At 32.0% G+C, this 42,170-nt stretch carries 36 protein-coding genes, 2 rRNA genes and 1 riboswitch; of the genes, 31 read left to right on the forward strand and 7 right to left on the reverse strand.

Annotated elements, in window-relative coordinates:
• The first annotated feature begins 5 nt into the window (after window positions 1-5).
• The 10 genes from rrf (JOC70_RS18480) to JOC70_RS18525 all read left to right on the forward strand — a co-directional run bounded on the left by rrf (JOC70_RS18480) (window position 6) and on the right by JOC70_RS18525 (window position 9,192).
• Window positions 6-122 (forward strand): 5S ribosomal RNA (rrf, locus tag JOC70_RS18480).
• A gap of 221 nt (window positions 123-343) precedes the next feature.
• A complete protein-coding gene (locus tag JOC70_RS18485) occupies window positions 344-688 on the forward strand; it encodes a phenylpyruvate tautomerase MIF-related protein (protein ID WP_204600343.1) in 345 nt (114 codons plus the stop codon).
• Window positions 689-948: 260 nt separating this feature from the next.
• Window positions 949-1,509, forward strand: coding sequence for a nitroreductase family protein (locus JOC70_RS18490; RefSeq protein WP_204600344.1), 561 nt, complete (start codon window positions 949-951; stop codon window positions 1,507-1,509).
• Window positions 1,510-1,782: 273 nt separating this feature from the next.
• Window positions 1,783-3,327 carry a glutathione ABC transporter substrate-binding protein gene (locus JOC70_RS18495; protein WP_204600345.1) on the forward strand — a complete coding sequence of 515 codons (1,545 nt, stop codon included), beginning with the start codon at window positions 1,783-1,785 and terminating at the stop codon, window positions 3,325-3,327.
• An 82-nt stretch (window positions 3,328-3,409) separates the two neighbouring features.
• Entirely contained in the window at window positions 3,410-4,339 is a 930-nt protein-coding gene (nikB, locus tag JOC70_RS18500) for a nickel ABC transporter permease (protein ID WP_204600346.1), read from the forward strand.
• A gap of 23 nt (window positions 4,340-4,362) precedes the next feature.
• A complete protein-coding gene (locus tag JOC70_RS18505; protein ID WP_204600347.1) occupies window positions 4,363-5,259 on the forward strand; it encodes an ABC transporter permease in 897 nt (298 codons plus the stop codon).
• 26 nt (window positions 5,260-5,285) lie between these two features.
• Window positions 5,286-6,269, forward strand: coding sequence for an ABC transporter ATP-binding protein (locus JOC70_RS18510; RefSeq protein ID WP_204600348.1), 984 nt, complete (start codon window positions 5,286-5,288; stop codon window positions 6,267-6,269).
• A 15-nt stretch (window positions 6,270-6,284) separates the two neighbouring features.
• Window positions 6,285-7,238, forward strand: a complete 954-nt coding sequence (locus JOC70_RS18515) for an ABC transporter ATP-binding protein (RefSeq protein WP_204600349.1) — start codon at window positions 6,285-6,287, stop codon at window positions 7,236-7,238.
• A 21-nt stretch (window positions 7,239-7,259) separates the two neighbouring features.
• Window positions 7,260-8,291 carry a M42 family metallopeptidase gene (locus JOC70_RS18520; protein WP_204600350.1) on the forward strand — a complete coding sequence of 344 codons (1,032 nt, stop codon included), beginning with the start codon at window positions 7,260-7,262 and terminating at the stop codon, window positions 8,289-8,291.
• Between the two features lie 313 nt (window positions 8,292-8,604).
• Window positions 8,605-9,192, forward strand: a complete 588-nt coding sequence (locus JOC70_RS18525; protein ID WP_204600351.1) for a TetR/AcrR family transcriptional regulator — start codon at window positions 8,605-8,607, stop codon at window positions 9,190-9,192.
• Between the two features lie 124 nt (window positions 9,193-9,316).
• Here JOC70_RS18525 and JOC70_RS18530 read toward each other — a convergent pair whose 3' ends face one another.
• Together JOC70_RS18530 and JOC70_RS18535 are read right to left on the reverse strand one after the other, a co-directional pair.
• Entirely contained in the window at window positions 9,317-10,426 is a 1,110-nt protein-coding gene (locus tag JOC70_RS18530; RefSeq protein WP_204600352.1) for a Coenzyme F420 hydrogenase/dehydrogenase, beta subunit C-terminal domain, read from the reverse strand.
• 47 nt (window positions 10,427-10,473) lie between these two features.
• Window positions 10,474-11,796, reverse strand: coding sequence for a Na+/H+ antiporter NhaC family protein (locus JOC70_RS18535; RefSeq protein ID WP_204600353.1), 1,323 nt, complete (start codon window positions 11,794-11,796; stop codon window positions 10,474-10,476).
• A 181-nt stretch (window positions 11,797-11,977) separates the two neighbouring features.
• Here JOC70_RS18535 and JOC70_RS18540 point away from each other — a divergent pair, with 181 nt between their 5' ends.
• The 4 genes from JOC70_RS18540 to JOC70_RS18555 all read left to right on the forward strand — a co-directional run bounded on the left by JOC70_RS18540 (window position 11,978) and on the right by JOC70_RS18555 (window position 17,030).
• The gene (locus JOC70_RS18540) at window positions 11,978-12,862 is read left to right on the forward strand and encodes a LysR family transcriptional regulator (protein WP_204600354.1); all 885 of its coding nucleotides are present in this window, start codon (window positions 11,978-11,980) and stop codon (window positions 12,860-12,862) included.
• Between the two features lie 345 nt (window positions 12,863-13,207).
• The gene (locus JOC70_RS18545) at window positions 13,208-13,894 is read left to right on the forward strand and encodes a response regulator transcription factor (RefSeq protein ID WP_204600355.1); all 687 of its coding nucleotides are present in this window, start codon (window positions 13,208-13,210) and stop codon (window positions 13,892-13,894) included.
• The gene (locus tag JOC70_RS18550; RefSeq protein ID WP_204600356.1) at window positions 13,869-15,953 is read left to right on the forward strand and encodes a HAMP domain-containing sensor histidine kinase; all 2,085 of its coding nucleotides are present in this window, start codon (window positions 13,869-13,871) and stop codon (window positions 15,951-15,953) included. The genes JOC70_RS18545 and JOC70_RS18550 overlap by 26 nt, the downstream gene beginning before the upstream one ends.
• Before the next feature lie 261 nt (window positions 15,954-16,214).
• Complete coding sequence (locus JOC70_RS18555; protein WP_204600357.1) at window positions 16,215-17,030, forward strand: undecaprenyl-diphosphate phosphatase; 816 nt, start codon at window positions 16,215-16,217, stop codon at window positions 17,028-17,030.
• A gap of 79 nt (window positions 17,031-17,109) precedes the next feature.
• Here JOC70_RS18555 and JOC70_RS18560 read toward each other — a convergent pair whose 3' ends face one another.
• Complete coding sequence (locus tag JOC70_RS18560; protein WP_204600358.1) at window positions 17,110-17,598, reverse strand: hypothetical protein; 489 nt, start codon at window positions 17,596-17,598, stop codon at window positions 17,110-17,112.
• A 518-nt stretch (window positions 17,599-18,116) separates the two neighbouring features.
• On the opposite strand from JOC70_RS18560, the gene JOC70_RS18565 reads away from it, so the two are divergent.
• The 8 genes from JOC70_RS18565 to JOC70_RS18600 all read left to right on the forward strand — a co-directional run bounded on the left by JOC70_RS18565 (window position 18,117) and on the right by JOC70_RS18600 (window position 28,428).
• On the forward strand, window positions 18,117-20,021 hold the full coding sequence (locus JOC70_RS18565) for an acyl-CoA dehydrogenase family protein (RefSeq protein WP_204600359.1): 1,905 nt from the start codon (window positions 18,117-18,119) through the stop codon (window positions 20,019-20,021).
• Window positions 20,022-20,072: 51 nt separating this feature from the next.
• Window positions 20,073-21,272 (forward strand): FprA family A-type flavoprotein, encoded by a 1,200-nt coding sequence (locus tag JOC70_RS18570; protein WP_204600360.1) that lies wholly within the window; start codon window positions 20,073-20,075, stop codon window positions 21,270-21,272.
• A 200-nt stretch (window positions 21,273-21,472) separates the two neighbouring features.
• Window positions 21,473-22,255 carry an ABC transporter ATP-binding protein gene (locus tag JOC70_RS18575; protein ID WP_204600361.1) on the forward strand — a complete coding sequence of 261 codons (783 nt, stop codon included), beginning with the start codon at window positions 21,473-21,475 and terminating at the stop codon, window positions 22,253-22,255.
• Window positions 22,256-22,259: 4 nt separating this feature from the next.
• Window positions 22,260-23,903: a hypothetical protein gene (locus JOC70_RS18580; RefSeq protein WP_204600362.1), complete on the forward strand. Its 1,644-nt coding sequence runs from the start codon at window positions 22,260-22,262 to the stop codon at window positions 23,901-23,903.
• 627 nt (window positions 23,904-24,530) lie between these two features.
• Window positions 24,531-25,760 carry an MFS transporter gene (locus tag JOC70_RS18585; protein ID WP_204600363.1) on the forward strand — a complete coding sequence of 410 codons (1,230 nt, stop codon included), beginning with the start codon at window positions 24,531-24,533 and terminating at the stop codon, window positions 25,758-25,760.
• A 124-nt stretch (window positions 25,761-25,884) separates the two neighbouring features.
• Window positions 25,885-26,619, forward strand: coding sequence for a M15 family metallopeptidase (locus JOC70_RS18590; protein ID WP_204600364.1), 735 nt, complete (start codon window positions 25,885-25,887; stop codon window positions 26,617-26,619).
• Between the two features lie 20 nt (window positions 26,620-26,639).
• Window positions 26,640-27,332 (forward strand): response regulator transcription factor, encoded by a 693-nt coding sequence (locus JOC70_RS18595; RefSeq protein WP_204600365.1) that lies wholly within the window; start codon window positions 26,640-26,642, stop codon window positions 27,330-27,332.
• Window positions 27,322-28,428 (forward strand): sensor histidine kinase, encoded by a 1,107-nt coding sequence (locus tag JOC70_RS18600; RefSeq protein WP_204600366.1) that lies wholly within the window; start codon window positions 27,322-27,324, stop codon window positions 28,426-28,428. The genes JOC70_RS18595 and JOC70_RS18600 overlap by 11 nt, the downstream gene beginning before the upstream one ends.
• A 67-nt stretch (window positions 28,429-28,495) precedes the next feature.
• Here JOC70_RS18600 and JOC70_RS18605 read toward each other — a convergent pair whose 3' ends face one another.
• The gene (locus JOC70_RS18605) at window positions 28,496-29,686 is read right to left on the reverse strand and encodes a coenzyme F420-0:L-glutamate ligase (protein ID WP_204600367.1); all 1,191 of its coding nucleotides are present in this window, start codon (window positions 29,684-29,686) and stop codon (window positions 28,496-28,498) included.
• A 129-nt stretch (window positions 29,687-29,815) separates the two neighbouring features.
• Here JOC70_RS18605 and JOC70_RS18610 point away from each other — a divergent pair, with 129 nt between their 5' ends.
• Entirely contained in the window at window positions 29,816-30,721 is a 906-nt protein-coding gene (locus JOC70_RS18610) for a LysR family transcriptional regulator (protein WP_204600368.1), read from the forward strand.
• Between the two features lie 203 nt (window positions 30,722-30,924).
• On the forward strand, window positions 30,925-32,091 hold the full coding sequence (locus tag JOC70_RS18615; protein WP_204600377.1) for a MerR family transcriptional regulator: 1,167 nt from the start codon (window positions 30,925-30,927) through the stop codon (window positions 32,089-32,091).
• A 102-nt stretch (window positions 32,092-32,193) separates the two neighbouring features.
• Here the strand turns inward: JOC70_RS18615 and JOC70_RS18620 are convergent, their stop codons facing one another.
• Both JOC70_RS18620 and JOC70_RS18625 read right to left on the reverse strand, forming a co-directional pair.
• On the reverse strand, window positions 32,194-33,564 hold the full coding sequence (locus JOC70_RS18620; RefSeq protein WP_204600369.1) for a hypothetical protein: 1,371 nt from the start codon (window positions 33,562-33,564) through the stop codon (window positions 32,194-32,196).
• A 41-nt stretch (window positions 33,565-33,605) separates the two neighbouring features.
• The gene (locus tag JOC70_RS18625) at window positions 33,606-34,883 is read right to left on the reverse strand and encodes an FAD-dependent oxidoreductase (RefSeq protein ID WP_204600370.1); all 1,278 of its coding nucleotides are present in this window, start codon (window positions 34,881-34,883) and stop codon (window positions 33,606-33,608) included.
• 84 nt (window positions 34,884-34,967) lie between these two features.
• A riboswitch (Lysine riboswitch) is annotated at window positions 34,968-35,141 on the reverse strand.
• Between the two features lie 270 nt (window positions 35,142-35,411).
• Here JOC70_RS18625 and JOC70_RS18630 point away from each other — a divergent pair.
• From JOC70_RS18630 to JOC70_RS18660, 7 genes are all read left to right on the forward strand, one after another.
• Window positions 35,412-36,035 (forward strand): DUF47 domain-containing protein, encoded by a 624-nt coding sequence (locus JOC70_RS18630; RefSeq protein ID WP_204600371.1) that lies wholly within the window; start codon window positions 35,412-35,414, stop codon window positions 36,033-36,035.
• A gap of 11 nt (window positions 36,036-36,046) precedes the next feature.
• Complete coding sequence (locus JOC70_RS18635) at window positions 36,047-37,045, forward strand: inorganic phosphate transporter (protein ID WP_204600372.1); 999 nt, start codon at window positions 36,047-36,049, stop codon at window positions 37,043-37,045.
• 339 nt (window positions 37,046-37,384) lie between these two features.
• On the forward strand, window positions 37,385-38,143 hold the full coding sequence (locus JOC70_RS18640; RefSeq protein ID WP_204600373.1) for a GGDEF domain-containing protein: 759 nt from the start codon (window positions 37,385-37,387) through the stop codon (window positions 38,141-38,143).
• A 130-nt stretch (window positions 38,144-38,273) separates the two neighbouring features.
• Window positions 38,274-38,999, forward strand: coding sequence for an AzlC family ABC transporter permease (locus JOC70_RS18645; protein WP_481128510.1), 726 nt, complete (start codon window positions 38,274-38,276; stop codon window positions 38,997-38,999).
• Entirely contained in the window at window positions 38,992-39,294 is a 303-nt protein-coding gene (locus JOC70_RS18650; RefSeq protein WP_204600375.1) for an AzlD domain-containing protein, read from the forward strand. Before JOC70_RS18645 ends, JOC70_RS18650 begins: the two co-directional genes overlap by 8 nt.
• 48 nt (window positions 39,295-39,342) lie before the next feature.
• Window positions 39,343-39,459, forward strand: a 5S ribosomal RNA gene (gene rrf, locus JOC70_RS18655).
• 152 nt (window positions 39,460-39,611) lie between these two features.
• Window positions 39,612-39,755: a hypothetical protein gene (locus JOC70_RS18660; protein ID WP_186429794.1), complete on the forward strand. Its 144-nt coding sequence runs from the start codon at window positions 39,612-39,614 to the stop codon at window positions 39,753-39,755.
• A 104-nt stretch (window positions 39,756-39,859) separates the two neighbouring features.
• On the opposite strand, the gene pepF is transcribed toward JOC70_RS18660, so the two are convergent.
• On the reverse strand, window positions 39,860-41,653 hold the full coding sequence (pepF, locus tag JOC70_RS18665; RefSeq protein ID WP_204600376.1) for an oligoendopeptidase F: 1,794 nt from the start codon (window positions 41,651-41,653) through the stop codon (window positions 39,860-39,862).
• Between the last annotated feature and the right edge of the window lie 517 nt (window positions 41,654-42,170).

A 42,170-nucleotide genomic window follows, 5' to 3' on the forward strand; every position in this document is an offset into this window, starting at 1 on the left:
TAATATCTGGTGATTATGGCTTGAAGGTAACACCCGTACCCATTCCGAACACGAAGGTTAAGCTTCAAAGCGCCAATGGTACTGCCGGGGAGGCCTGGTGGGAGAGTAGGTCGTTGCCAGATAAACAAATAATCCTTAACTAAAAAGTTAAGGATTATTTTTATTTTTTGCAGTATTAAAAGTAGGCTAGAAGAGAGTTGTTAACCATAGTAAAGACTGCTAAAATGGTTATATAAATATAATGGTTTATTTTTCTAGCGTAGAAAATTATATAAAAGCATATAAAAAATTTTTCTAAGTGCACATGAAATTACAATAAATAGTAAATGGAGGTAGTAGGGATATGCCATACATAAATTCAAAGCTAACAGTAAAACTTTCACAGGAAGATGAAGAACATTTAAAAAGTCAATTAGGAAAGATTATTGCGGAGATTCCAGGTAAATCTGAAGAATGGCTTATGCTAAGCTTCGAGGACAATGAAACAATATATTTCCGAGGAAACAAGATGGAAAAAGCTGCGTTCATAGAAGTAAAAATATTTGGAACCACTGAAAGAGAGTACAAGAATAAAGTTAATAACTTGATATGTGCCATTTATGAAGCAGAACTTAATATACCTAAGGATAGTATATATATAACTTTCAGTGAAGTTAATGACTGGGGTTTCAATGGTGAAATGTTTTAAATAACAGAGTTGTGGCAAAATGCAGGGCAAAAACTCTGCATTTTTAATATAAGACAATATTATCATAGTATAATTAAGAAATATATGGTACTGATAAATGCTTGATCTATTGCAATTTTTTATTATATTAACTGATTTTATATAAAATTAAGAAGAAGTATAAAATCAATTGGTAGGGAAATAATTAATTGATGAATAAAGAATTGTTAAGTAAGATTGTAAAGTAATAATGAATTTAATATAAAATAGGAGGAATAAGGATGAACGAAGTATTAGAAGTAATTAGACAAAGAAGAAGCACAAGAATGTTTAAAAGTGAACAAATAAAAGATGAAGAAATAAAAGAAATTTTAGATGCTGGTATATATGCACCAAGTGCTACCAATAAACAACCTTGGCACTTTACAGTAATTCAAAATAAAGAAATTATAGATTCACTTAATAATGACTTTAAGGAACTAGCAAAGAAATCAGAAAATGAATATATTAGAAGAGTTGGGGAAAATGAAAAATTCCATACATTTTATAATGCGCCAACTGTAATACTTATTTCAGGTGATGAAAATAATAATGCTGCAGCTGTAGACTGCGCAGCTGCAACACAAAATATGCTATTGGCAGCAGAATCTTTAGGAATCGGTTCCTGCTGGGTTGGATTTATAGCTTACTTATTAAACAGTGAAAAGGGTAAAGAATACTTAAAGAAATTAGGAATTCCAGAAGGATACAAACAAATACATTCTGTAGCTCTTGGATATAAGGGAGTAAATATAACAAATGCACCTGCAAGAAAAGAAAATACAGTAAATTATATAAAATAAAAAACATCATCTAATCCAATTAAGGACGGGTATCAACCTTTTGCATAAAGGGTTAATATCCGTCCTTATTAATATAAGAAAAACTATTCAAATGATTATTTAGATATCAAGTTAAAAAAATTATAATTGTTAAGGAAAAATTAAAAATATATGGAATATTTTTCAAATAAGTAATATAATATAATACAATACAGAAATAAAGGACAATATTAAAAGTCGCTAGCAAAGCTGTTAGGTTCTTAAATTAATTAAAATTTCAAAGGGGGAAAATTCATGTTAAAAAAGAAAAGGAGAGTTTTAGCCTTAATGGCAAGTCTTTGTTTGGGTGTTTCTTTATTTGGTGGATGCGGGAAATCTCAAACTACACAGAGTCAAAGTAAAGTAAAAGACTCTTTAGTGGTGGCTACGGCGTATGATGCAAAATCACTTGATCCACATGCTGTAAATGATGTTGCATCATCAAATGTAATGACTCAAATTTATGGGACACTTGTACGAATGAATGAAAAAAATGAGGTAGTGCCTATGCTTGCAGATTCATTTAGTCAGCTTGATGAGCTTACATATGAGTTTAAGCTTAAAAAAGGCGTGAAGTTTCACAATGGGGAAGAAATGAAGGCTAGCGACGTAAAATTCAGTCTAGAAAGAGCTGCAAAATCAGCACTTGTATCACATATTTTTGGGGATATAGATACAAATAGCTTTAAAATACCGAATGATTATACTATATCGTTTAAAACTAAGGTTCCAGCAGCTGGATTTCTTTCAGGGCTAAGTCATACTGGTGGAAGTATATTAAGTGAAAAGGCTGTTACAGCAGCTGGAGAAAAATATGCTATGAATCCTGTAGGAACTGGTCCATTTAAATTTGTTAGCTGGACAAAAGGCGATAGAGTTGAACTTGAAAGATTTAACGATTTTTATGGTGAAAAGCCTAAATTTAGCAAAATGACTATAAGAGTAATTCCAGAACCTACAAACAGAGCAATAGAACTTGAAAGTGGCGGAGTGGATATAGCTTATGAGATATCATCTAACGATATAAAAAGAATTGAAGAAAATGAAAAACTACAAATCACAAGAGTAATTGATAACTCAACCCAATATCTAGGATTCAATAATCAGAAGAAGCCATTTAATGATGTAAAAGTTCGTCAAGCAATTAGCTATGCGTTAAATACAAAGACAATTGTAGAATCAGCTTGGAGAGGTGTAGGAAAGGTTGCAGTTGGTCCAATAGGTCCAAATGTAAGATATTCAGATAAGAGCCTTCAGGCACATGAGTATAATGTTCAAAAGGCTAAGGAATTATTAAAAGAAGCTGGATATGAAAAGGGATTTAAGACAAGCATTTGGACAAATGAGAAGAAGGAAAGAGTTGATATGGCAACAATAATGCAGAGTCAATTAAAGGAAGTTGGCATAGAAGCAGAAATAAAAATTCTTGAATGGGGAGCATACTTAGACGGCCTTTCAAAGGGTGAGCATGATATGTTTATCATAGGCTGGACATGCCAGACTCCAGATCCAGATTTAGCGGTATATGCACCTCTTCATTCATCAAAAGCCGGCACAGGCGGCAACTATTCATTCTTTAAAAATGCCAAAGTTGATGAATTAATAATGAAGGGTAGAGTTATGAAGGACTCACCTGAAAGAGAAGAAGTATATAAAGAAATTCAAAAAGAAGTTAAAGACCAGGCACCTTGGGTATTCTTATCAAATGGAGAGCAGGTTGTTGGTACTAGTAAGAATGTAAAAGGCTTTGTAGCAAGCCCATTTGGATACCATATACTTTATAATGTTAGTTTTCAATAGAATATAAAAAGATCTAATAGGGGTATAGCAATATACCCCTTAAGTTAAATCCTTAAAACTATTTATGAGGGGAGGAATAAAATTGATAAAATATATAGCCCGTAGAATTGTTTTCCTTATACCGGTAATCATTGGCGTAACTTTTATTGTATTTTCATTAATGTATATAACTCCAGGAGATCCTGCAAAAATAATCCTTGGAGAATCAGCACCAGAGGCTTCTGTTCAGCAGTTAAGGGAAGAAATGGGACTTAATAAGCCCTTTGTAGTTCAATATGGAAATTATCTGAAAAATTTAGTAGTTAATCAGGACATTGGAAATTCCTATGTAACAAAAAGACCTGTACTAAAGGAATTGGCAGATTGTTTTCCTGCCACTTTTAAACTTGCGGCATTATCTATGGTATTTGCAATTTTGCTGGGTATTCCAATAGGAATAATATCGGCTGTTAAGCAGTATTCGTGGTTTGACTCGGTTTCTATGATATTTGCCTTAATAGGAATATCAATGCCAGTATTTTGGCTTGGATTACTTTTAATACTCCTTTTTGCAGTTAAACTACATTTGTTTCCGGCATCAGGCTTTAGTAGTCTAAAGTATATGATTTTGCCAGCGGTATCACTTGGAGCACAATCAGTTGCAATAATTACTCGTATGACACGTTCTAGTATGCTTGAAGTAATAAGGCAAGATTATATAAGAACAGTTAGAGCAAAGGGACAAAAGGAGCGAGTGGTTGTATTAAAACATGCACTTAGAAATGCATTGATACCTATTATCACAATAATTGGTCTTCAGTTTGGAGGATTACTTGGAGGTGCGGTATTAACAGAATCAATTTTTTCAATTCCAGGTATAGGAAGGTTAATGGTTGATTCTATTAAAATGAGGGATTTCCCTGTAGTTCAAGGCGGCGTTTTATTTATTGCAATAATGTTTAGTATTGTTAACTTGCTAGTTGATTTACTATATGCCTATGTAGACCCAAGAATAAAGTCTCAATATAGTTAATCAATTGAAGGGGGTACAAGTAGATGAGTGAAGTTAATATAGATGTAAATAGGGAAATAAATAAGGCTACTAAGAAAAAATCTAGTCAGTTAATGGAAGTGTGGAAAAGACTTAGAAAGAACAAACTTGCCTTAGTGGGTTTAGGAATAATCGTAATTTTATTGTTAGTTGCAATTTTTGCAGACTTTATAGCACCCTATGCGTATGATAAACAGAATCTTGAGGCTACTTTTAGGTTTCCAAGTTCGGAACATATTTTTGGAACAGATGAATTTGGAAGAGATATCTTCAGCCGAATTGTTTACGGATCAAGGATATCTTTAGAGGTGGGATTTATTGCAGTTAGTATTGCTGTAATTATAGGTGGGGTACTAGGAGCTTTAGCTGGATATTATGGTGGTATGTTAGATAACTTAATAATGAGAGCTATGGATATACTTCTTGCTATACCACAAATACTTCTTGCAATATCAATAGTAGCAGCTTTAGGACCAGGACTTGTTAATCTTATGATTGCAGTTGGTATTTCCTCTATACCTGGCTATGCTAGAATCGTAAGAGCTTCTGTACTATCTATAAAGGATCAGGAATTTGTGGAAGCTGCAAAGGCAGCTGGATCTAGTAATACTAGAATAATTTTTAAGCACATTATCCCTAATGTTATGGCACCTATTATTGTACAAGCAACCTTAGGCGTTGCACTTGCAATATTAACTGCAGCAGGTCTTAGCTTTATTGGACTTGGAATTCAGCCTCCGGCACCTGAATGGGGATCAATGCTTTCTGGTGGAAGAGGATATATAAGAGATTATTGGTATATGACTTTATTTCCTGGACTTGCAATAGTAGTTACAATATTTGCACTTAATGTTTTAGGCGATGGTCTAAGAGATGCTCTGGATCCAAAACTTAAAAATTAGGTTCTAGAGATTAGGAGAGTGATGAGATGAATAAAGGTCAAAACTTATTAGATATAAAGAATTTAACCATTCATTATAAAACTGACGATGGAATTGTTTATGCTGTTGATGATTTAGATCTATCTTTAGGTTATGGTGAAACCCTTGGATTTGTTGGAGAAACCGGTGCGGGTAAAACTACTACAGCACTTGGAATAATGCAGCTCATTCCAAATCCACCAGGGAAAATAGTTAGCGGAGAGATATATTTAGAGGGAGAAAATTTACTTGAAAAGTCAGAAAGAGAAATGCAGGATATACGAGGCAGTAAAATAGCTATGATATTTCAGGATCCAATGACTTCCTTAAACCCAGTTATAACAGTTGGAGAGCAGATAGCAGAAATGATTCAGCTCCATGAAAGTGTTACAAAGGAAGAATCGCTAAAAAAAGCTGAACAAATGCTTGAAACAGTAGGAATAAGAAAGGAAAGAGCTAGGGATTACCCTCACCAATTTAGTGGTGGAATGAAGCAAAGGGTTGTAATAGCAATAGCACTTGCATGTAATCCAAGTCTTTTAATTGCTGATGAGCCTACAACTGCCCTTGATGTTACAATACAGGCACAGGTGCTTGAGCTTATGAAAAACCTGAAAGAACAGTACAAAACTTCAATGATTATGATAACTCATGATCTTGGAATCGTAGCAGAAATATGTGATAAAGTAGCTATTATGTATGCAGGTAATGCTGTGGAATATGCAGATAAGAGAAGTTTATATTTAAATCCTCTTCATCCATATACCAATGGTTTATTTAACTCAATACCAGATTTGGATAGGGATCAGGAGGAGCTGCCAGTAATTAAGGGATTGACACCAGATCCTACAAATCTTCCATCGGGATGTGCTTTCCATCCAAGATGTCCTAAAGCAATGGCAAAATGTTCATTAAGTAAACCGCCTAAGATTGAAGTAGAAAAAGGGCATTTTGTAAATTGTTTTATTTATGAAGACAATAAGGAAAGTTAGAGAGGAGGATAGAAAATGGCAGAAAAGTTACTGGAGATTAACAATTTAAAGAAATATTTCAAAACAAAAAAAGGTATGCTTCATGCAATAGATGATGTTAGCTTTTATATCAATAAAGGAGAAACCTTAGGACTAGTTGGAGAATCAGGCTGTGGAAAGTCTACAACAGGAAGAGCTATACTGCGTCTTCATGAGCCAACCAGTGGACAAGTAATATATAATAACGAGGATATAGTTAAATATAGTGCTAAAAAAATGAAAGACATGAGAAGAAAAATGCAAATAGTTTTTCAAGATCCATATTCATCCTTAAACCCAAGAATAACTGTTTCAGAACTTATTGCTGAACCTCTTTATGTAAATAAGATATACAAAAACAATAGAGAAATAGAGGCAAGGGTTAAAGAAGTAATGGAAACCGTAGGGCTTGAAGAAAGATTGATAAATGCTTATCCACATGAACTTGATGGGGGAAGACGACAAAGAATAGGCATAGCAAGAGCTTTGGCACTAAAACCGGAATTCATTGTACTTGATGAGCCTGTATCTGCCCTTGATGTATGTATACAAGCTCAGATATTAAATTTAATGAACAGTTTGCAAAAACAATTTAATCTTACCTATTTATTTATTTCTCATAATCTCAGTGTTGTTAAACACGTAAGCGATAGAATTGCAGTTATGTATCTTGGAAAAATAGTAGAGCTATCAGATTATAAATCCATATTTAAAAATCCACTGCATCCGTATACTCAAGCACTTTTGTCTGCAATACCAATACCTAAGGTTGATGTGGAAAAGGAAAAAATTATTCTTGAAGGAGATGTACCAAGTCCTGTGGATCCACCTCACGGGTGTAGATTTTATGGTAGATGCAATTGTAAGCAGGATATTTGTAAAGAGAGTACACCTAAATTAAGAAATATTGAAAATGAAAGATATGTTGCTTGTCATTTTGCAGGCAAATAAAATATTTAGGGGGCGTAAAAATTGGATATTGATATGAAATATGTAAAAGACCTTATGGCGGAAATTTTCGGTATACCAAGTCCTGGAGGGGATACTTCAACTATAAATGAAAGACTAAGAAAAGAATTTGAAGGCATGAGTATACCTGTTACTACCACAAGAAAAGGTGCTATTATGGGGACAATAACTGGAGAAAACGATGAAGAGCATAAACTAATTTCTGCCCATGTAGATACATTAGGTGCTGTGGTAAAAGAAATTAAATCCAATGGAAGGTTAAGACTTTCAGCCATTGGTGGATATGCATGGACTGCTTATGAAGGAGAAAATCTAATAATAAAAACTATGAAAGGTAAGCAGTATACAGGAGTTCTACTTCCTGATAAAGCTTCTATACATGTCCATTCTGAAGAAGTCCGAGAAACTCTAAGAACAGAAGAAAATATGGAAGTAAGAATTGATGAAGATGTACATACAAAGGAAGACACTCTTAAGCTTGGAATAAGAGTAGGAGACTTTGTTGCATTTGATACAAGAACAATTTTTACTGACAATGGTTATATAAAATCAAGATATATTGATGATAAAGCCTGTGTTGCTGTATTGTTCGGTGTATGTAAATACTTAAAGGACAATAATATAAAACCCCAAAATACAGTACACTTCTTTTTAAGCAATTTTGAAGAAATGGGGCATGGAGTAACAGCAATACCTGAAAAAACTGTGGAAATGCTCGCACTTGATATTGGAACTGTAGGGGAAGGACATACCACAGATGAACACTGTGTAACCATATGTGCTAAGGATAGCCGTACACCATATGATTTTGGATTTAAAAAGAAGTTAGTGGAGCTTGCGGAAGAGGGCGGTATTGATTATAGAGTGGACGTGCATTACAGGTATGGTTCTGATGCAAGCTTATCAATACTTCAGGGCGTAGATGTTAATTTTGCTTGTATAGGCCCAGGAGTGGATGCAACGCATCATTATGAAAGAACTCATATGGACGCTATTGTAAATAACATTAAATTGGTTATTCAATATATAATATAGTGCCACCCACATGGCAAGTGGCAAGTAGCTTAAAAATGTCAATTTATTAAAAGTAACCTTCTCTAAAACTAAAAATAAAAGAGGCCGTTCAGCAAAATAGTGCTGAGCAGCCTCTAATTTTTATAATGAGTTTGGAATGTATTTTTATGAGACTTAAATATTCATTTAAGTCTCATAGGCTTCTTTAATTGGCCTTATTATGTTTTTCGGACATTATTGTACATTTCCAATATTCATAAATATCATAAAAGATGAATAAATATATAAATAAGAGATCATATTTTATATAAAGTAAGTATTTAAGGGAGTTAAAATGAAAGAGTTAACATTTAGAAATATTCATTCAATAGCTATAAAAAATAGAATAGTTGAATGTGCAGATAAGTTATTTACTAATATGGAGTATGAAGATGTAAAAATAAAAGATATCTGTAAATCAGCAGGAGTATCTGTAGGTGGATTTTATCATTATTTTAATTCTAAAGAGGACATTATTAATGAAGCATATAGAGCATTTGATATTAAGACTGAAGAACTAATGCAAAGTAGAATATTTAATACAAGGTGTGAAGCAATTTTATTTTTGATAAACTTTCAACTTAACGCTATTAATAGTAAAGGGTATATTTATACTACATGTTATTTTAGCAATCAATTATCAAACAAAAAAAAGTATATTTTAAATAAGGAGAGATATTTTTATAAACAATTATTAGTAGAAGTTACTGAGGCAATAACTAATAGAGAAATACATTATCAAAATGCTGAGAAGCTCACGGAACTTTTATTAAAGATGTGTAGAGGAGCTATTTATGATTGGTGCCTTCATGAGGGTAATTATAATTTAGTTGAACAAACAATTGAAGACATAAAATCTATCTTAGGTGCATTTTCAAAATAGGGGCCAGGTTCTTGTATTAGAATGGAAATTAGGACAAATAAATGGTCATATATATGTGACAAAGTATAAAATAACTAGAGAACTGTTCAAGAGATCTCTAGTTATTTTAATTTTTATATAAATATTATTTAGGTAATTGTTCTACTATATATTCAAAGCCATGTTTTCTATAATCATCCCAGAATTTACCACGGTCTTCTGGAAACTTTGTAGGTTCACTTAAGCGCTGTTGTTCTGTAAGGGATTCTTCCTTTGGGCGCTTTTCATATTTTAGTTCTTCCGTGCACTTTTCAAGAAGCTTAGCACCCTTTTCATTATTAACTAAAATTACAGAAACTCCTTTTGCATCCATCCATTCAGGGGCATATTTTTCAATACCCCAGTAATCTGCAATAGTAATATCTGATGCTCGGTGTATATCTGTAAATTGGCACTCTGAACAAGAAGGACGCATAATAGTCTTTTTCCCAAAAAAAAGCTTATAAAATCTTTCATCATTATGGACTTCTTCACTGTTTGAAGTTTTATATAAGAATGTTTTATTACTATTTTCTCTGCTCCAATCAATTACCTTAGATCTAAATTGAATATTAGTTAGTTTTCCACCGTGTTCTTTTTCTAATAACTTTTTATAGTCCTCCCAAACTAAAGGGCTAGGGATGCTGTGGCAAATCAAATCACATATATATAGATTTTCAGTTAGTAATGAATAACGCGTGTATGCCCTAAGTCCTGCAGCTTGACAAGGTGTTCCGGTAAATAATACTGTTCTTTTATCCAATAAATCCTTTTGTATTTGCTGAAAAATATTTCCCATATTGCTCTGTACATATTTAGATACTCTCATTCGATTTCTACCTTCAACAGTTTCAGTTCTCTTGTGTAATACACGGAATTCTTCATCGTAATCAACACCATAAATTACTCCACCTTCACGAAGTATTGCATTGGAAAGCGCTGTAAAGGCTCCACCAGATGTAGAACTCATAAGAACCTCCTCTGATTTATGCTTAGCAACTAAAAATTCTGGTTCGGATTTTTGTTTATAATTCCCCTCATAAATTAAAGGACAAATATTTACACATTTGCGGCAATCTACACATTGAGACTCATCTATAACAGGATATAAAAATCCCTCCTCATCTGGTTCCATGTGAATTGCTTTTGTAGGACAAGCGTTATAACATGCACTGCAGCCTGAACAGTTTTCTTTTTTTGAATAAACTTTTTCCATGATAAATTCTCCCTTCCATAGTTAAAGATATAGTTGTTTATATAAAATTATTGATTTTTAATTTCTAAAATTTTAAAATATAGTGCATTAATTATTGGAATAAGATATAGATAAAAAGCATAGGGTATAAATCCCGTACTGCTTACTCCCATTGTCACGGTAGGAACAAGAGCTGCTACATTCCAAGGAATAAGTGCAGCTAGTACTACCCCTGTATTTTCCAAATCTACAGCTAACTTATACTTATCAATATTTTTATCTTCATAGCTCTTATTCATAAGGTGGTGTGTTAAAACTGTAGAAATGGATTGATTACATCCAAATGCTGCAGTAATAATACTGGTGATAATTGTATAAATAAATAATGTATATCGTGTTTTGGCCTTCAACAAGATGTGTTCTATATTTTTCAACATATTTGTTCCTTCAAATATACCAGATAAGGCACAAGATATAAAAATAACTAAGGATGCCTTCCACATAGAAATAAGTCCACCGCCTTTGATCACATTTTGTAAATGGCTAGATGAATCTAGTCGAAAGCCTAAGACTATAAATCTTAGCACTTCTATTATGCCATATTGCTGAAGTATTATAGCAATAGCGGAAGCTGATATAATACTAAAAAGCATGGACAATTTAACATCTATTTTAAATAAAGAAAAGATTAAAATTATTGCTGCTGGTAGTAAGGTGATTAAGTTAATTTGGAAAATAGATGCTATTTCAGTATGCATGTTGTTTTGAGTAAAGTTTAGGGGCTCTTTTAGTGAAAAAAATAAATAAATAATTATAGATAAAATAAAGGGAAGCATTGAGGTCTTAAACATATTACGTATATTAGTATAAAGATTTGTATCAGTTAAATTTGCAACTAAATTTGCGCTAGAAGACATTGGAGAGCATCTGTCACCAAAATATGCACCTGCAATAATAGCACCTGAAACAATGTTCACATTTATATTGCCTCCTTTAGCCATCAAGATTAAGGCTATACCTACAGTGCTTACTGTCCCTAAAGATGTACCTAAAAGAAAAGATACAACACAGTTTATTATAAAGGCATATAAAATAAAGAAATTCGGGTTCATATATTTTATTCCATAATATATTATTGATGGAACTGTTCCTGAAGCCATCCATATGCCAGTAATACATCCAATGAGAAAAAATATTTTTAAAACAACAAAGGACTTTTTTCCTCCATTAATTGACATTTTAATAATATCTGATAATAAGAATCCTCTCCTCCATGAAATAAAAGAAAAAATACATAAGGCTAGTAGTAATGAATAGCCTACAAATAGGCCCTTATAAACAGAAAAAATCAATACATAAAATGTAACTATCATGCTTACAATAATATCCATAACAAAACCTCCTCTCGTTAAAAATAAGCATTTAGATTTTTGCCAAAAATTTGACTTTATGATTTATAAATTGCTATTCAAAAGATTAGTTTTATGTTAACATGGATTATGATATCATACAAACGAATTGTTTTTATAAGTATAATCGGATATACCGATATATGTGCTAAGGAGTGTTATTATGGAACTTAAACAATTGAAATCTTTTGTAGTAGCCGCCGGAACACTTAGTTTCAGTAAGACCGCGGAGATTTTAAATTTCGCTCAATCAAGCATATCGGATCAAATTAGATCTTTAGAAGATGAATTTGGATGCAAATTATTTGAACGTTTAGGTAGAAATATTTGTTTAACTGATCAAGGAAATAAATTGTTACCTTATGCTGAAAAAATCTTAAGCTTACATGATGAGGCAAAGGATAGTATCATAAGTGGGAAAATTCCAACGGGATCCTTAACTATTGTTACAGCTGAAACTCTTTGTGTATTTCGATTACCAGATTTATTTAAAGAGTACTGCAGCCTCTATCCAAATGTGAATGTTAGATTAAAAATTGGTAACTGTGAGGACTTTCCAGATATGATTAGAAAAAATAAAATAGATATTGGCTTTGTTTTGGACAATGAAAGAGTTTATCCAGATATAATATCAAGGACTTTATTTCATGAACCTTTAATTGTAGTAGCCAGCAATACTGAACCTTTGGCTCAAAGGGATGTGGTTGAAATGCCTGAATTTCAGGGCAAAAACTTAGTGCTTACTCAAAGGGGATGCAGTTATAGAGCTAGTTTTGAAGAGTTTCTATCAAGTGTTGATGTAGCTCCAAGCTCTATTTTTGAATTAGAAAGCATAGAGGCTATAAAACAGTATGCTGCCAGTGGTTTTGGAATAGCTTTTTTACCACGTATTGCAGTTGAAAAGGAAATAGAAAACGGACAACTAGTTGAAATAAAATACAACGGACCTAAATTTTATACTTCAGCTCAAGTGATTTATCATAAGGATAAATGGATATCTCCAGCATTACAGGCTATATTAGATATGGTAAATAAAAGATTTAAATAAGGCAAGTAATAGACATATTCTTTAAAAATAAAAGTACAGGGAATGTTAATAGCTTTTAAAAAAAGCTGCTAGCATTCCCTGTATTTATTTGAGGGGAATGACCCTAGGAGTATAAGTTAATATTATTATAAAATGAAATAAAGAGTATAAAGTATTAAATAAAATGAGGAACAATTATTTCAACTTGCTACTTGCCACCTGGGTGGCACTAAAAAGGAAGACGTTAAGAAATTCTTAAGATTTATGTTGGGCACTTATTAAGATTTAGTTGATACCATTATTTTATAGTCAGCAGTAAGGAGTGTGTTATAATATGGATAAATTAACATGTTGAGGTGAACGGGATTGAATATATTGGTTTGTGATGATGATAAGGAAATATTAGATGCCATAAAAATTTATTTAACAAATGAAGGATATACAATATTTAAAGCTTCTAATGGAATAGAAGCCCTAGAAATAATTAAAGAAAAGGAAATACATCTTATTATAATGGACATCATGATGCCTAAAATGGACGGACTCAGAGCTACAATGAAGATAAGAGAAAACAACAATATACCAGTAATAATGCTTTCAGCAAAGGCTGAGGACACGGATAAAATTATGGGGTTAAATATGGGAGCTGATGACTATATAACTAAGCCATTTAATCCATTGGAGTTAATTGCAAGGGTTAAGTCTCAACTGAGGAGGTACACAACACTTGGAAGTCTTGAAACAAAAAACAATGTTTTTAAAACCGGGGGACTTGTAATAGACGACGAAAGTAAGATCATAACTGTAGATGGGGAAGAGGTTAAACTTACTCCAGTACAATACAAGATATTAAAGCTATTGACTGCAAATGCGGGGAGAGTATTTTCTATAGATGATATATATGAAAAGGTATGGCATGAGGTTGCCTTTAACCCAGAAAATACTGTAGCAGTTCACATAAGAAAAATAAGAGAAAAGATTGAAATAAATCCGAAAGAACCGAAATATTTAAAGGTGGTGTGGGGAATTGGATACAAGGTGGAAAAAACATAGTCATTCACTAACAACTAAGATAATCCTTTTTATCGTTGTAATTACGTCCTTTACTGGTGTAATAACAACTTTAATGAATTTGATAAGAACTAATAATTATGATTTTGGAATAATTTTTCAAGATAGTTATTATCAAAGCTCAAAGTTTATAGAAGATAGCAGGAATACCATTGATGCATTAACGAAAATAACGGTTAAATATAAAAATCAGGAAAATGTTTTAAAGGGTGGCTCTATTACAGAGGATAGAATTCAAAGTGAAGTGAACAATAGGAATTTGTATTGGGAGTTTGAGTCCAAATCTAAACTTTTTAATCCAAATTTGAGTTATGAAGAAAATTATAATAAGTTTAAAGAGGTTTATACTGATAAAATTTCTGAAATAAAGAATGATTTAATAAAGGAAGAATTAAGAGATTATAATCAATATGTTCAAAGAGTGAAAGATCTTAAGGGAGTTATATACTATGCAAGTGATGGTACAAATGTACTTACAAACAGCACAAATACTAGCAGAGAATATTTTGAGTCTTTCCCTTCTTATGTAATATATGACAAGGATCAGGAAAAGGTATATCCAAAAGAGATATTGAATAATAGAAGATATTACTGGATTTCATCAGATGTTAATGAATTACACCAGCAGGATTCTGTTATATATGTTGGATTCACAAATGAGTATTTAAATCCAGCAATTGAAGAATGGAAACAAAGCAGATTAATTATTAATGATAGCCTTTATAAAATATCGGGATTCTTGCTAGGATTACTGGTATCATTTATATGTCTAGTAGTGGTCACAGGTAGAAAATTCTTTGGCGATAAAGAGGTACATTTAAATTCCTTTGATAAATTATATAATGATATAAATCTAATAGTATGTTTTCTTTTAATAGGATTATGGATTGTACCGGTAGTCTCTCTAGGTATTGATTTTCATAATTTAAATAACATTGTAATTGCACTGACAGCTTTTATAGCATCATTAGGATTAATTTTTGTACTCACATTGATTAAACACATTAAAAATAGGACATTTATAAAGCATACATTAGTTTACAAGATATTTTATAAAGTATTTAAATTTGCAAAAGAAGTATATAATAATGGAAGTTTTGCTGTAAAGGTTGCTTTAATAACAATAGGTTATCCAATACTTGTTGCATTGACTTTCTTTATGTTCCCAATAACAATTGGAGCTGCGGTATGGATAGCATTTAAGAAAACAAAAGAATTTCAATTAATAAAAGATGGTGTAGAGAGAGTAAAAAACGGTGAGCTGAACCATAAAATAAATTTAGAAAGTAAAGGGGAACTTGGAAAGCTTGCCTCAAATATCAATAGTATAACAGAAGGATTAAACAAGGCAGTTGAAAATGAGGTTAAAAGTGAACGTTTGAAAACAGAATTAATCACCAATGTATCTCATGATATAAGAACTCCTTTAACCTCAATTATTACTTATGTGGATTTACTAAAAAATGAAACGGACAAATCAAAGTCAGATGAATATATAGAAATACTAGAACAAAAGTCTCAAAGACTGAAAGTATTAACAGAGGATTTATTTGAAGCATCCAAAGCTTCTAGTGGAAGTATTCCAGTAGAATACGAAAAGATAGATGTTACTTCCCTAATAACTCAGGGGCTTGGGGAACTTAATGATAAAATTGAAGAACTAGGGTTAGAATTTAAGTTAAATCATCCTAAAGATAAAGTTTATATTAAAGCAGATGGGAAATTGTTTTGGAGAGTTATAGAAAACTTGTTGTCTAACATATTTAAATATGCTCTTACAGGTTCAAGGGTATATATAGACATTGAAGACTTAGAAAGTCAAGCAAGAATAATAATTAAAAACATTTCTGCTTATGAATTAAACATATCTGCAAATGAGCTCATGGAGCGTTTTAAAAGAGGAGATGAGTCTAGAAGCAGTCAAGGCAGCGGACTTGGATTATCCATAGCTAAAAGTTTTATTGACATTCAAAATGGAAAATTTCATATTGAAATAGATGGAGATTTGTTTAAGGCTGTAATCCAAATGCCCAAATTCTAGAAAGGGACTAGGCCCGTGGATTAATCTGTAAATTTAAAAAATATCCTTCTTAGCAAAATAGTATGCTTCACTTAAGGTATATAGATGAGAAAATAAAAATCTGTTACTTTAAGGGAAGCACTTTTCGTTATAACATTCAGAGCAATTTGCATATGATTGTACTCTTTAGTATAATTGTTTATGGAGCAAATGCAGAATATTTTTATAACCGGTATTTTATACTTAGAAGAATAAGATGTACAATAGAAAGGAGTAGTAGATATGTTAGAAATATTAAAGGCAATTTTGTTTGGTATTATAGAGGGGATAACGGAATGGCTTCCAGTAAGCAGTACAGGGCATATGATTTTACTTGACGAATTTGTAAAGCTCAATGTATCTGCAGTTTTTAAAGAAATGTTTTTAGTTGTAATACAGCTCGGAGCTATTTTAGCTGTAGTAGTAACTTACTGGAAAAAAATAATGCCTTTTTCGCTAAACAGCAAAGAGTTTATTAAAAAAGATGTTTTTGTAATGTGGATGAAGATTATTGTGGCATGCATTCCTGCGGCAGTAGTTGGATTGCTTTGGGACGATAAAATTGAAGCGTTATTTTATAATTATAAAACTGTATCTGTAATGCTTATCTTGTTTGGAGTTTTATTCATAATTGTAGAAAATAGTAATAAAGGTAAAAGAACTAAAATCAATACAATATCTGAAATAACATTTAAAGCAGCTTTTATTATTGGAATGTTTCAGCTAATTGCAGCAGTGTTTCCAGGAACTTCACGTTCAGGATCAACTATACTTGGCGGTATACTAATTAACATGAGCAGAACTATTGCAGCAGAGTTTACTTTTTTTATGGCAATACCGGTGATGTTTGGAGCAAGCGTGCTTAAACTTGTGAAATTTGGACTAGCCTTTAATCAAATGGAACTTTTGATTTTAACAATAGGAATGGTTACTGCTTTTATAGTATCAGTTATAGTAATAAAGTTTTTAATGCAGTACATAAAAAAACACGACTTTAAAGTATTTGGATGGTATAGAATTGTTCTTGGAATAGTTGTGCTTTTATACTTTTCAAGTTAGATAGAAGTAGTTTAATAGCATTATTAATATCTCGTATATATTAATAATGCTATTTTTTATTTCATTTTTGTTCTAATTTCTAGCAAATAACAATAATTTTATATGGTGTGGTTTGAGCGGGTATACTTCTTGTGGTAGCACCATAGACAACAATCAAATTTCTATTTGCAGGGCTTGCGGTAAAAAGTTGATCATTTCTAAGTATTATTTTAGTATATGGTGAAATGTTTAATTTTAAGTTACCATCACTGCTTATAAGCGCTGAGTTAAAATAGGATACTTTTACATTTTGAAGCAATGTATCCTTTGCCATAACAATTGCACGAAGCTGTGGTGGGTAAATCAAAGGCACAGGTGCATTTGCATCATAAAATCCAGTTACCTTATCTCCTAATGAAACTGTTACGTGGTCAACAAAGTAAGTACTTGGTGATACCACAAAATTAACTATACTTCCATCTTTATTTTCTACAGACATTAATTTATAACATCCTGTTCTTTCATCAGTTGCTGTCCAAAAGTCTTCAATCATAGTAATAGTGCCAGAAAAAGATTTAAATACTGCCAATTCTTAATCCTCCAGATTTAGTTCTATATTGTAATATATGTATTTCATGAAATTTGTGTTAGCTTTAAAATAAATTATCTGCGTAAATGCTTGCGTAGATCACCTTGAGTAATGCGGCCTTGGCAGAAGTGCCGAGGATTTTTCTATGCATAAATTTTAGAAGGAATTCATAAATATTGCTAGAGCTAAAAAAGCATTTTGGAATAATGCATAAAATGATCTTGGAAGGCTACCTGTAGAAAAGTGGAGAAAATTATTGGTATAGTTAGATTATAATGGATAATTACCTAAAATGGTATAAATTAATGATGTAAAATTACTTGTAGAATTTGTAATAATTATTATTAAGTAGTACAATTAATTATATAACTATTATATGTATATGATAAGCATTATTCTAAATGTGGTAGGCAATAGCAAACACAGCAATTAGACAAGTTTTAATTGCTGAACTAATTGCTGCAGTTAATTAAATAATTACATTTATGAAATTGTTTTAATTATGAGGAGGTATATGTATGTTTTTTAAGACTACAGAACAACACGAAGATTTTAGGTTGAAAATTAGGCAATTTGCTGAAGAGCAAGTCAAGCCAATTGCATTTATGTTGGATCAGGAAAACAAATTTCCTTCAGAAGTGGTTAGCGGATTAGCTGATATGGGAGTAATGGGGATCCCATATGCAAAAGAATACGGTGGAGCAGGCTTGGATGTAATCAGTTATGCAATTGCTGTTGAGGAATTGTCAAGAGTGGATGGAGGTACAGGTGTAATTCTTTCTGCTCATACATCACTAGGCACATATCCAATTTCCGCCTATGGAACAGAAGGACAAAAACAAAAGTATTTAATCCCCCTTGCAAAGGGAGAAAAGCTTGGTGCATTTGGTCTCACCGAGGAGAATGCCGGAAGTGACGCTGGTGGTACTGAAACTACTGCTGTTCTAGAAGGTGATTATTATATTTTAAATGGTGAAAAGATTTTCATTACCAACGGCGGCGAGGCTGATATTTATATTGTTTTTGCAGTTACTACGCCAAATATAGGTACCCGCGGCATAAGTGCGTTTATCGTAGAGAAGGGCTGGGAGGGCTTTAGTTTTGGTAAACACTACGATAAGATGGGTATTCGTTCTTCCGCAACTGCTGAGTTAATTTTTAATAATGTAAAGGTACCTAAGGAAAATTTATTAGGTAAGGAAGGAGAAGGCTTTAAGATTGCTATGTCCACGTTGGATGGGGGACGTATTGGTATTGCAGCCCAAGCCCTAGGCATAGCACAAGGTGCTTATGAGAATGCTTTGGAATATTCAAAAGAAAGAGTTCAATTTGGTAAACCTATATGTCAGCAGCAAGTTATTGCTTTTAAGTTAGCTGATATGGCCACAAAGCTTAGAGCTGCTAGGATGCTTATTTATAGTGCAGCAGAACTTAAGCAAAATCACGAACATTATGCTATGGAATCTGCTATGGCAAAACAATATGCTTCCGACGTTTGCCTTGAGATCGTTAACGATGCTGTTCAGATATTTGGCGGAAGTGGTTATCTTAAAGGTATGGAAGTTGAACGTGCATATAGAGATGCTAAGATTTGTACAATTTATGAAGGAACTAACGAAATTCAACGTGTGGTTATTGCTGCCAATATCATTGGAAAGATGCCTAAAACTGAGTATGTAGGTAAAACTTCTCGTGAACCTGCCACAGGGTATCGTAAGAAAGTAATTTATAAGGATGGAACGCTTGAAGAAAGAGTTAATGCTCTTGCGGAAGCACTTAAGGCAGATGGCTATGATTTCACAGTTGGAATTCCTTTAGATACTCCTATAACCAAGGCAGAAAGAGTAGTAAGTGCGGGTCTAGGCATAGGAGAAAAGAAGAACATGAGGCTTATTAAAGATTTGGCAGTACAAGCTGGTGCGGCTATAGGTTCTTCACGTCCAGTAGCTGAAACCCTTAAATATGTACCACTTAATCGCTATGTTGGTATGTCTGGTCAAAAATTTAATGGAAATCTTTATATTGCATGCGGTATTTCCGGTGCAGGTCAGCATTTGAAGGGTATAAAGGATGCTGCTACAATTGTTGCCATAAATATTGACCCTAATGCTAAGATATTTAAAAACGCAGACTACGGTATTGTTGGCGATTTAATGGAAGTATTGCCGCTGCTTACTGAAGCTTTAGATAACGGAGAAGCAAAGAAGGAAGCTCCACCAATGAAGAAGATGAAGAGAGCTGTTCCTAAGAAAGTTGTTCCAACTTGGAAACATTATGTATGTAATGGATGTGGTTATGAATACGATCCTGGTGTTGGTGATCCAGAGGAAGAAATAGCTCCAGGAACGTTATTTGAAAATATATCAGAAGAGTGGACTTGTCCTGCTTGCGGTGAAGAAAAGAATATGTTTATAGAAGTGTAGCTCCTATAAGTAAACACAATAATATGTTTTGGTGTAAAGGAGGATTAATCAATGTATTGTGTTAGAAAAATAACTGAGGATCTTTATTGGGTTGGTGGTAACGATCATCGCCTTGCTTTATTTGAAAATGTTCACCCCATTCCAAGAGGGGTTTCATATAATTCATATTTACTTTTAGATGAGAAAACAGTGCTATTTGATACAGTGGACTGGTCAATTTGCCGTCAGTTTCTTGAAAATATTAAAGGGGTTTTAGGGGATCGAACTTTAGATTATATGGTAATCAATCATATGGAACCAGATCATGCAGCTTGCATTGAAGAAATTGTTCTTCGCTTTCCAGATGTAAAGATTATATGTACTGAAAAGGCGTTTATGTTCATGCATCAGTTTGGTTTTCAAATTGATGACAATATAACACAAGTTAAAGAGGGAGATACTATGTGCTTTGGAAAGCACAATGTTGTATTTGTATCTGCTCCAATGGTACATTGGCCAGAAGCTATGGTAACCTATGATACTACTGATGGTGTATTATTTTCAGCTGATGCCTTTGGATCCTTCGGCGCTTTAGATGGAAAGCTTTTTAATGATGAGATGAACTTTGACCGCGATTGGATTGACGATGCTAGAAGGTATTACACAAATATTGTAGGAAAGTATGGACCTCATGTTCAAGCTCTTTTAAAGAAAGCTAGTACTATTGACATTAAAATTATATGCCCACTGCATGGACCAGTATGGCGTAATGATTTGGGATACTTTTTAGATAAGTATAGTAAGTGGAGCAGCTATGAACCTGAAGAAAAGGGTGTAATGATTGTTTATGCAACAATGTATGGAAATACAGAAGCTGCTGCTACTGATTTGGCAACAAGGTTAGTTGAAAAAGGAATGACAAATGTAGTTATGTATGATGTTTCAAAAACTCATGTGTCATATTTGATTTCGGAATCATTTAAATATAGCCATATAGTTCTTGCATCTGTAACCTATAATTTGAAGATTTATCCACCAATGCTTGCATACATTATGGATATGAAGGCATTAAATCTTCAAAAACGTACTTTTGCCCTTATAGAAAATGGTTCATGGGCTCCTCAATCAGGTAAATTAATGCATGAACTTTTAGATGAGATGAAAGAAATGACTATTTTAGATAATGAGGTGACAGTGACATCATCATTGAAAGAAAGTGATGAGGATTCAATGGATGCTCTTGCTGACAGCATTATAGCATCAATGAAGTAATTAAATATTTTAAAATAGTAGCTAACTATTTGCATAGATGGCTGCTATTTTTTTGAGATTATTTTCCATAATAAACACTTATTTGGAACAATTTTTATATTTTGCCATAGTTATGGTATAATAAACGGGATTGCTCTTTGATAAGCATTTATTATTTTAAAGAAATATTTGAGAATTTTTCAATTAAGGGGGATAGTTATATGGAAAATGATGTGACTGTTGAAATAAAAGACCTTCGTATGAGTTATGGAGATAAGGAAGTTTTAAAGGGAATAAATTTGGAAGTGCATAAAGGTGAGGTTATAGGCTATATAGGTACTAATGGAGCTGGTAAGAGTACAACAATTAAAATAATATTAGGTATTGTTGAAGGATATACAGGAGAGGTAAGGGTTCTGGGACAGGATATATCAAAGGATAAATTAGATTATAAAAGAAAAATTGGATATGTACCTGAGGTTGCTGAAATATATGATAATCTTACCGCAAGAGAGTATCTTACTTTTATAGGAGAACTGTATGGAATGAATGGTGAAATGGTAGATAAGAAAGCAGAAAAACTTATGGATATATTTGGTATAGGGGATTCCTATAATTCAAGAATCAGCTCTTATTCTAAAGGTATGAAGCAAAAGGTTTTAATCATATCGAGTTTACTTCATAATCCAGACATATTGTTCTGGGATGAACCTTTGAGCGGGTTGGATGCAAATAGTGTAATGATTGTAAAGGAAATTCTTGCTCAGCTGGCAAAGCAGGGCAAAACTATATTTTATTCATCTCATATAATGGACGTAGTCGAAAAAATAAGTAATAGGATAGTATTATTGAATAACGGAGAAGTTGTGGCAGATGGCAGTTTTCAAGAGCTTAAGGAAAGCTCAAAAGAGGGATCTTTGGAACAAATATTTAATCAAATTACAGGTTTTAGCCAATATGAAGCTATTGCAGAAGAATTTGTATCAATAGTTGAAGAGGTGTAATTTGATGAAAGATTTTAAGATTTTGAGATTTTTAGATAAATTAAAACCTGTATTTGAAAAGCTTGGGATTGACTATAGAGTAATGAGAAAAATCCTTCAAATGAAGCTATTAATGGACGGAAGAAGAGTGCCAACGGTTTTTGCTGGTAATAATAAAAATAAAGATGATGATGGTAATAAATTTTTAAAATCTTTATGGATATATATTTTTATGGGATTGATATTAATTCCTTTTGTGATTATGAAAAATAATTATATATATCAAATGAGTATTGTATTTGTTATAATTATGTTTTTTGTTATGACCTCTTTGATTTCGGATTTTTCTTCTGTACTTTTAGATATTAGAGATAAAAATATAATAGGGACAAAACCCGTAGATCCAAAATCCTTAAGACTTGCAAAGACTATTCATATTTCAATATATATGTTTTATTTAACTGCTGCTTTAGTAGGACCAGCACTTTTAGTGAGTTTATATACCCAAGGGATAGAATTTTTTATTCTTTTTCTTTTTTCTATAATATTATTGGATTTGTTTATTATAGTACTAACATCATTAGTATATTTTTTAATTTTAAGATTTTTTGATGGAGAAAAGCTTAAAGATATAATTAATTACATCCAAATAATATTAACAATAGTAATTTCAATAGGATATCAATTGCTAGGAAGACTATTTAGTATAGTGGACTTAAAAATTCAATTTACACCAAAGTGGTGGCAATATTTTATAGCACCTATCTGGTTTTCTGCACCATTTCAAATGATTAAAAAATCAGAAGTAAATAGCTACTATATAACATTTACTATTATGGCTATTGTTATTCCTATTGCATCAATCATAGTTTATACAAAGCTAATGAGTGTTTTTGAAAAAAACTTACAAAAGCTGAATAATAACTATGATAGCAATAAAAAAGCTAAAAGAAAACCAGCTGAATTACTGTCAAGGATTTTATGCAGAAGTAAAGAGGAAAGAATATTTTTTAGGTTTGCTTCTGATATGATGAAAAATGAAAGAGAATTTAAGCTTAAAGTATATCCTTCATTAGGATTTTCTATAGTGTTTCCTTTTATATTTTTATTTCAGCAGTTTGCAATATCTAGTATAAAAGAGGTTTCTCAAGGAAAATCATACTTTTTTATATATTTTTCTGGCCTAATGTTATCTACTATTATGCTAATGATTAGATATTCCGAAAGATATAAAGGAGCATGGATTTATAAGGCTTTACCAATTAATAATGTTTCAAATGTATTTAGAGGGACTATAAAGGCCTTTATAGCAAAGCTGTTTTTTCCTATATTTTTATTTCAATCTATAATTTTTATTGCCATATTTGGAGTTAGAATAGTACCAGATGTATTAGTATCATTTTTAAATATGATGATATTTAATACGTTATGTTTTATGGCATCTAAAAAATCTTTGCCATTTTCGCAGGCTTTTGGATCAGCACAGCAAACAAATGGATTTATAAATTTCATGTTAACCATAGTACTTGGTATTTTGGGAGTAATTCATTATAAAATAGCAAACATAAGTTATGGAGTATATGTATATTTATTTATATCATTTATAGTCAATTTTGTGCTGTGGAAAATAGCATTTAATATCTCGCCTAAAAGGGTTGTTAACAACTGAGCATGGTTTTAGTAAAATACTTAGTAAGCCTGTGGAAAGTCTATCCACAGGCTTACTGTATTAAAAAAATTCCAAATTTATGTATAATATAAATAAACTCAAATATAAACATGAAAAAATATAAATGTAAAGGTGTTGTAAATATGCAAAAAGAGGTAGTTTTTAATTAAACTAACTTAATAGGGATTAATTTTAGAAAGTACATTGAAAAAATCTTGAATTACTCAAGGTTTATTTGTAGTGGAAGTAATTATTAAAATATTGATTGCTACCATGTTTATTTATGTACTTCTAAAATAATGATTATTATAATGAGCATGTTACACCTTATTTGCATAATAGGAAAGCCGTGTTCTAAACACGGTATTTTTATGCCTATTTTTGCTGCATTTATAGATATGATTATGAAATTTTAATTTATATATCCTAGTAATAACCTGTATAAATTAAAGTTTTAAGTCCATGTTTATATTTGGTTTATATAATTAAGAGGCTGTAAGTGAATTTGTGTTCGTTTGCGGCTTTTTTTTATTTGAGGAGATTACTATGATGATTTATATATCTAAAATATTTACATTAAAGGATATAAACAAACTTTTTAATAAATATAAGGATGGTGAATAATTAATGATTAAGAAACTTTCAGCATATAAAATTTATTTGTTATTTTCCGCTATTACAGCAATGTGCTTTTCAATGGGTGCGACAGTTATGATATTGTACCACATTGAAAAGGTGCATTTGAACCCGCTTCAACTTATACTTGTGGGAACTACTTTAGAAGCGGCGTGTTTTTTATTTGAGATTCCTACAGGTATAGTTGCGGATATATACAGCCGTAAATTATCTATTATTATTGGTACAGCTTTGACAGGGTTAGGATTTATTTTAGAAGGTTCTATTTCTAGTTTTGTTTTTGTACTAGCAGCACAAATAGTATGGGGCTTAGGTTCTACATTTGTTAGTGGAGCTGTTGAGGCATGGATTGCTGAAGAAGAAAAAGCTAAAGACTTAGATCAAATATATATAAGAGGAGCACAGGCAGGACAAATTGGTACAGTTATAGGAATAATATTAAGTACAATAATAGGGAATTTATCTATTAGACTGCCAATTATATTTAGTGGATGTTTATTTATAATGTTTGCATTGTTTTTAGCATTGTATATGCCAGAAAACAATTTTAATCCATCTGCTCCTGAAGATTTAAATACCTTCAAAAAGATGGGATACACACTTAAAGCTGGTCTTAAGTTTATAAAAAGTAAGCTTATAATAATGATGTTACTTTCTGCAACTTTATTTTACGGTTTATCCAGCGAAGGTTATGATAGACTTTCCAGTGCGCATTTTCTTCAGGATACTACCCTTCCTAAGATTGGAAGTCTTCAACCAGTAACTTGGTTTGGTATTTTTGGAATTACAGGAATGATATTAAGTGCTATAGTAATGCAGTTTATAGCAAAGAATCTAGAAGAAAGAGACAAGTTTCAAAGTGGGAAAGTATTATTAGCTACAAATATATTTTATATATTCTTTATGTTAGTATTTGCACTTACAAGAAACTTTAGTTTAATGCTAATAGCTTATTTAACAACAAATATGTTTAGAACTATAAATGAGCCTATATTTAATGCATGGTTAAATAGTCATATAGATGACAGTGCAAGAGCCACTGTGCTTTCTATAAATGGACAAATAAATGCTTTAGGGCAAATTTTAGGTGGACCAATTATAGGAGTAATAGCTACAAAAATTTCTGTAAGTATTGGTATAGCAAGTACTTCATTATTGTTAACACCGGTGTTGGTGCTATATGCCATTGCAATGATAATGGATAAAAAGCGTATAAAATAATTTAATGAATCCATTTACATGCTCTAAGATTTTATAAAACTTAAGATTTCTTAAGGAATTTTTATAAGTGTTGTAAAGTTTCCCTTCTAAAATAAAATTATCACATTAGAAGGGAAGTAAAAATATGAAAAATGGACTAAGAAAGATTTTGATATTTATTATTATGATAACATGTGGATTTTGGTATATGACAGAGGATGCAGGGATAGAATTAAGCGGCATAAACATTAAAAAAAGTCAAACCTACTTAAATAAAAAATATAGTTTTTTAAATGAAGAAGATAAAGCGGCAAATGGGAATAATGTTAATGTAAGTACGGAACTAACGCTGGTAAATGGAGAATATGGGTTAGATAAAGATTATAAACCTAAAAAGTTAACTGTGCCCAATATATCATTTACTAGTGGAGTAAATCAGGAAGAAAAGCATGTAGCAGGAATTATTGTAAAACCTCTAGAAGATTTAGTTAATACAGCAAAAGAGGAAGGTGTAATATTACTTGGGAATTCAGGCTATAGATCATATAAATCACAAAAGAGTACGTATAGCAGCAGGGTGAAATCAGAAGGGAAGAAACTTGCAGATGCATATGTGGCAAAGCCTGGATTTAGTGAGCATCAAACAGGATTATGCATTGATATCACTAATAAAGATAAATACTTTGTAAAGGGAACAAAGGAAGCAGATTGGCTTGCAGAAAATTGCTATAAGTTTGGTTTTATTATAAGATATCCTTATGGAAAGAAAAATATAACAGGTATAGAATATGAACCTTGGCATATTAGATATGTTGGGAAAGAAGCTGCTAAGTATATTTATGATAATGGAATTACATTAGAGGAATACTTAGGCAAATAATTATATATTTGGAGGAGTACATGAACAATAATATTCTTGTAGTAGATGATGAAAAGGAAATAAGAAATCTGCTAGAAATAAATCTTATAAATGAAGGATATAGTGTTTTTAAGGCAAGCTGTGGGGAAGAAGCTTTAGAAATATTAGATAGGGAAGAAGTACACTTAATAGTTTTAGATATAATGATGCCAGGTATGGATGGACTGGAAGTTTGCAGAAGGGCAAGAGAAAAGTACAGCATTCCAATTCTTATGTTAAGTGCAAAGGCAGAGGACATGGATAAGATACAGGGCATTATGACTGGTGCAGATGATTATGTATGCAAGCCCTTTAATCAATTAGAACTTACAGTTAGAATAAGAGCATTACTCAGAAGAGCGTATTTTTTAAATACTAAAATGCAGGTTTCAGATGAAGTACTAAGAATTGAGTCAATGGTTATAGATAGGAGTAAGCACAAGGTAACAGTGGAGGATAATGAAGTAGATTTAACAGCAAGAGAATTTGAAATTTTATATTTATTAGCCACAAATAGGGGAAGAGTTTTTAGTGCGGAAGAAATCTTTGAAAAAGTTTGGAAAGAAAGATACTACCAATCTAATAATACTGTTATGGTGCATATGAGCAGAATTAGAGATAAAATTGAACAGCATTTGGAAGGAAATAAGATAATTCACACTGTATGGGGAGTTGGATATAAAATTGAAAAATAAAAGATTGTATAAACATTGGATATTATCATTATGGGATATAGCATTGGCTTTATTATTAACATATATGACACTGATTGTAGGTAATAAAATATTGGTTTATTTATATATAAATACTAAGATTCAACTTATTAATTATTTTTTTAAGCTTTGGCGTATCCTCAGAGATGAAATCTTTGGAGGCAGGATTTATACAATTATTACAATATCCTTTTTTATTATGTTTTACTTGCTTATAACCTATAGAAAAAATAAGAGCCTTGCAGCTATTATGGATCAAACTGAAATAATGGCTAAAGGGGATTTAGATAGGTTGATAAAAGTTAAGGCAAAAGGCGATATCAAAAATTTAATGAATAATATAAATGATATATCAAGGCAGCTCAAAGACATAACAATTGAAGAAAGAAGAGCGCAGCAAACTAAGAATGATTTAATAACCAATGTTTCTCATGATTTAAGAACTCCATTAACATCAATAATAGGATATCTAGAAATCATTGATACAGATAAATATACAGATGAACTAAGATTAAGGTATTATGCGAATATTGCATATCAAAAGGCAAAGGATTTAAATTTGCTTATAAATGATTTGTTTGAACTTACTAAAATGCAAAATAACACTATTAATTTAGATAAGGATGATATTAATCTTGTGGAATTATTAGGGCAGGTAGTTGCTTATTTTGAGTATCAATTTAAGAATGCAAATATGGACTCGAGAATTAATTTTTCAGAGGATAAGCTAATAGTAAATGCAGATGGAAGAAAATTAGTTAGAGCATTTGAAAACCTGATGTCAAACGCGATTAAGTATGGTCAAGATGGTCATTATGTGGATATAACAACAAAACTTCAAGGGAAAATAGCAGTAGTCCAAGTTATAAACTATGGCCAATCAATATCATCGATAGATTTACCATATATATTTGATAGATTTTATAGAGTGGAAAAATCAAGAAATAGGGATATAGGTGGATCTGGGCTAGGTCTAGCTATAACAAAAAATATTATAGAGCTGCATCAAGGAAGCATAGCTGCTTATAGCGATGATAATAGAACCATATTTGAAGTTAGATTGCCAGTGAAAAATTAAGTGCCACCCACATGGCAAGTGGCAAATGTCACCGACTTGCCACTTGCCACGTGGGTGGCACTTTATATTATTTTGTATAATTATCAAAGTAACCTTGGATGAATATTATTGGAGTACCTTTATCTCCGCTTCCTGAAGTTAAGTCAGAAAGTGATCCTATAAGATCAGTAAGCTGTCTTGGTGTAGTACCCTGGGATACCATGTTACCAACAAGATCTGATTCTTTATTTATAATATATTCTGAAATAGCTTTTTTAAGTTCTTCTCCTTGTAAGTGAGCAAAGTTATTATCAGCAAGGTATTTTAATTTAACTTCGCTAGGTGTACCTTCAAGTCCTGATGTATAAGCTGGTGATACAACAGGGTCAGCAAGTTCCCAAATCTTACCTACTGGATCTTTGAAAGCTCCATCACCATAAACCATAACTTCTACAGTTTTACCTGTCTTTTCTTTAAGTACTGCTTGTATTTTATCAACTATAGGCTGACAGTTACGTGGGAAAAGTTTAACGCTTTCTTCTGTTGATTTATTTGAACCTAAAAGACCATAAGCGTCGTTATAACCACTGCCATCTATTGATGCTGATAAAATGTTGTCTAGGCTGTAAATCTTATCTCCACCATTTGCTTTTAATATCTTTTTAGTTCTAAATCTTGAGTGAATATCGCAAGTAAGAACATTTTTTGTGTAATTTAAAATAGTTTTTGGGTTGTTTGAAAAGATAACTTCACACTCAGTACCGTACTCTTCGATTAAAGATTTATAATAATCAATGTAATCAACACCAGTGAAAGTATGTTTTTTATATCCAAAATGACCACGGAATTCTTCTTCAGTTAAAACATCTGTCCAAGGATTAACTCCTTTTTCATCAAGCTCGTCTATATCTACTAAGTGATTACCTACTTCATCAGATGGATAGCTAAGCATTAAAACGATTTTTTTAGCTCCCTTTGCAATACCACGAAGGCAGATAGCAAAACGGTTACGGCTTAAAATTGGGAATATTACGCCTATTGTTTCGTCACCAAACTTTGCTTTTACATCCTGAGCAATGTTATCAATAGTTGCATAGTTTCCTTGAGCACGAGCTACTATTGATTCTGTTACAGTAACAATATCCTTATCATTAATAGAATAGCCTTCTACTTCTGAAGCCTTTAATACAGTGTTTACAACTATTTCTGCAATATCGTCTCCTGTTTTGATGATTGGGGCACGAAGACCTCTAACTACAGTTCCAACAATTCTTTCCATTTTCATTTCTCCTTAAATTTTCTGTATTTATATAAAAATTATTATTTAACACTCATACTTGTACTATACAACACATTTGTGATATAAGTAAAATAAATATATATAATGTGCTGTATAAGGAGAAGTTATATGATAAGTAAATTAGATTTATATAAGGTCTTTTGTGAAGTAGCAAAGTGTGAAAGCTTTTCTAAAGGGGCAAAGGCACTGTACATGACTCAACCTGCTGTAAGCCAAGCAATTATGCAGCTGGAAGAAGGGCTTGAGGTACGGCTCTTTACAAGAACACCTAAAGGAGTAGTTCTAACTAATGAGGGAAAACTTCTATTTGAGTACGCAAATTCTGCTATAAATTTAATTAATATAGGGGAAGAAAAATTATTAGAATCTAAAAATATAATGCTGGGGGAGTTAAAAATAGGGGTGGGGGATGCTATTTCACGATACTTCCTGCCAACCTTTTTAGATAAATTTCATAGTGACTATCCGAGCATCAAGCTAAAGATTGTAAATAGAACAACTTTAGAACTTTGTGCAATGCTCAAGTCAGGAGAAATTGATATTGCAATATGCAATTTCCCAATTGAAGATCCTTCTTTAGTAACAAAAAAATGCATGGATGTACAGGACGTTTTTGTTTGTGGAGATAAGTTCAAGGATACACTGTCCATGCCTTTAAGTTTTGAGGAGTTATCAAAATTACCATTGATATTACTTGACAATAAATCAAATTCAAGAAGATATGTAGAAAAGTATATACTATCAAAGGGCATTGAAATTTCCTCGGAAATTGAACTTGGATCTCATGATTTATTATTAGAATTTGCAAAAATAAATTTAGGATTAGCTTGCGTTATTAAAGAGTTTTCACAGGAATATTTAAAAAGTGGTGTTTTATATGAAGTTGAAACAGTTGAAGAAATACCTAAAAGAAGTATAGGAGTTTGTTTTTCAAAAAATGCATCTCTTTCTCCAGCTTCAAAAAAGTTTTTGGAGATACTAGAAAGTGCCACCCACATGGCAAGTGGCAAGTGAGATATATTATGTAATATATTTGTTTATGTTTTTCGTATCTTTTACTTTGAGACAGTCCTTTCTCTGTTTAAAAAAGTATTGACTCTAACGCTGCGTGATAGTGCAATATATATATGTAGGGCATGCCTATATTACAAAAACTCACAGCCGGCGGAGAGTTAGATGATATTGGAAGCTCTAAAATCAAATTTCGAGGTGTAGAAATGAGAACAGTAAAACAGGTTTCGGACTTAACAGGAATAAGTGTGCGCACACTACATTACTACGATGAAATTGGATTATTAAAACCAAGCGAAATTACAGAGGCAGGATATAGACTTTATGATGATGAAGCCCTTAAAACCTTGCAGCAAATTTTATTTTTTAAAGAACTTGATATCCCTTTAAAAGATGTTAAAGGCATAATGTCAAGTCCATATTTTGATAAAATACAGGCACTAAAAAATCAAAAAAGGCTGCTTATGTTAAAATGCAAAAGATTGAATGGTTTAATAGAGCTTATAAATAGAACATTAAAGGGAGAAAATGAAATGAGTTTTAAAGAATTTGATATGAGTGAATATTTTAATGTATTGGAAGAATTTAAAATAGAACACGAGGATAGAGTAATTAAGCAGTGGGGAAGTGTAGATAAATTTGATGAGTTTATTGAAAAAGTTAAAGTTAAGAAAGATGAAATTGCTGAAGATGCTATAAAGCAGTATGGAAGTATAAAAAAATATGCTGAAGCCGTAAAGAAAAATTTAAATAATGATATTCTAATAACTAAAGCAGAGCAAGTTGATAAGTTTAAAAAGGATCTTCTTTATGATAAGCATCCTAAATTAAAAGAACTATATAAAAAACTTGCATTTGATTTAAAAAAAGATCCTTATTCAGAGGAGATTCAACAAATTGCTAGTGAAATAACTAATATAGCTAAAAAAGATTATGAAGCTTTTAAAACTGACATGGGAGATTATTATTGGGATAGTATAGTACAACTTCACTTAGTATTTCCTGAGTGGATAGAAGAAGTTGATAAGAAGTATGGAAAAGGTGCATCTAAATTTATTGGAGAAGCCCTAAAAAATTATTTGAAAGATAAGAAGCCTAAAATAAATACACTATATGAAAAGCTTACATCTGACTTAACTAAGGATACTTCCTCAAGAGAGATTCAACAAATTATTCAAGAAATTGCAGATAGCACTAAAAAAATTAATGAAGCCTTGAAAGTAGATGCGGGAGATAATTACTGGGAATATATGGCGGATTTTTATTTGTCAAGGCCTGCGTATATAGAAGTAATTGACAAGAAATATGGAAGTGGTGCATCTAAATTTATCGGGGAGGCCCTAAAATTTTATTCTGGGAATAATAAGCAATAAATTGAAAATCTGATGAAGAAAAAATGGGCAGTTCCTATGAACAAATTAATGAGTATATAGAAAAGGAAGCATTTATAATATGCTTCCTTTAATCACTATTTATTATAGTATAATCATTGCAACAATAATAGTTGCAGCAAATCCTACCATTACAGGTATCATATTTTTTCTCACTAGATCTAGAGGTTCAACACCACATATTGCAGCTACAGGAATAACCCCCCAAGGGATTATTGTTCCTCCACCTACCCATACAGTAGATATTTGTCCAAGAGCTGCAAGTCCTTCTTTGTTTATGCTTACAGCCTCTGAAAAGGTTTGAGCTAAAGAGCCTACTAGTGGAAGACCGGAAAAACCAGAGCCATCTAGCCCTGTAATGCCGCCTATAAGCGCTTGTATTAAAATAACAGGAAACTTAGAAAGCGGTGCTTTATTTGCAAGATATGTACCTATATCTGTTAAAAGACCTGTAGCATTGGGCCCTAGTACTTCCTTTGCCATTCCTTCACTTCCAAGAAAGAAGAAAGCACCTATTACAACTACTGGAGCAAATATTTTTATTCCAAACATAAATCCATCTCTTATGTAATCAGTAACCTTTTCAAAAGAATTTGAAAGTTTATGTTCAATTACTGCCACCATTGACATTATGATAACTGCAGTACCACCAACAAGAGCAGTGGCATCTCCCCCGCGGAATTGATACTTAAACATTAAGTAAGCATCAAGTAAAAAGGCTAATGGAGTAGCAAATGCTACAAAGGTTGTACCAAAAGAAGCCTTTAAATCAATATTTACACTAACCTCAGTGGTAGCTGCTATCTCAGAAAAGTTTTTAGCATCTCTTCTCATCATAAAAAATGCAGTTCCCACTGTAACTACAGTCATGGTTATCCAAAGAGGTATACTTGCACTAATTACAGCACTGGAATCTTCAAAACCTGCTGCCTTTGCAGTTATAGCAGGTGCTCCTTGAATAAAATAGTCCCCAGATAATGCAATGCCATGTCCAAATAAATTCATGGCAGAAGCGGCCCAAACTGCAGGAAGTCCAACCTTTAGAGCAGCTGGAAGCATTATTGCACCAACCAGCGCCACAGCAGGTGAAGGCCATATAATTAAAGAAACAACTGTCATTACAACTCCTAAACTCCAAAAGGCAACATTTTTATTTATCATAAGTTTTTTTATAGGGCTCATCATAAGTTCATCTGCCCCTATATCACGAAGAGCCCTGGACATTGCAACAACGAGAGATATAATAGTGATTATGCTCCAAAATTCTTTTCCTGAAGCAATAAGAGAGTTAAATATAACTTGTACAGACTTAACCATGCTTCCGGAAGAAACATATCCTATTATAAATAGCCCTATTATGCAAGGAAGTACTGTATCTTTCTTGAATGCCATGGTTATGATGATTACTAAAACCATAGCAATATAAATATAGTGAAGTAGCCCCAATGAGATCATAATTAATTACTCCTTTGATTTATGATTATTTATACGATTTATTAGCATAATTTAACAGCAAATATATCTTTAACGCCGCATTCTTCAACTCTTTTAGTTATTTCAGCGGAATCTGTTATATATATACCAAGTTCTTTCATTCTTTCAAAATACACTGATCCTGAGAATGTATATTTCTTTGACATTCCTTCAGGTGTAGACATTTTTTCTTTAACATAGGAAATAGCATTTCCAGTAGCAAGGCAGTCAGGTAGTTCAAGTAATTCAATTCCTAGAGAATGTCTTACACTATTAAGGCCTGCAAGAGTTCCTGTTACAATTGCTTCAGTATGTCCAACTAAAAGACCTGCTTTTTCTCCAGCGCAGAATAAGTTTTCTGCTCCTTCAACCTTTAGATAATTATCTCTTGGAGCCATTGCAAAGTATCTCATAGAGTTGCCTTTTCCACCAGTATAAGGATCCTCATATCTGGCATTTTCAAAACCAGGTATCTTTCTTAATGTTTCAAGATCATAATATGGTGTCATAAGCTTTGCATGACCAGTATCTAAAAGAATTATATTATCTTTAAACTGAGGAAGGGCATATTGCTGACAAGCCTTAACATCAAGATGATCTTCAATAAGCTCCTTAGGAAGAGGTATAACTGCTACGCCTTCTTCATTAAGGGTCTTTTGAATTTCCTCTGAAAGTGATTCTTTATAAAGTTTACAAGAACCGCTCATAGCTCCGATGGATCCATCAGCTTTTTTACCCATAGATTCTTTTATATTAGCAAGGCCTGCGATACTTACTCTTCCGCCAAAGCTTGGACAACGTAATATACACATTGCACATCCATTACCATACTTTGAGCAATTATTCATTGGTCCTGCTGTACCAGTTGTATCGATAAATACATCTGCCTCAAATACATTACCATTTTCATCTTGAACATCTAATATGCGTTCATGAGCAAGGTGAAGCTTAGTTATTCTAGCTTTAAATACTACCTTTATTCCTAGGTTTATCATGTGCTTTAAAACTTCCCCATGAGTTTTGGCAATATCATAAAGATTTGCATGTTTGTGACCAGGGAATTCTATATTAGTATGCCTTGAGCATTTATCACATATTTCAAATAAATCGCCACCGCCCATTGCTATAATTTCTTCCGTAGCAGTATATCTACCATTGTTTCTCATAATACCACCAACAAGTCCTGTGCCAAGAAGCATATCTGTTCTTTCTAAAACTGTTACCTCTGCACCTGCTTTTCTTGCACTAATGGCTGCTGCACAACCAGCCCATCCGCCTCCAACTACAACAATCTTTTTCATAATTTCCTCCTTAATAATGCTAAAAATAAAAAAGGCAATTGGATAACCAATCGCCTTGTTCGACAAAAAAACAATATACACTCACAAAACGATAGCTCTCCACCAAATAGGTGACAGTCCACGTACTGTTAATACGTAAACCAGGTATGAACTTAAGAGAAAATTCACCCTTCGGGGCCATCCCCTTTCAATAAGAATCAACGATATCTCTCATACCTCATCTTATTTACTCTTGTCAGGCCCACCTCTATCTACTCGTATTAAATTGTGATAATTATAACATGGTGTGAATAAACATGCAATACATTTTTGGGGTCAGATTCCTGGTGAAAGTTGGAATTTGCAAGGAGGTTGAAAGATAAGTGATGCTATCAGTCTTGGAAGTAGTAAAGAAATTTCAATAAAATATGAATAGGGTGTTAATTTTATGTTACATCTTTGTTATTTTAATGTTTAAAATTACGACAAAAAGTGATAAAATATTTATGGCCTATTATTTTATATAGTACAGGGAAGGGAGAAACAATCATGAATTTCAACAAAGGAAAGAAAGATAAACTATTTTTAATGCTTTTAGACAGTTCTGCCAACTTAAAAGAAGGAGGACAGTATTTTGTTGATTTTAAGATAAAGGAAGAAAAGCATTTGGATGAATTTCAAAAGCAAATGAAAGACTATGAACATAAGGGTGATAGTATAGTTGATGAAATAATAAAGGAGTTAAATAATAGCTTTATTACTCCAATTGAGCGTGAAGATGCTCTAGAACTTGCAGTTCACATGGACAAAGTTCTTGATGGTCTTGAACATTGTGCAGCTCGCTTTTATATGTTTAACATATATCAAATACATGATTATATGATTGAATTTAGTGAGCTATTAAACAAATGCATAATTGAAATACATAACGCTGTGGAATTGCTTTCACACAAAAAACTTACAGAGATTAGACAACATTCAGTTAAGATAAAAGAATTTGAACAAAAATGTGATATTCTTGAAAGAAAGGCAATAAAAGAGCTTTTCCAAAAAGAAAAAGATGCAATTAAACTCATTCAATATAAGGAGATATATGAACTTCTTGAAAATACTGCTGATGAATGCAAAAAAGTTAGTAAAGCCCTTGAGACAGTAGTAATGAAGAATGCGTAAGGAGAAATAAGATGAGTACAGCATATATTATAATCGGTTTAACCGTTGTTCTTGCATTAGCCTTTGACTTTATTAATGGTTTCCATGATACTGCAAATGCAATTGCAACAGCTGTATCCACAAAGGCATTAAGTCCAAGACGTGCAATTATAATGGCATCATTAATGAATTTTATAGGAGCTATAGCCTTCACTGGAGTTGCAAAGACCATTGCAAAGGATATAGTAAACTTGGACTCTATAGCAAACGGATCAGTAGTTATACTTGCGGCACTTGTTTCTGCTATAGCTTGGAATCTTATTACATGGTATTTTGGAATACCAAGTAGTTCATCCCACGCACTTATAGGCTCAATTGCAGGTGCAGCTATAGCAGCAGCTGGGGTGAACTCCATAAACTTTAAAGGATTTACATCAATAATTAAGTCACTGATAGTATCACCAATACTTGCTTTTGTAGTAGGATATATTGTGTTTACTATTTTTAAGAACGTATTTAAAAACCTAAATCTTTCTAGAACCAATATAGGATTTAGAAGGGTTCAGGCCATTACAGCAGCAATTCAGGCTTTTGCTCATGGTACAAATGATGCTCAAAAATCCATGGGAATAATAACAATGGCACTTGTAAGCAACAATTTTATAAAATCTGGAGATATTCCTTTTTGGGTACAGTTAGCCTGTGCTACAGCAATGGCACTGGGAACTTCCGTTGGAGGATGGAGAATAATTAAAACCGTTGGAACACAAATTATGAAAATTAAACCTGTTAACGGTGTAGCAGCAGATTTATCATCAGCCTTAGTAATATTTGGGGCATCTAAAATTGGTCTGCCAGTTAGTACAACCCATGTTATATCATCTTCCATAATGGGAGTAGGTACATCTTATAGAGTAAGAGCAGTAAAATGGGATACAGGAAAAAGAATGATAATAACATGGTTCATTACACTTCCAATATCAGCGGCATTAGCTGCAGTTATATATATGATTATGAAAATATTTGTATAAAAATTTTATATTCAGAGAATTTATTTGAAACTTGATTTATATTATGAATAAAAAGCATCTGCAATATGATATATTCCTTTCATGGAAACATATCATATTGCAGATGCTTTTTATATGTAAATTTAATATAAGCAGTATACTATTATTCTCAACAGTTAGAAAATAAAGGATATAATAAGTTTGAATTCCTAGTAATATTATGGTAAATTAAAAAGATAAAAGTAGTATTAAAGGGGGCAATATTTATGAGAAAGCTATATAATAAAATCAAATAGAAGGATATACAAATTGATTATACTTTGGATGTGATATTATGATGCACATACGGGGGGTATTTTTATGTGTGACATCAAAAAAATAATTGTATTTATATCCGTTGTAACGCTTCTTTTTTATATGATAAGATTACTACACTTTACAAGACGAAAATGGGAATTAAGAACTCATACATTTATTATATTATTTTTAGGATTGCTACTATTTACAATTGCTACATTTATTGATATGGTTTTTTCTATAATAGGAAGCAAATTTACCTATATATTTATGAGAACATGTTTTACATTAGGAACTGTTATTTATATATCAGGTGTAATACTATGGACCAACTATACAAAGAAAGTTATAGAAAAGTTTGAAGAATTAGCTTTAAAAGATCCTATGACAAATATATTTAACAGAAAAGGAATTGATAAAGTATATAAAAGGGTTTGCAAATCAAACAATCCTTTTTATGTTATTATTTGTGATCTTGATGGAATGAAAAAAATTAATGATAAATATGGACATGTACAAGGAGATAAGTATATTGTAAGTACTGCTAAAATTATGACAGATGCTATAGGGGAAAAAGGATATGTAGGAAGAATTGGAGGAGACGAATTTATTATAATTGGAGAATATCAAGATATAAATCAAATTGAACAAGCTGTGTTTACAATACAAAGTTTAGTTTATCAAATTTTTTCTGAAAAGAACACAGGACTAAGCATAGGGTATTCATTATTTCCAAGTGACGGAGATACTCTTGAAGATTTAATAAAAGTTGCCGATATAAGAATGTATAGTGATAAAGCAAGCAAAAGAAAGCATGGTTAAGATACTTATGTAAAATATTTCATTAAATCCAAAGCATCTGTAAGCTGAAAATGATTTTAAGTTAGAGTAGACACAATTTAGACAAGAAGGTGAAGTTTTGAACAATTTATACACTCAGACAGAAGATGAAATTATTTATGATAAAAAGGGAAGTATATATGAATTCCGTAAAGGAATTAGTAAGGGTATACCTATTGCAGTAGGATATATTCCTGTCTCATTTACATTTGGAATGATGGCGGTTAATGGTGGAATGCCAATTTGGATTGCCATTTTAATATCATTAACAAATCTTACATCAGCTGGGCAATTTGCAGGAACAGCTTTGATAATAGCTAATGCCTCAATTTTTGAAATTACATTAACCACATTTGTAATAAACATTAGATACATGCTAATGTCATTATCACTTTCTCAGAAGATAATATCTCAGATGCCATTACTTCAAAGATGTATTATGGCTTTTGGTATAACAGATGAAACTTTTACGGTGGCTTCTTTAGAGAAAGAAGAAATTAGCTTTCCATATATGATGGGACTTATTACATGTCCTTACTTTGGATGGGCAATAGGCACTGTACTGGGAGCGGTAACAACTTCCATGCTGCCTAAATCCCTGCAAAGTTCTCTGGGAATAGCATTATATGCAATGTTTTTAGCACTTATCGTTCCAGCAGCAAAAAAATCAAAATCAGCTTTAGTGGTTGTAATTGTAGCAATTTTTATAAGCTCATTATTTAAATGGGTACCATACATAAATAAAATATCTGGGGGATGGAGTATTATTATTGCCACTATTATAGCAGCAACTACAGGAGCAGTACTATTTCCAAGAGAGGATGATGAACTTGAATAAAGTATTAATTTCGGTGCTAGTAATGGCAGTTGTTACATATCTTATAAGAGTTTTTCCTATAGCAATTTTTAAGAAAAAAATACAGTCAAAACTATTTAAATCTTTCTTATATTATGTACCATTTGCGGTGTTAGGGGCAATGACCTTTCCAAGTATATTATATTCTACTTCAAACGTATATTTTTCAATAATTGGTACTATAGTTGCACTTGTCTTAGCATACTATGAAAAAGGATTATTAAAAGTTGCTATGAGTGCAGTTTTAGTTGTATATTTTTGCGATGTGTTTTTTTAGTAGGTTATAATTTCATCTAGAAAATCGAAGATTTTAAGAGCTAGAACATCTGGTGATTATGGATTGAAAGTAACACCCATACCTATTCCGAACACGAAGGTTAAGCTTCAAAGCGCCAATGGTACTGCCAGGGAGGCCCGGTGGGAGAGTAGGTCGTTCCCAGGTAATTTTAATCCGTAGAAGTTACTCTACGGATTTTTTATTTTTTGTATAATTAAAGCAAGTCATTAAGATAAATATTTAAAAACATAAAATATAAGCCTGTGATACATACTATATCTAATAACACCTTAACTTTGAAAGGATAGTGTATGTTTATGAGTAAAAAACTAACTGGAGCTCAGCTTAGAATGGCTGCTCTACAAAATAACATGATGGAAGTAGGGGCAGAGATTTATAAAAATCCTGAGGTTAGAAATAAAATAAAAAATACTTTAGAAAATAAGAAGGAGCCTAAATAAATAGGTTCCTTATACAAATAAGAAAGTGGATTTAGTAAGAAGATTTATGATGTAAACCTAGATAAAAAATTCCGTAGCTAAAAGGCCGTGGAATTTTTTATTTACTATTTATCTAGCATATCCAGAAGTTCATTAAATCTAGCTATAGTATCTTTAATAGGTTTTGGGGAAGCCATATCTACTCCTGCCTTTTTTAAGATATTTATAGGATAATCAGAACCTCCGCTCTTTAAAAATCCTTTATACTTTTCTACAGAACCTTTACCATTTTCTAAGATAGATTTTACGAAGGAATTTGCAGCAGAATAACCTGTAGCATATTGATATACATAAAAATCATTATAAAAATGAGGTATTCTTGCCCATTCCATATCGATTTCCTTATCAATAATCATATCTTCTCCAAAATATCGAACATTTATCTCATGATAAATGTTACATAAATCCTCACTGGTTAAAGGTTCACCTGCATCAATCTTTTCATGAGTTATTTTTTCAAATTCAGCAAACATTATTTGCCTAAACACAGTGGTTCTAATTTGTTCCAGTTGAGTATTTATAAGATATAGTTTTTTCTTTTCATCTTTTTCATTTTTTATAAGATAATTAATAAGTAAGTTTTCATTTACAGTAGACGCTACCTCTGCACAGAACAGGGTATAATCAGCGTATATATAAGGTTGCTCTTTTTTTGAATAATAAGAGTGAATAGAGTGACCCATTTCATGGGCAAAAGTTGATACATCATTAAGCTCATGGTTATAATTTAATAAAACATAAGGCATAGTATCATAGCTTCCCCAAGAATAAGCTCCCTTTCTCTTTCCCTTGTTTTCATATATATCTATCCATCTATTTTTGATACCTTCATCAAATATTGTTATATATTCCTCTCCTAAAGGCTGTAGAGCTGTCTTTACTATATTTACGGCTTCATCAAACTCTATATGAGATTTTGGAGCATCAATTATAGGTACATATAAATCATACATATGAATTTCATCAAGGCCAAGAAGCTTCTTTTTGATTCTAACATATCTATGAAGGCTGTCTAAGTTATCATTTATAGTTTTTATAGCATTATCATAAACCTCTAGTTGTATATCATTAGGCTTCAATGATGCCTCTAGGGAACTTTTATAATTTCTTGTCTTTGCTACAAATGAAAAATTCTTTATGGAAGAGGTAAGGGAAGAAGCTATGGTATTTTTAAAATGTTCATAAGTACCAAATAAAGTTTTAAAAGCTTCTTCTCTAACTCTTCTATTTTTGGATTTAATGAATATTCCGTAGTTTCCTTCTGTAAGCTCCACTTCATTGCCGTCTTCATCCTTGATGGCAGGGAAAGTCATATCTGCATTGGTAAGCATTCTAAAGATATTTGAAGGAGCATTTAATGCATCAGATACAGAAGCCATAACCTCTTCAACTTCCTTGCTTAAGGTATGAGGCTTTTTCTTTAGTAGCCTTTTTAGCATAAGCTCATATATCTTAAGCTCTGAATTTTCTTCTATAGCCTTTTCTATGGTACCTTCTTCATAGGATAAAATTTCTGGCACAAAAAATGATTCCATAGCTGACAGCTCTGCAGCATAAGATTGCATCTTATTTTTTAATGACTGATTAGTATTATTGCTAGTATCTTCATCTGATTTTAAACTAGCATAAATAAATAATTTATCAGCTATTCTTGATATTTCTTCATCAAGCTTTAAGAAGTTTAAAAGCTCCTTTGAATCATTAAGTTTTCCTTGAAAATTCTTTAATTTTAAAGCCTCATTCTTTAGCTTTAAAAAGTCTTTTTCCCATTCTTCCTTGTTTTTATAAATTTTTTCTATACCCCATCTATCAGCCTCAAGGATTTCTTCTCTTCTTTTTACCTTTTTAATTTCTGACATAATAAACATCTCACCTCTCTATTTTTATTATCCCAACTATTATGGTAATTATAGCAAATTAACTAAATTTTTACACGTAAAATCTATAAATATATGAAAAAACAGTGATGAAAGCTATCTATTAGGACGGTGAGCAATGGAAAAGGAACTAAGATAACATTATAAATGCTACAAACTTTATCTGGCGTATCAATATGTGAAACCTAAAGGAAAATGTCGAATAAGAAAGAATGATATTGATAAGTTTAATTAAGGACAATTATTGATAATTGTATATAGATTAACCCGTGGTAAGATAGTCTTCGTCGCTGGAGTCAGCGGCAAGCAAGAAACAGTAAAACAAATTAGAACAAAATAATTAGTAAAATGAAAATTAATAAATAAAAGTTATTAAGTAAAAATTATTAAGTAAAAATTACTAGTTGACTAAGTTTTAGATTGTGTGTTAATATAACAAAGCTGTTTCAAACAGCAAAAATATTTAAACTTTCAATAGTATTTGGGAACAAATTACTAG

Origin of the sequence: Clostridium pascui (assembly GCF_016908015.1) — a bacterium.
GTDB classification, from domain to species: domain Bacteria; phylum Bacillota; class Clostridia; order Clostridiales; family Clostridiaceae; genus Clostridium_AK; species Clostridium_AK pascui.

Coding starts and splice junctions, on each gene's coding strand:
- JOC70_RS18505 (WP_204600347.1), top strand. CDS start 4,363: ATGAGTGAAGTTAATATAGATGTAAATAGGGAAATAAATAAGGCTACT.
- JOC70_RS18530 (WP_204600352.1), bottom strand. CDS start 10,426: ATGGAAAAAGTTTATTCAAAAAAAGAAAACTGTTCAGGCTGCAGTGCA.
- JOC70_RS18510 (WP_204600348.1), top strand. CDS start 5,286: ATGAATAAAGGTCAAAACTTATTAGATATAAAGAATTTAACCATTCAT.
- JOC70_RS18580 (WP_204600362.1), top strand. CDS start 22,260: ATGAAAGATTTTAAGATTTTGAGATTTTTAGATAAATTAAAACCTGTA.
- JOC70_RS18630 (WP_204600371.1), top strand. CDS start 35,412: ATGAATTTCAACAAAGGAAAGAAAGATAAACTATTTTTAATGCTTTTA.
- JOC70_RS18495 (WP_204600345.1), top strand. CDS start 1,783: ATGTTAAAAAAGAAAAGGAGAGTTTTAGCCTTAATGGCAAGTCTTTGT.
- JOC70_RS18635 (WP_204600372.1), top strand. CDS start 36,047: ATGAGTACAGCATATATTATAATCGGTTTAACCGTTGTTCTTGCATTA.
- JOC70_RS18620 (WP_204600369.1), bottom strand. CDS start 33,564: ATGATCTCATTGGGGCTACTTCACTATATTTATATTGCTATGGTTTTA.
- pepF (WP_204600376.1), bottom strand. CDS start 41,653: ATGTCAGAAATTAAAAAGGTAAAAAGAAGAGAAGAAATCCTTGAGGCT.
- JOC70_RS18485 (WP_204600343.1), top strand. CDS start 344: ATGCCATACATAAATTCAAAGCTAACAGTAAAACTTTCACAGGAAGAT.
- JOC70_RS18660 (WP_186429794.1), top strand. CDS start 39,612: ATGAGTAAAAAACTAACTGGAGCTCAGCTTAGAATGGCTGCTCTACAA.
- JOC70_RS18515 (WP_204600349.1), top strand. CDS start 6,285: ATGGCAGAAAAGTTACTGGAGATTAACAATTTAAAGAAATATTTCAAA.
- JOC70_RS18605 (WP_204600367.1), bottom strand. CDS start 29,686: ATGGAAAGAATTGTTGGAACTGTAGTTAGAGGTCTTCGTGCCCCAATC.
- JOC70_RS18565 (WP_204600359.1), top strand. CDS start 18,117: ATGTTTTTTAAGACTACAGAACAACACGAAGATTTTAGGTTGAAAATT.
- JOC70_RS18610 (WP_204600368.1), top strand. CDS start 29,816: ATGATAAGTAAATTAGATTTATATAAGGTCTTTTGTGAAGTAGCAAAG.
- JOC70_RS18540 (WP_204600354.1), top strand. CDS start 11,978: ATGGAACTTAAACAATTGAAATCTTTTGTAGTAGCCGCCGGAACACTT.
- JOC70_RS18555 (WP_204600357.1), top strand. CDS start 16,215: ATGTTAGAAATATTAAAGGCAATTTTGTTTGGTATTATAGAGGGGATA.
- JOC70_RS18625 (WP_204600370.1), bottom strand. CDS start 34,883: ATGAAAAAGATTGTTGTAGTTGGAGGCGGATGGGCTGGTTGTGCAGCA.
- JOC70_RS18570 (WP_204600360.1), top strand. CDS start 20,073: ATGTATTGTGTTAGAAAAATAACTGAGGATCTTTATTGGGTTGGTGGT.
- JOC70_RS18615 (WP_204600377.1), top strand. CDS start 30,925: ATGAGAACAGTAAAACAGGTTTCGGACTTAACAGGAATAAGTGTGCGC.
- JOC70_RS18640 (WP_204600373.1), top strand. CDS start 37,385: ATGTGTGACATCAAAAAAATAATTGTATTTATATCCGTTGTAACGCTT.
- JOC70_RS18575 (WP_204600361.1), top strand. CDS start 21,473: ATGGAAAATGATGTGACTGTTGAAATAAAAGACCTTCGTATGAGTTAT.
- JOC70_RS18585 (WP_204600363.1), top strand. CDS start 24,531: ATGATTAAGAAACTTTCAGCATATAAAATTTATTTGTTATTTTCCGCT.
- JOC70_RS18490 (WP_204600344.1), top strand. CDS start 949: ATGAACGAAGTATTAGAAGTAATTAGACAAAGAAGAAGCACAAGAATG.
- JOC70_RS18525 (WP_204600351.1), top strand. CDS start 8,605: ATGAAAGAGTTAACATTTAGAAATATTCATTCAATAGCTATAAAAAAT.
- JOC70_RS18535 (WP_204600353.1), bottom strand. CDS start 11,796: ATGGATATTATTGTAAGCATGATAGTTACATTTTATGTATTGATTTTT.
- JOC70_RS18595 (WP_204600365.1), top strand. CDS start 26,640: ATGAACAATAATATTCTTGTAGTAGATGATGAAAAGGAAATAAGAAAT.
- JOC70_RS18590 (WP_204600364.1), top strand. CDS start 25,885: ATGAAAAATGGACTAAGAAAGATTTTGATATTTATTATTATGATAACA.